This window comes from Pseudomonadaceae bacterium SI-3 (assembly GCA_004010935.1).
In the GTDB taxonomy this organism is placed as follows: Bacteria; Pseudomonadota; Gammaproteobacteria; order Pseudomonadales; family Pseudomonadaceae; genus Stutzerimonas.
This window is the reverse complement of sequence record CP026511.1, coordinates 2,587,332-2,645,002: the sequence shown is the minus strand read 5'-3', so window position 1 is coordinate 2,645,002 and position 57,671 is coordinate 2,587,332. Positions and strand designations below refer to the sequence as shown.

At 59.8% G+C, this 57,671-nt stretch carries 46 protein-coding genes and 2 pseudogenes (2 of these 48 cut by a window edge); 11 read left to right on the top strand and 37 right to left on the bottom strand.

The window, feature by feature from the left end; translation table 11 throughout:
- Both C1896_12385 and C1896_12380 read left to right on the top strand, forming a co-directional pair.
- Nucleotides 1–478, top strand: the final stretch of a protein-coding gene (locus tag C1896_12385; GenBank protein AZZ45617.1) for an acyl-CoA dehydrogenase. Its footprint begins 656 nt before the window's first position; the window shows 478 of its 1,134 coding nt (coding positions 657–1,134); the start codon falls outside the window, past its left edge; it ends in the stop codon at nucleotides 476–478.
- A gap of 281 nt (nucleotides 479–759) precedes the next feature.
- Complete coding sequence (locus tag C1896_12380; protein ID AZZ45616.1) at nucleotides 760–2,424, top strand: sodium:proton exchanger; 1,665 nt, start codon at nucleotides 760–762, stop codon at nucleotides 2,422–2,424.
- Between the two features lie 149 nt (nucleotides 2,425–2,573).
- On the opposite strand, the gene C1896_12375 is transcribed toward C1896_12380, so the two are convergent.
- The 4 genes from C1896_12375 to C1896_12360 all read right to left on the bottom strand — a co-directional run bounded on the left by C1896_12375 (nucleotide 2,574) and on the right by C1896_12360 (nucleotide 5,682).
- Nucleotides 2,574–3,014: a hypothetical protein gene (locus C1896_12375; GenBank protein AZZ45615.1), complete on the bottom strand. Its 441-nt coding sequence runs from the start codon at nucleotides 3,012–3,014 to the stop codon at nucleotides 2,574–2,576.
- Nucleotides 3,011–4,192, bottom strand: coding sequence for an alanine transaminase (locus C1896_12370; GenBank protein ID AZZ47654.1), 1,182 nt, complete (start codon nucleotides 4,190–4,192; stop codon nucleotides 3,011–3,013). The genes C1896_12375 and C1896_12370 overlap by 4 nt, the downstream gene beginning before the upstream one ends.
- A gap of 82 nt (nucleotides 4,193–4,274) precedes the next feature.
- Nucleotides 4,275–4,973 carry an MOSC domain-containing protein gene (locus C1896_12365; protein AZZ45614.1) on the bottom strand — a complete coding sequence of 233 codons (699 nt, stop codon included), beginning with the start codon at nucleotides 4,971–4,973 and terminating at the stop codon, nucleotides 4,275–4,277.
- Nucleotides 4,974–4,986: 13 nt separating this feature from the next.
- A complete protein-coding gene (locus C1896_12360; protein AZZ45613.1) occupies nucleotides 4,987–5,682 on the bottom strand; it encodes a glutamine amidotransferase in 696 nt (231 codons plus the stop codon).
- 28 nt (nucleotides 5,683–5,710) lie between these two features.
- Between C1896_12360 and C1896_12355 the strand changes: the two genes are divergently transcribed.
- A complete protein-coding gene (locus tag C1896_12355; protein ID AZZ45612.1) occupies nucleotides 5,711–7,009 on the top strand; it encodes a GntR family transcriptional regulator in 1,299 nt (432 codons plus the stop codon).
- Nucleotides 7,010–7,039: 30 nt separating this feature from the next.
- Here the strand turns inward: C1896_12355 and C1896_12350 are convergent, their stop codons facing one another.
- Complete coding sequence (locus C1896_12350; GenBank protein AZZ45611.1) at nucleotides 7,040–8,326, bottom strand: transcriptional regulator PtsJ; 1,287 nt, start codon at nucleotides 8,324–8,326, stop codon at nucleotides 7,040–7,042.
- Nucleotides 8,327–8,472: 146 nt separating this feature from the next.
- On the opposite strand from C1896_12350, the gene pdxK reads away from it, so the two are divergent.
- Genes pdxK through C1896_12335 form a run of 3 tightly spaced genes read left to right on the top strand, consistent with a single transcriptional unit; the run spans nucleotide 8,473 to nucleotide 10,835 of the window.
- Nucleotides 8,473–9,369 carry a bifunctional pyridoxal kinase/hydroxymethylpyrimidine kinase gene (pdxK, locus tag C1896_12345; GenBank protein ID AZZ45610.1) on the top strand — a complete coding sequence of 299 codons (897 nt, stop codon included), beginning with the start codon at nucleotides 8,473–8,475 and terminating at the stop codon, nucleotides 9,367–9,369.
- Nucleotides 9,351–9,611, top strand: coding sequence for a cytoplasmic protein (locus tag C1896_12340; protein AZZ45609.1), 261 nt, complete (start codon nucleotides 9,351–9,353; stop codon nucleotides 9,609–9,611). The genes pdxK and C1896_12340 overlap by 19 nt, the downstream gene beginning before the upstream one ends.
- 6 nt (nucleotides 9,612–9,617) lie before the next feature.
- The gene (locus C1896_12335) at nucleotides 9,618–10,835 is read left to right on the top strand and encodes an aspartate aminotransferase family protein (GenBank protein AZZ45608.1); all 1,218 of its coding nucleotides are present in this window, start codon (nucleotides 9,618–9,620) and stop codon (nucleotides 10,833–10,835) included.
- A gap of 76 nt (nucleotides 10,836–10,911) precedes the next feature.
- Here the strand turns inward: C1896_12335 and C1896_12330 are convergent, their stop codons facing one another.
- From C1896_12330 to mmsA, 6 genes are all read right to left on the bottom strand, one after another.
- Nucleotides 10,912–11,991 (bottom strand): carnitine dehydratase, encoded by a 1,080-nt coding sequence (locus C1896_12330; protein AZZ45607.1) that lies wholly within the window; start codon nucleotides 11,989–11,991, stop codon nucleotides 10,912–10,914.
- Between the two features lie 210 nt (nucleotides 11,992–12,201).
- On the bottom strand, nucleotides 12,202–13,839 hold the full coding sequence (locus C1896_12325; protein ID AZZ47653.1) for a long-chain fatty acid--CoA ligase: 1,638 nt from the start codon (nucleotides 13,837–13,839) through the stop codon (nucleotides 12,202–12,204).
- A gap of 268 nt (nucleotides 13,840–14,107) precedes the next feature.
- Nucleotides 14,108–15,259, bottom strand: a complete 1,152-nt coding sequence (locus tag C1896_12320; protein ID AZZ45606.1) for an acyl-CoA dehydrogenase — start codon at nucleotides 15,257–15,259, stop codon at nucleotides 14,108–14,110.
- An 11-nt stretch (nucleotides 15,260–15,270) separates the two neighbouring features.
- The gene (locus C1896_12315; GenBank protein AZZ45605.1) at nucleotides 15,271–16,323 is read right to left on the bottom strand and encodes a crotonase; all 1,053 of its coding nucleotides are present in this window, start codon (nucleotides 16,321–16,323) and stop codon (nucleotides 15,271–15,273) included.
- Nucleotides 16,324–16,325: 2 nt separating this feature from the next.
- Nucleotides 16,326–17,216, bottom strand: coding sequence for a 3-hydroxyisobutyrate dehydrogenase (gene mmsB / locus C1896_12310; protein AZZ45604.1), 891 nt, complete (start codon nucleotides 17,214–17,216; stop codon nucleotides 16,326–16,328).
- Nucleotides 17,217–17,278: 62 nt separating this feature from the next.
- Nucleotides 17,279–18,790 (bottom strand): methylmalonate-semialdehyde dehydrogenase (CoA acylating), encoded by a 1,512-nt coding sequence (mmsA, locus tag C1896_12305; protein ID AZZ45603.1) that lies wholly within the window; start codon nucleotides 18,788–18,790, stop codon nucleotides 17,279–17,281.
- Between the two features lie 224 nt (nucleotides 18,791–19,014).
- Between mmsA and C1896_12300 the strand changes: the two genes are divergently transcribed.
- Nucleotides 19,015–20,805, top strand: coding sequence for a hypothetical protein (locus tag C1896_12300; GenBank protein AZZ45602.1), 1,791 nt, complete (start codon nucleotides 19,015–19,017; stop codon nucleotides 20,803–20,805).
- Nucleotides 20,802–21,164 carry a response regulator gene (locus tag C1896_12295; protein ID AZZ45601.1) on the top strand — a complete coding sequence of 121 codons (363 nt, stop codon included), beginning with the start codon at nucleotides 20,802–20,804 and terminating at the stop codon, nucleotides 21,162–21,164. The genes C1896_12300 and C1896_12295 overlap by 4 nt, the downstream gene beginning before the upstream one ends.
- A gap of 81 nt (nucleotides 21,165–21,245) precedes the next feature.
- Here C1896_12295 and C1896_12290 read toward each other — a convergent pair whose 3' ends face one another.
- From C1896_12290 to glnT, 4 genes are all read right to left on the bottom strand, one after another.
- Nucleotides 21,246–22,343 carry a hypothetical protein gene (locus C1896_12290; GenBank protein ID AZZ45600.1) on the bottom strand — a complete coding sequence of 366 codons (1,098 nt, stop codon included), beginning with the start codon at nucleotides 22,341–22,343 and terminating at the stop codon, nucleotides 21,246–21,248.
- Between the two features lie 210 nt (nucleotides 22,344–22,553).
- Nucleotides 22,554–23,171 carry a TetR family transcriptional regulator gene (locus C1896_12285; protein ID AZZ45599.1) on the bottom strand — a complete coding sequence of 206 codons (618 nt, stop codon included), beginning with the start codon at nucleotides 23,169–23,171 and terminating at the stop codon, nucleotides 22,554–22,556.
- Between the two features lie 91 nt (nucleotides 23,172–23,262).
- Nucleotides 23,263–24,336, bottom strand: a complete 1,074-nt coding sequence (locus C1896_12280; GenBank protein ID AZZ45598.1) for a lipid kinase — start codon at nucleotides 24,334–24,336, stop codon at nucleotides 23,263–23,265.
- A gap of 22 nt (nucleotides 24,337–24,358) precedes the next feature.
- Entirely contained in the window at nucleotides 24,359–25,723 is a 1,365-nt protein-coding gene (glnT, locus tag C1896_12275; GenBank protein ID AZZ45597.1) for a type III glutamate--ammonia ligase, read from the bottom strand.
- A gap of 141 nt (nucleotides 25,724–25,864) precedes the next feature.
- Here glnT and C1896_12270 point away from each other — a divergent pair, with 141 nt between their 5' ends.
- Together C1896_12270 and C1896_12265 are read left to right on the top strand one after the other, a co-directional pair.
- Complete coding sequence (locus tag C1896_12270; protein ID AZZ45596.1) at nucleotides 25,865–26,887, top strand: homoserine acetyltransferase; 1,023 nt, start codon at nucleotides 25,865–25,867, stop codon at nucleotides 26,885–26,887.
- A gap of 106 nt (nucleotides 26,888–26,993) precedes the next feature.
- A complete protein-coding gene (locus tag C1896_12265) occupies nucleotides 26,994–30,377 on the top strand; it encodes a PAS domain S-box protein (protein ID AZZ45595.1) in 3,384 nt (1,127 codons plus the stop codon).
- Between the two features lie 138 nt (nucleotides 30,378–30,515).
- On the opposite strand, the pseudogene C1896_12260 reads toward C1896_12265, so the two are convergent.
- A pseudogene (locus tag C1896_12260) lies at nucleotides 30,516–30,725 on the bottom strand (sulfonate ABC transporter ATP-binding protein).
- A 180-nt stretch (nucleotides 30,726–30,905) separates the two neighbouring features.
- Here C1896_12260 and C1896_12255 point away from each other — a divergent pair.
- A complete protein-coding gene (locus tag C1896_12255) occupies nucleotides 30,906–33,290 on the top strand; it encodes a hypothetical protein (GenBank protein AZZ45594.1) in 2,385 nt (794 codons plus the stop codon).
- A gap of 836 nt (nucleotides 33,291–34,126) precedes the next feature.
- Here the strand turns inward: C1896_12255 and C1896_12250 are convergent.
- The 21 genes and pseudogenes from C1896_12250 to C1896_12150 all read right to left on the bottom strand — a co-directional run.
- A complete protein-coding gene (locus C1896_12250) occupies nucleotides 34,127–35,245 on the bottom strand; it encodes a hypothetical protein (GenBank protein ID AZZ45593.1) in 1,119 nt (372 codons plus the stop codon).
- A gap of 78 nt (nucleotides 35,246–35,323) precedes the next feature.
- Nucleotides 35,324–36,226: a hypothetical protein gene (locus tag C1896_12245; GenBank protein AZZ45592.1), complete on the bottom strand. Its 903-nt coding sequence runs from the start codon at nucleotides 36,224–36,226 to the stop codon at nucleotides 35,324–35,326.
- A 1,110-nt stretch (nucleotides 36,227–37,336) separates the two neighbouring features.
- Nucleotides 37,337–37,757: pseudogene (locus C1896_12240) on the bottom strand (hypothetical protein).
- A 28-nt stretch (nucleotides 37,758–37,785) separates the two neighbouring features.
- Nucleotides 37,786–38,160, bottom strand: a complete 375-nt coding sequence (locus C1896_12235; GenBank protein AZZ45591.1) for a hypothetical protein — start codon at nucleotides 38,158–38,160, stop codon at nucleotides 37,786–37,788.
- Entirely contained in the window at nucleotides 38,144–39,205 is a 1,062-nt protein-coding gene (locus C1896_12230; protein AZZ45590.1) for a histidine kinase, read from the bottom strand. The genes C1896_12235 and C1896_12230 overlap by 17 nt, the downstream gene beginning before the upstream one ends.
- Nucleotides 39,206–39,594: 389 nt before the next feature.
- The gene (locus C1896_12225; GenBank protein ID AZZ45589.1) at nucleotides 39,595–40,434 is read right to left on the bottom strand and encodes a sulfonate ABC transporter ATP-binding protein; all 840 of its coding nucleotides are present in this window, start codon (nucleotides 40,432–40,434) and stop codon (nucleotides 39,595–39,597) included.
- Nucleotides 40,431–41,324 carry an ABC transporter permease gene (locus C1896_12220; protein AZZ45588.1) on the bottom strand — a complete coding sequence of 298 codons (894 nt, stop codon included), beginning with the start codon at nucleotides 41,322–41,324 and terminating at the stop codon, nucleotides 40,431–40,433. Before C1896_12220 ends, C1896_12225 begins: the two co-directional genes overlap by 4 nt.
- The gene (locus C1896_12215; GenBank protein ID AZZ45587.1) at nucleotides 41,321–42,124 is read right to left on the bottom strand and encodes a hypothetical protein; all 804 of its coding nucleotides are present in this window, start codon (nucleotides 42,122–42,124) and stop codon (nucleotides 41,321–41,323) included. Before C1896_12215 ends, C1896_12220 begins: the two co-directional genes overlap by 4 nt.
- Nucleotides 42,121–42,915: an MBL fold metallo-hydrolase gene (locus C1896_12210; protein AZZ45586.1), complete on the bottom strand. Its 795-nt coding sequence runs from the start codon at nucleotides 42,913–42,915 to the stop codon at nucleotides 42,121–42,123. The genes C1896_12215 and C1896_12210 overlap by 4 nt, the downstream gene beginning before the upstream one ends.
- Entirely contained in the window at nucleotides 42,912–43,514 is a 603-nt protein-coding gene (locus C1896_12205) for a cysteine hydrolase (protein AZZ47652.1), read from the bottom strand. Before C1896_12205 ends, C1896_12210 begins: the two co-directional genes overlap by 4 nt.
- Before the next feature lie 38 nt (nucleotides 43,515–43,552).
- Nucleotides 43,553–44,329, bottom strand: a complete 777-nt coding sequence (locus tag C1896_12200; GenBank protein AZZ45585.1) for a creatininase — start codon at nucleotides 44,327–44,329, stop codon at nucleotides 43,553–43,555.
- The gene (locus C1896_12195) at nucleotides 44,326–45,210 is read right to left on the bottom strand and encodes a multidrug DMT transporter permease (GenBank protein AZZ45584.1); all 885 of its coding nucleotides are present in this window, start codon (nucleotides 45,208–45,210) and stop codon (nucleotides 44,326–44,328) included. Before C1896_12195 ends, C1896_12200 begins: the two co-directional genes overlap by 4 nt.
- Nucleotides 45,207–45,965 (bottom strand): short-chain dehydrogenase, encoded by a 759-nt coding sequence (locus tag C1896_12190; protein ID AZZ45583.1) that lies wholly within the window; start codon nucleotides 45,963–45,965, stop codon nucleotides 45,207–45,209. The genes C1896_12195 and C1896_12190 overlap by 4 nt, the downstream gene beginning before the upstream one ends.
- Complete coding sequence (locus C1896_12185; GenBank protein AZZ45582.1) at nucleotides 45,965–46,753, bottom strand: NAD(P)-dependent oxidoreductase; 789 nt, start codon at nucleotides 46,751–46,753, stop codon at nucleotides 45,965–45,967. The genes C1896_12190 and C1896_12185 overlap by 1 nt, the downstream gene beginning before the upstream one ends.
- Before the next feature lies 1 nt (nucleotide 46,754).
- A complete protein-coding gene (locus tag C1896_12180; protein AZZ45581.1) occupies nucleotides 46,755–47,777 on the bottom strand; it encodes a fatty acid desaturase in 1,023 nt (340 codons plus the stop codon).
- Between the two features lie 43 nt (nucleotides 47,778–47,820).
- Nucleotides 47,821–48,828 (bottom strand): nitrate ABC transporter substrate-binding protein, encoded by a 1,008-nt coding sequence (locus tag C1896_12175; GenBank protein AZZ45580.1) that lies wholly within the window; start codon nucleotides 48,826–48,828, stop codon nucleotides 47,821–47,823.
- A 592-nt stretch (nucleotides 48,829–49,420) separates the two neighbouring features.
- Complete coding sequence (locus C1896_12170; protein ID AZZ45579.1) at nucleotides 49,421–50,398, bottom strand: D-threo-aldose 1-dehydrogenase; 978 nt, start codon at nucleotides 50,396–50,398, stop codon at nucleotides 49,421–49,423.
- A 130-nt stretch (nucleotides 50,399–50,528) separates the two neighbouring features.
- A complete protein-coding gene (gene atzF, locus C1896_12165; protein AZZ45578.1) occupies nucleotides 50,529–52,331 on the bottom strand; it encodes an allophanate hydrolase in 1,803 nt (600 codons plus the stop codon).
- Nucleotides 52,332–52,467: 136 nt separating this feature from the next.
- Nucleotides 52,468–56,109: an urea carboxylase gene (gene uca / locus C1896_12160; GenBank protein AZZ45577.1), complete on the bottom strand. Its 3,642-nt coding sequence runs from the start codon at nucleotides 56,107–56,109 to the stop codon at nucleotides 52,468–52,470.
- 294 nt (nucleotides 56,110–56,403) lie between these two features.
- Nucleotides 56,404–57,039 carry an urea carboxylase gene (locus C1896_12155; protein AZZ45576.1) on the bottom strand — a complete coding sequence of 212 codons (636 nt, stop codon included), beginning with the start codon at nucleotides 57,037–57,039 and terminating at the stop codon, nucleotides 56,404–56,406.
- A gap of 14 nt (nucleotides 57,040–57,053) precedes the next feature.
- Nucleotides 57,054–57,671, bottom strand: partial view of an urea carboxylase gene (locus C1896_12150; GenBank protein AZZ45575.1) — the 3' portion only. It continues 111 nt past the right edge of the window; only the last 618 of its 729 coding nucleotides appear in the window; the start codon falls outside the window, past its right edge — the gene reads right to left on this strand; the stop codon is at nucleotides 57,054–57,056.

The window sequence follows — 57,671 nt, the reverse complement described above, 5'->3', positions numbered from 1 at the left end:
ATCTCAGCGCCTGGGCGAGGAGGGCGAGGGCTATCGCATCGCGCTGGCGAATCTGGAAGGTGGCCGCATCGGCATCGCCGCTCAGGCGGTCGGTATGGCCCGCGCAGCCTTCGAGGCTGCACGCGATTACGCTCGCGAGCGTGAAGCGTTCGGCAAAGCCATTAGCGAACACCAGGCCGTCGCCTTTCGCCTCGCCGACATGGCCACTCAGATCGCCGTTGCCCGTCAGATGGTGCTTCACGCCGCCGCATTGCGCGAAGCTGGCCAACCCGCACTGGTCGAAGCCTCCATGGCCAAGCTGTTCGCCTCGGAAATGGCGGAGAAGGTCTGCTCGGCTGCGATCCAGACACTGGGCGGCTACGGTTACCTTAAGGATTTCCCGGTGGAGCGCATCTACCGTGATGTGCGGGTCTGCCAGATCTACGAAGGCACCAGTGATATCCAACGCTTGGTGATCGCGCGCAATCTAGGCGAGTGAACCGGATGCTCTCAAAACTAGCTCATCTTTAAAGCTAGTCGCTGTGCTTTCCAGCAGCGTGAGCGAGTTCGCCGGGCCTCCGCGATCTTCTGTTGCTGCCCGTGCGCCGATCATGGGCCGTTGATCTCGCCGCCAGCAATTTCAGCCAACGATCCGATCCGGCCCAGCCGCTCATGCACCCATAACCGACTGGTGATTGTGCTCGGTCAGCTCGTGGCGTCCCAATCTTATCTAGACTCTGAGCAACCGCGTGTACCAAGCGCTAGCGAAGAGGTATCAGGATGGAGTCATTGCTGGCCCATGGGCCTTATGTCGAATTGGCGGTGCTGTTGATGTTCTCGGCGGCCGCCGGTGCGGTGGCCGTGCGGCTTCGGCAGCCGGTGTTGATCGCCTACATCGTCGTCGGCATTCTGGTCGGGCCGGCGGTATTCGGCCTAGTCAGGGCGCATGACCAGATCGATCTTCTAGCGGAAATTGGGGTGACGGTGTTGCTGTTCGTGGTCGGACTGAAGCTCGATCTCCAACACGTACGGCATATCGGCCCAGTGGCGCTGGCCACCGGGCTTGGCCAACTGACGTTCACCATCTGCTTCGGGTTCATTCTGACGCTCGCCATGGGCAAGACCCCGATTGAGGCAATCTACATTGCCGTCGCGCTAACTTTTTCCAGCACCATCATCATCGTCAAGCTGCTCTCAGACAAACGCGAGCTGGACTCGCTTCACGGGCGCATCGCGGTCGGTTTCCTGATTGTTCAGGATCTGGCTGTGGTGCTGGCAATGATGGCCATGAGCGCGCTGCGGGGCGCTGGCGACGCGGACATGCTGGACGTGGCGGGTTCTTTGATCCTGCGCTTGGTGCTCGCCGCTTTACTGATGTTCTTATTGATGCGCTACGTGCTTCCGAAAGTGATGGCCGCCATGGCTCGCTCTCAGGAGTTGTTGCTGATCTTTGCCATTGCTTGGGGCTGTGGGCTCGCAGCACTTGGCGAGTGGGCTGGCTTCAGCAAGGAAGCCGGCGCGTTCATTGCCGGATTCTCACTGGCCTCTACCGGCTATCGCGAGGCGATGAATGCGCGGTTGACCGGCATTCGCGATTTTATGCTGCTGTTCTTCTTCATCGATCTAGGCGCCAAGCTGGATTTTTCCACCTTAGGTGGCGAACTGCTCCCCGCAGCGGTGCTATCGCTTTTCGTGCTGATCGGAAATCCGCTTATCGTCATGGCGATCATGGGTTATATGGGCTACCGCAAGCGCACTGGCTTTCTGGCCGGGCTGACGGTGGCGCAGATCAGCGAGTTCTCCATCGTGTTCGTTGCCATGGGCATCACCCTGGGGCACGTCGATACCCAAGCGTTGGGGCTTACTACCTTGGTCGGGCTGGTAACTATCATGCTGTCGACCTACATGATCCTTTTCTCGCAACCACTTTATGAGCGCTTGATGCCCTGGCTCGGTGTGTTCGAGCGCAAGCGCCCTTTTCGCGAACTGGAGGTGGAGCAGCCGTTGCGGCCGGAAGGCCAGCCGCGAGTCCTGGTGTTCGGCATGGGGCGCTACGGCGCGCGTTTGCTGCGGCAGCTTGATGATGCGGGTATCACGGTGATGGGCGTGGATTTCGATCCAGAGGCCGTGCGGATACTGGCCCAAAGCGGCTTGAATGTGCGCTTCGGTGACGGGGAGGACCCGGGCTTGTTGATGAGTCTGCCGTTGCAACATGCCGACTGGGTCGTGACCACCTTTCCACAATGGGAATCGAACCGGGCATTTCTGCATGCGTTACATGTCGCTGGCTTCAACGGTCGTGTGGCCGGGGTGGTGAGGGATGATCAGCACGGCCAGGCACTCGACAATGCTGGTGTCGCACTGGTGCTCAATCCCTTTACAGACGCCGCAGACTTCGCGGCGAGGTGGCTGGTGAACGAGCTGCAGGAGGGCGCGGAGCGCTAGACCTGTCGCGCTTTCGCTTAGTCAGCACGCGGCATGCAGGCGGCTTTAGCCCAAGTGGCAGCGAGCTGAATTCTGCATATCGCTGAGCCTAGTAATCGGCCTCACGCCAATCCTGGCCTCGCTAAGGACTGGATACCTAGGCTGGTGTCTCAGCCCCAGTCTATCGTGTCTTGTACCGACTCCCTGACCGCACCTGGTGTCCGCGAGAAACGTGGCGCGGGTGCGGCGTGCAGAACGCCGTCGATGTCGCAATAAACGCGACGTTGTTGCATGTGCGGGTGCTGCGCGGCTTCTTCCTGGGTGAGCACCGGGGCGAAACAGGCGTCGGTCCCTTCAAGCAGTGCGCGCCATTTGGCATGGGATCGGCTGGCGAACAGCGTGGCAATCTGTTCGCTTAGCTCCCGCCATTTCGCCGGGTCGTTGCAGCCTTCTCGAGTTCCAATTGCAGACAGTGCGCCAATAATGGCGACGTAATTGATGTCGTGGCCTGCGCTGTTGGCCAATGGGCCGTTCTGGCCCCATCCGGTCATGCAACCGTAGACCAGTTGCGGATCAGTAGTCATTAGTCGTCTCTGGGCAGACCTACTCATTCAGAGCCCTCGGCCCTAAGCATTGCTCGAATCCCACGCAGCGCTTGGCGGATGCGGCTCTGGTTTTCTATCAACGCAAAACGCACATGATCATCGCCATACTCGCCGAAACCGATCCCAGGAGAAACCGCCACCTTAGCCTCTACCATCAGCTTTTTGGCGAACTCCAGCGAACCCAGATGCTGGTACTGTTCAGGAATTTTCGCCCAGACATACATGGTCGCTTTGGGTTGCTCGACCATCCAGCCGATGGCTCGTAATCCTGAAACCAGCACATCTCGGCGGGCTTGGTAGGTTTCGGCTATCGCCTTCACGCAGCTTTGGTCGCCCTCCAGTGCCGCTATTGCGGCGACCTGAAGCGGGGTAAACATGCCGTAGTCGTGGTAGCTCTTGATACGAGCCAGGGCATTAACGAGTTCGGCGTTACCCACCATGAAACCAACGCGCCATCCGGCCATGTTGTAGCTTTTCGAAAGCGTAAAGAATTCGACCGCAACATCCTTGGCGCCAGGCACCTGCATGATCGAGGGGGCTTGCCAGCCATCAAATACGATGTCCGCATAAGCAAGGTCATGCACGACCAAAATGTCGTATTGCTTGGCAAGCGCGATTACCCGTTCAAAGAAATCGAGTTCGACACATTGCGCGGTTGGGTTCGAAGGAAAGCCGAAGATCATCATCTTTGGCGTCGGAATGGATTCACGAATGGCCCGTTCCAGCTCGATGAAAAAATCCACGCCTGAAACAAGTGGAACGGAGCGGACTTGAGCGCCCGCGATCACCGCACCATAGATATGGATCGGATAACTTGGGTTCGGCACGAGTACCGTGTCGCCTGCATCCAGGGTCGCGAGCATCAAGTGCGCCAGGCCTTCCTTGGAGCCGATTGTAACGATTGCCTCGGTTTCTGGATCGATCTCGACGTTGTATCTGTTCTGGTACCACTGGGCGATCGTGCGGCGCAGCCGGTGAATGCCTTTTGAACTCGAATACCCGTGGGTGTCGTCCCGCTGAGCGACCTCGCAGAGCTTTGCCACGATGTGTGGCGGCGTTGCGCCGTCCGGGTTGCCCATGCTGAGATCGACGATGTCCTCCCCTCGGCGTCTCGCTTCGAGCTTCAGCTCTGCGGTGACATTAAAAACATACGCAGGTAGACGATCGATTCGACTGAATGCCATTTTGGATGGCAAGGCGGTTGATTGACTGTTAGTGGGCATCTGGGTCTCGATAAGAAAGCGAATATCTGAACGGGAGCTCGTTTTACGAGCGGCTGGATTCCGGCCCGCTCAGTCGTTTGGCCCAGGATTCAACCGAGCTGGTCTTGATCCGATTCGCCACAATCTTCTGCCAGGAGGGCGGCAAACGAAGCGACTGCAAACGCACCAGTGCGTCCAGGTCCATCGTGTTGAGGTAGAGGAGTTGCAGCACCCTGCTTAGTGGCCACTCGGGGTGTGGACGGTCGAGCAGGTTCAGCGGCGCGCCGGCTTCGATGACGCCCGGCTCAAGCACTCGGTAGTACCAGCCGACTTTGCCGCTACGCTGCATTTCGAGTGCTGCGCCTTTGGTGTCAAGCCGATCATCGAGCTTCCAGCAGGGCTGGCGAGTCTGCGAAACCTCCAGCACTGTGGTACCGCACGAGAGGATGTCGCCCATGCAGATGTTTTCTTCGGTCAGCCCTACGGTCGATAGGTTTTCACCGAAGGCGCCAGGAGCACTTAGTAGCTCTCGATCCCCGAACGTTTGCCTCCAGTGGCGATAATGCTCGTAGGGGTAGTGGTGGATGGCCTTGTCCGGCCCGCCATGCACACGCCTATCACCTTGCTCGTCACCTTCGAGCCCCTCAAACCCGACACTGACCGACCCTGTGCGCGGTCTTTTATCGATCCCACTAAAGGTCTCGGGCCGGGTGAATGGCACAGCTGCTCCGGTCATGATGGTTTGAATCTTCCCGATTAGCATCGATGCGGCTCCGTCAGTTCCTATCCAGCCAGGACGCAAAAACCGTCTGCGCGGCCGCGAGCAGTTCGTCTGTGCATGCCTGGGCCTGATCTCTGATGACGCGCGGATCGAGCTTGATGCTGTCGAGCTCACCTGCATGGCCGACCAGCCAGTGCTCGATACGCCGCGGATTGGCCTCAAGGTGGAATTGCAGGGCGAGAACCGAGTTACCTACGGAAAACGCCTGGTTCGGGCAGGTGTCGGTTGCCGCCAGACGCGTCGCTCCGGCTGGAACTTCGAACTGATCGCCATGCCAGTGCAGTACCGGCACGCCGCTACTCAAGGACTCCAGGCAGGACTGCAGGCCCTCGTCCGTGAGCGATATTGGCGCAAAACCGATCTCTTTCTTTTCCATTGGACCAACGTTGCTGCCCAGCGCCCGTGCTATCAGCTGAGCGCCAAGGCAAACTCCCAGTATTTTCTTACCGCACTGGAGGCGTTGTTCGACGAATGAGAGGACGGGCTTCAGGAATGGGTACTTCGCTTCGTCGAAAGCCCCTATTGGGCCGCCGAGAACAATGACCAGGTCAGGGATCGTCGGATCGAGGCCGGCAAACGAGTCGAGGTTCGCGTCCAGTGTCTCGATCTGGTATCCCCGATCATCAAGAATCTGCTGCAGCGAGCCGAGATCTTCAAAAGCGAGAAAGCGAATAACAAGGGCGGCTTTCATTTATGTACCAATACAATATACTGAATGTATGAATACAATAGCTAGCGGATCGACCGCTGTCGAGATCGCTGAGTCGATCGAGCAACAAATTCGTTCGGGTTTTTACCGGGATGGCGCCTTACTGCCTGCCGTCAGATCACTCGCGCAGCAGCTTCAAGTCAGCCCAAACACAGTGGCGGCGGCCTATAAGCTGCTGCGTGATGCGGCCTTGATAGTTACCGACGGACGGCGTGGAACACGTGTGGCGGGTGAGATGCCCATGGCCGAAAACCGGACCACTATTCCGGAGGGTTTGAGAGACATGGCCTCTGGAAATATCGATGGAGCCACGCTCCCAGCGATTGATGCTGGCTGGCTTACAGAGAGTCAGTCCGGCTACGACGTGCAAAGTAATGACCCGCAGCTGCTCGATGTCGCAGGCCGGTGGCTGGCTGACCAGCGAATCCCTTGCCAGCAGCTGGGTATTTATTCGGGAGCCCTCGATGCCGTGGAGCGTGCGCTCCGCCTACGTTGCCGGCCCGGCAACAAAGTGATCGTGGAAGATCCGTGCTGGCCGCCGGCGCTCGCGTTATTGGCAAGCCTGCGACTCAAGGCCGTTCCCGTTCCGGTGGACGAGGAAGGCGCGTTGGTTCCATCTGCCGAAGTCCTTCGCTCGGCCGCCGCCGTCATTCTGACCCCGCGTGCCCACAACCCCACCGGGTTTTGCATAAGCGAGCGCCGGTGGAAAGAATGGCTCGACAAGCTTGCAGACGCACCCGATACGCTGCTGATTCTTGATGATCACTGGGGGCCGCTCAGTGCTGCCAAACCCTTGAGTTTCACTCGCGAACCTCTCAGTTGGCTCTACGTGGTGTCGGTCAGCAAGTTCCTGGGGCCTGACCTGCGCGTTTCGGTGGTAACTGGCAGTCCCAGCGTGCTCAAGAGCATGCATCAGCAGCAGACGCTTGGCCCCCGCTGGGTCAGCCTGTTGCTGCAAAGGCTTGCAGGGCACCTGTGGCAAAAGATGATCGATAGTAGTCGCCTATCGGCGGTGGGGGCAGAGTACTTGGGGAGGCGTTCGGCGCTGATTCAGGGGCTCAGAGATTTAGGCGTCGCTGTGCCTACTCAGGGGGAGGGCTTGCACGTGTGGCTGCCTGTCTCGGACGAAACCTCCGTCGTGCAGACGCTGGCATCGCTGGGGTGGGCCATCCAGGCGGGATCGCCGTTCAGGCTAGAAAGCCCGGCGGCCGTAAGGATCAGTATCGGTAACCTGAACCCTATCAGCGTGCCGGCATTGGCACGCGATGTTGCGCACGCGTTGCAGCAGCGTCGTCGCACGGTGAACTGAGCAGGGGCAGTAACCGCTCGGGGAGCCGAGTCAGTGGATACAGAGACTTAGATCTTCGGCGAAGCGGGCGGCCTGGTCCGCGTCCATCATCGAGATGGTTATACGGATGCCACGCACCGGCTCTTGAACCGTGAAGCCCGTGCCGCTGCGCACGACCCAGCCCCGCTGGGCCAGATGCAGAATGACTGGCTCGACGTCTTGGTCGATCGGCACCCAAACATTGAGCCCGTCACATGGCTGCAGGGCCTGGATTTTATGGCTACTCAGCGCACCGATCAGAAGATCTCTGCGTCGCGTGTAATCCGCTCGAGCCCGCTCGATCTGCTCTCCGACCTGAGACGAAGTCAGGCACGTATGCGCAATATCCTGCAGAAGATGGCTTACCCAGGTGGTGCCTGAAGCCAGTCGTAACCGAAGCCGCAACGATGTTTCCCGGTCGCTGCCGACGACAGCGAGCCGGAGATCAGGCCCTAGCGCTTTGGATACAGAGCGGATCAGCGCCCAACGCCGGCTGGAGGGAGGGATGACTTGATGGAACTTCGCGTCGGATAGCAATGCGAAGTGATCATCGACGAGCACTAGAACCTGCGGGTATCGGTCAAGCACGGCGCGGATCTGTGCAGCCCGCTCGGCGCTCACGCTCGCGCCGGTGGGGTTGTGAGCGCGAGGGGTGATCAGCACCGCCTGCACGCCCTTCGCTAAAGCAGCCTCCAGCGGGGCAGCTTGCATCCCGTGCTCGTCGACAGGGACGCCAACCGCCTGCAAGCCGGCGATGCGCAGCGTGTTGATGCTACTGATGAAGCAAGGGCTCTCGACGGCAACCTTGTCACCTGCAACAAGATAGGCCGCCAGCAGACGTTCGACAGCGTCCACGGCCCCGTGGGCCAGGTCAATCTCCGGAGGCGAGGGGCAATCGTCGGTCAGCCATCGACAGGCCACGTCGTGAAAGCCCGGGTCAACCGGCTCGTCACCATAGAGCCGCAGGCGCGGTTGTTGCTGTGTCAGTGCGAGGGCCGGGTCGGGCAACCACATCGGATTCGGGTTGCCGCTCGACAATTCGAACAGTCGCGAATGACCAATGCCACCCTCTTGCTCGCCGGGCGCAGCGGTTTGGCAGATCACAGTCCCGTGGCGTCCTCTGGTCTCAGCAATGCCTGCAGCAACCAAGCGCTTGTAAGCAGCCGCGACAGTATTGCGATTAACCCCCAGCTCCTGCGCCAGTTGGCGCACTGGTGGGAGCATTTGACCTGGGCTCAACTGTTGCGTCCGCACCCTTGATCTGATCGTTTCGAAAATGTCAGCCGATGTCTTGTTCATAACGTCTTTTTTGTCCTATGCCAATGTTTACTTAGACACAGGACAACTTTACACTGATGCCTGATGTAGCCAACTTGTTTGAAGTCGATTGTTACCCCGCTGGGTGCTTTTTTGCCAAAAGCAGCGTCAGCGGAGAGGAAGTGCTAATGACCGTCGGAAATGATTGCGCCGTTTCGATTAAACAACCGCTTCCAATAGACGTGATTTCGATTCAATCGCAGGTAGTCTACGGGTGCGTTGGTAACAGCATCGCCGTGCCTGTGCTGCATGCCAGTGGCTTTTCTGTCGGCGCCATACCCACCGTCTTGCTCAGCAATACTCCTCACTACGCCACCTGTCATGGAGGTGCGCTTCCGATCAGCTGGTTCGCCGGTTACCTGAAAGATCTGGAGGCCCGAGAGGTTTTGCGTTCGGTAAAAACTGTGCTTGTGGGTTACCTCGGCAACACAACGCAGGCGGCGGTACTTGCCCGTTGGCTGGGCACGGTGCTGGAGAAGTACCCGGACATACGCGTTCAGCTGGACCCTGTGCTGGGTGATGATGACTGTGGCATGTATGTAGAGCCTGCAATGGTGGGTGCCTTCCAGACTCATTTGCTCCGGTTCGCCCATGGCATCACGCCAAACGCGTTCGAGCTGGCTCGTCTTTCCGGCCGCTGTGTTGACACTGTTGAGCAGGTTATCGACGCCGCACGCTGCCTGCTCACCGGGCGCACCCAATGGGTCGTTGTTACCAGTGCAGCTCAACACGAGTGGCCAGGCGAGCGAATGTACGTGGTGGTGGTGACGAAAAAACACGCGCAGGTGATTGAGCACGAGCGCGTCAACGTGTCGCCCAAAGGCACAGGTGATTTTTTCAGTGCGGCTCTGGCCGCCTCACTGTTGAAGGGAGTGGAGCTTACCAAAGCCGTTGAGTTTGCCAGCCGCCAGGTAATTGCTTCTCTTGCTCTCACGCTTCAAAGCAACTCGGCCGAGCTGCGCTTACCAGAGGCCGAATTCTCTCTCAGCGCCAAGGGATTACCGTCATGCCCATCTATCGTCTGAACATTCATCGTGACCAAAAGCACCTTGGTCATTTTGAATCCGATACGCCATGGGCCTTAGCGGCCGTACATGACATCGCTCAACGTCTGCCTGCAGCTGAAGGCTATAGCATCGAGATGCAGGTGTCCGAAGGCGAGCGGCGCTACCTGGAGGTTGGGCCCGGCGGGATTCGAGTACTGGGAACGGAGCATAGCTTCCGGTCAGTAACGCCGCGTCCTTCGCTTCTAGCTCCGGTGAAGTGAGGATTCATGGACGATCAAAATTCACACCTGATGCATGCCTATGCCAGACAGCCGGTTTACTTCACCCGAGGGCAGGGGGCACGGCTCTGGGACGCTCAAGGGCGCGAATATCTCGATGCGATTGCGGGAGTAGCCGTAACCAATCTCGGCCACTCTCACCCTGAAATAACCGCAGCCATTGCCGATCAGGCGGGCCGCTTGATGCATACCTCGAATCTTTTCGGCATCGAGTGGCAGGACTCACTCGGTACGCGGCTTTGTGCGATATCCGGGATGCGTCGAGCGTTTTTCTGCAATTCGGGAGCTGAGGCAAACGAGACGGCGCTGAAGCTGGCACGCCTGCACGCAACCCGCCGTGGCATAACCCATCCGGTCGTGGCGGTAATGGAAAACAGTTTTCATGGCCGCACGCTCGCAACGCTCGCCGCAACCGGCAACCCAAGCGTGCATCGGGGCTTCGAGCCGCTTATGCCGGGCTTCATGCGGGTGCCATACGCTGATATTGACGCTGTGACGGCGCTTGCATCGCAGTTCTCCAATATCGTCGCGGTGCTGGTCGAGCCAGTGCAAGGCGAGAGCGGCGTACGCATTGCGCCGATTGAATATATGCAGTCGCTGCGCAATCTGTGCACAGCGAACGACTGGTTGTTCATGGTCGACGAGGTGCAGACCGGCTTAGGGCGTACGGGTGCATGGTTTGGGTATCAGCATGCGGGAGTGTTGCCGGACGTGATCACCTTGGCCAAGGGCCTCGGCAACGGCTATCCCGTCGGTGCGTGCTTAGCCAGAGGCGCCGCAGCGGACCTTTTTTCGCCCGGTCACCACGGCTCAACCTTCGGCGGTAATCCAATGGCCTGTCGAATCGGCTGCACCGTCATCGATGTGATGGAGCGAGATGGCGTACCTCAACGTGCGAGCGTTATGGGGCAGCGCTTGGAAGGCGCCCTTCGACGAGGGCTCGCAGGTTGTGAAGGCGTCGCAGCGATTCGCGCACTCGGTTTGATGATAGGCGTCGAACTGGATCGCCCCTGTACCGAGCTTTTGTCCTGCGCATTGAAGGATGAAGCCTTGTTGATCAGCGTCTCGCGGGAAAGAACGATCCGCCTGTTGCCGGCGTTGATCTGCTCCGAAGCGGAGATTGCCGAAATTGCCGACCGCGTGTCTCGCGTCGTTTGGCAATGGTCGCGCCGGTGTGAGGCGTCACGATTATCTGATACAGCCTAGAGTTTCTGACAGTCCTCTCCAGGAGGTATGTCTGCTTTTTGGCAACGGCTCGGGCAAGCCACTCGTTTGGATTCGCTCAATCCCAACCTTCTACCACCTTGACGGAATCTCTGATCGACCCCGGCGTCCGTGAAAAGCGTGGCGCTGGGGCGGCGTGCAGGGCGCCGTCGATGTCGCGATAGACGCCACGTTGTTGCATGTGCGGGTGCTGCGCGGCTTCTTCCAGAGTGAGCACTGGGGCAAAGCAGGCGTCGGTCCCTTCGAGTACGGCGCACCAGTCTGCCCGGCTGCGGCTGGCGAACAGCGCGGCGAGCTGTTCGCTTAACTCCGGCCATTGCGCCGGATCATTGCAGCCTTCGCGCAAGGATTCGGGCGCCTCGATGTGTTGCATCAGTTCGGTCAGGAACTGAGGTTCCAGCGGCCCGATGGCGATGTCGCGGCCGTCGGCGCAGGTGTAACAGCGGTAATGCGGTGCGGCGCCCGACAGCAGATTGCGGTCGCGTTCAAGGGAGATGGCGCCGCTGGGCAGGAGCCCCGCGAAGAAGCTCATCATCGAGGACACGCCATCAACGATCGCGGCGTCGACCACCTGACCCTGGCCTGACCTTTCGCGCTCCCACAATGCGGCCATGATCCCGAACGCCAGATACAGCGAGCCGCCGCCGAAGTCGCCAACCAGGTTGAGTGGCGGAATCGCTGGGCCTTCGCGATTGCCGATCGCAGCCAGTGCGCCGGTGATCGCCAGATAGTTGATATCGTGGCCGGCACGCTTGGCTAGCGGTCCGGTCTGGCCCCAACCGGTCATGCGGCCATAAACCAAACGCGGGTTGCGCCCGTGAACCTGCTCAGGTCCGAGCCCCAAGCGTTCCATCACGCCGGGCCGAAAGCCTTCGATCAGCACATCCGCGCCTTCGGCCAGCGCCAGGCAGCGTTCGCGTCCGGTGTCGGTGCGGATGTCCAGCGTGAGGCGCTTGCGGCCGCGATCAACCACCGGATTGGGCCAGCCATTGCCGCCCTCGCGCTCGATGCACATCACCTCGGCGCCAAGGTCAGCCAGTAGCATCGCGCAGTGTGGACCGGGCCCGATACTGGCGAACTCCAGCACGCGCAGGCCGAGCAGCGGGCCTTGGCGGGGTGTGGCGGTGGCGGTCGACATAAGGCGCGTTCCTGTTGGTGATGGGATCCATGGCGCCCGTACGTGCAGGTGGACTGAAACCCGCCCTAAGGGTCGCCAGGTGGCTCGCCGGAGATGACTGGGTGAATCCGCAAAACGGCGCGGCCCGCTACGTTCGCTCGGCTGGGTGAAATCGGTGGGCTGAAGCCCACCCTACGGTAGCGACGGCCCCGTCCCCCAGGTTCTGCCGCGCTAAAGGCTCGCCGCGTCAGCTGCGTTTTCCTCCAGCTCTATCAAGTGGTCGCGGTAGCGGTCGCGCAGGGTTTTCTTGTCGATCTTGCCGGTCGCGGTCAGCGGGACGGTATCGATGATGACGGCGTCGGGCATCCACCATTTGACGATTTGCGGCTCCAAGTAGGCGAGTACCGTGTCGATGCAGATGTCGGCCTCGTCGTGGGGTTCGATGATGAGGATCGGGCGTTCTTCCCATTTCTCGTGGGCCACACCGACCACCGCTGCGATGCGTACACCCGGGCAGGCCACGGCGATGTTCTCGATATCGATGGAGCTGATCCACTCACCGCCGGACTTGATCACGTCCTTGCTACGGTCGGTGATGCGCATGTAGCCATTGGGGTCGAGGGTGGCGATGTCGCCGGTGTCGAACCAGCCATCGGCATCCAGTGCGCTGGTTTCGCTGCGGAAATAGCGCTCGACCGTCCAAGGGCCACGAACAAGCAGCGCACCGGACGTGACGCCGTCATGCGGCAATTCGTTGCCCGCCTCATCGACGATCTTCAGTTCGATGCCGAATTGCAGGCGCCCCTGGCGGGTCCAGATCGCTTCGTTGGTGGCTGCTTCGCCCATGGCCGCGAGCTTGGGCGTCGGGGTGGCGACCACGCCGAGGGGGCTGGTTTCAGTCATGCCCCAGAGCTGGCGAACGCTGACGCCATAACGCGTCTCGAACTTCTCGGCCAGCGCACGGGGGACGGCCGAACCGGCGATCACCAGGCATTTGAGCTGGCCGGTGTCTTCGCCCGTGCGCTCTAGATGATTGAGGTACATGGTCCAGATGGTCGGCACGCCGCCGGAGAATGTCACGCCCTCGTTCTGAATCAGCTCCTGCAGGCTGGCTCCGTCCATCTTGTCGCACGGCAGCACGAACTTGCAGCCGTTGATGGCGGCCGTGAAGGGCACGCCCCAGGCGGTGGCGTGGTAGAGAGACGAGCAAGGCATGATGCAGTCGAATGCGGAGAAGCCGAAGGCGCCGGTGAGGCCAGCCGCCATGGCGTGCAGGACGACGGAGCGGTGGCTGTAGACCACGCCTTTCGGGTTGCCGGTGGTGCCGGAGGTGTAGCAGAGCATCGCGCCGGCGTTTTCGTCGAACTGCGGCCAGTCGGTGACCGGCTGTTCCTGCGCGATCAGCGTTTCGTAACTCAGCGCGCCGACCTCGCCTGCTTCGGTGCGCTGGGCATCGGACAACATGATGAAGGTGTGGGCTTTTTCCAGGTGCGGGCGCACACGCTCGACCAAGGCCAGGAAGCTGCGGTCGAACAGAAGCACGCCACTGCCGGCGTGGTTCAGGGTGTAGATGATCTGCTCGTCCGACAGCCGTGGATTGGCCGTGTGCAGCACCGCGCCAATGCCGGGCACGGCGAAGAACAGCTCGAAGTGGCGATGGGTATTCCAGGCAAGCGACGACACCAGGTCGCCGGGCTTCACCCCCAGCTTGCGTAACATGCTGGCGGCTTGGCCGGCGCGTTTGGCGAGCCCGGCGTAGTCGTACCGCCAGATGGGCTCATCCACCAGCCGAGAGACGATCTCGCGGTCGCCGTGGGCGAGGGCTGCATGGGTCAGGATGCCGCTGATCATCAGCGGGGTCTGCTGCATCGTACCTTTGAGCATCGTCGTATCCTTTTTATTGTTGTCTGGATAGCGGTCGCGCTTGCCGCCATCTCGCTCGGGATTACTGCCTCGGGGTGTTTCGTTCTTCAGCTTCTCTGATAGTCGGGTCTTTGATCGCCAGCAAGCTGGCTCCTACAAGAGCAGGTGATAGCGAAGACAATCAGGCGGCTCATGAATTGCCGTCCGCGGAAACTTCAGGGATCAGCTGATCCCTGACAAAACCTGATGCTGCCTTCACGCTTATAGGGGTTGATCACAACCCGTAGTTATTCAACTCCCTCGCAATCAACAGCCGCTGAATTTCGCTCGATCCTTCATATATCTGGGTGATGCGCGCATCCCGGTAATAACGCTCGACGGGGTAGTCCTCCAGGTAGCCGTAGCCGCCGTGGATCTGCATGGCCTTTGAACACACGTATTCGGCAACTTCCGAGGCGAACAGCTTGGCCTGGGACGCCTCGGACAGGCAGGGCAGGTTGGCGCTGCGCAGGCGCGCGGCATGCAGGATCAACAGGCGCGCGGCATTCAACCGGGTGTGCATGTCCGCCAGCATGTTCGCCACGCTCTGGTGCTCGATGATCGGCTTGTCGAACTGGATGCGCTCACGGGCATAACCCAGCGCTGCTTCGAACGCCGCGCGGGCGATGCCCAGCGCCTGGGCACCAATGCCGATGCGGCCGCCTTCGAGGTTGGAAAGGGCGATAGCCAGTCCCTTGCCGCGCGGCCCGAGTAAGTTGGCTTCTGGAATGCGGCAGTCGCGCAAGGTGACGCCGCAGGTGTCCGAGGCGCGGATGCCCATCTTCTTTTCCATGCGATCGACAACAAAGCCGGGGTTGTCGGTGGGGACCAGAAACGCGGACAGGCCTTTTTTACCGAGCTCGGGATCGGTAACGGCGAAGACGATGGCGATCCTGGCGCGCTTGCCGTTGCTGACGAATTGTTTGGCGCCATTGATCACCCACTCGCCATTTTCCAGCACGGCGCGGGTGCGCAGGTTGTGTGCCTCGGAGCCGGCCTGAGGTTCGGTGAGGGCAAAGCAACCGATGGCGCGACCTGCCGCCAGATCCGGTAGCCATTCGTCCTGTTGTTCCGGCGTGCCGTACTTGAGGATCGGGCCGCAGCCGACCGAGCTGTGAATGCTCATCAACGCCCCAATGGCGCCGTCACCTGCCGAAATTTCCTCGACCGCCAGGGCGTACGCAACGTAGTCGATATAGGTGCCGCCCCATTGCTCGGGCACGATCATGCCCAGCAGCCCCAGCTCGCCCAGCTGGGTCACGGCTTCGTCGCCGATCCAACCGACCTGTTCCCACGCTTGGGCCTTCGGCGCGATCTCGGCGCGGGCGAAGTCGCGCGCCATGTCGCGGATCATCCGTTGCTCTTCGCTCAGTTCGATGTCGTGCATAAAATCAGTTCCTAGTCGGCGAAGAAGGCCGCCACGCGTGCTGGCGTCACTTCCTCCAGCGTAGGCGGGTTCCAGCGCGGGTTCTTATCCTTGTCGACGATCAGAGCCCGGACGCCTTCGATGATGTCGCCCTGATCGAACCACTGTCGGTCCAGATGCAGCTCCATGGCGAAGCAGTCGGCCAGCGACAGGGTGCGTCCGCGGCGGAGCATCTCTAGCGTGACGCTGACCGAAAGCGGCGAACGGCTGTCGATCACCCTCAAGGTCTCGGCCGCCCAGTCGCGGTACTCGGGGCGCTCTTCGGCGGCCAGCGACTGGCGAATCGCAGCGACGCTGTCATGGGCGAAATGCTTTTCGATGGCCGGGAATAAGGCTTTGAATGGTGCATCCGGCAGTTCGGTGCAGCCCATCGAAACCAGAAAGTTGGTCTGCGCCTGCAGTGGCGGCATCGACCAGTCCTGCTGGTCGAGGCATCGTTCGAGTTCGGCGAATTGCTCGTGCGGCACGCTGTAATCGGCAAGCCCGGCATACAGCGCATCAGCAGCATTCACATGGTTGCCGGTCAGGCCCATGTAAATGCCAAGGTTATTTGGCAGGCGCGACAAGAAGTAGCTGCCGCCGACATCAGGGAAATAGCCGATACCGACTTCCGGCATGCCCATGCGCGTGCGCTCGGAGATAACCCGCAGCGAGGCGCCCTGAACCAGCCCCATGCCGCCGCCCAGGACGAAGCCATTCATCAGCGCCATCAGGGGTTTGGTATACGCATGAATGTACTGATCGAGCGCGTATTCCTCCTCGAAAAACTCGCGGTGCAGGCTGTCGCCGCTTTTGTAGCTGTCGTAGAGCGAGCGGATGTCACCACCGGCGCAGAAGGCTTTCTCGCCTGCGCCGCGCAGTACCACGGCCACCACGTCTTGGTCGTCAGCCCACTGCTGCAACTGGCGGTGCAGCATCCTCACCATCTCCAGGGTGACGGCATTCAGCCCGGCGGGGCGGTTGAGCGTGAGATAGCCGACGCGATTGCGTACCTCGATCAGTACCGGCGCTTCTGCCTGGGTCATGTCTAGTCCTCTTGGCGGTAAAGTTTGATGATCGCGGAGAAGTCCAGCCCACCGTGGCCTTGCATGCTAAATGCCTGGTACAGCTGCTGCGCGAGACCACCGAGGATAACCGGCTGGCGCACTTGTTTGGCTGCTTCGCTGGCCAGCCCAAGGTCCTTGAGCATCAGGTCGGTGCCAAACCCGCCGCTGTAGCCACGCGAGGCCGGGCCGTTTTCCAGCACGCCAGGGAAGGGGTTGTTGATCTCCGATGCCCAGCAACGTCCGCTCGACGAGTTGATTATTCCGGCCAGCACCTTTGCGTCCATCCCCAGGGCCACGCCCAGCGACATGGCTTCGGCCACGCCGATCATCGAGATGCCCAGCAGCATGTTGTTTGCAACCTTGGCGACCTGACCATTACCCGTGTCGCCGCAGTGGACGATGTTCTTGCCCATTGCGGCGAGGATCGGCTGCGCTTTTTGGAAATCCGCCTCGCTGCCGCCGACCATAAACGTCAGGGTGCCGGCTGCGGCGCCGACCGTGCCGCCGGATACCGGGGCATCGAGCATGGGGTTGCCATGCTGCGCGGCGGCCGCTGCGACCTCCCGCGCGGACATCGGGTCGATGGTGGAGGAGTCGATCAGCAGTACGCCGGCCGGTACATGCGCGAGCAGCCCGTCCTCACCGAGGTAGACCTGCTTCACATGGGCAGCCGCAGGCAGCATGGTGATGATGGTTTCGACACCTGCCTGGGCGATTGCAGCCGGCGATGTGGCCTCTTTGGCACCCGCTTCGACCAGCCCGGAGACCGCCGTGGCGGAAAGATCGAAGACAGTGACCTCATGCCCGGCCTTGAGCAGGTTGCGGGCCATGGGCCCGCCCATGTTGCCGAGTCCGAGAAATCCGATATGCATGGCCGTTTCCTTCTTGTTATTGGCGGCTGATTCGACGCCCTGCGTGCAGGGCGTCGTAGCGGTTACTTGAGGTTGATGGTGGTGTTCACCGGGCCGCCGACTTCGTTCTCGTCGAACCAGCGCTGGGTGACGGTCTTGGTTTGAGTGTAGAACTGCACCACCTGCTTGCCATACGGGCCGAGGTCGCCGAGTTTCGAGGCGCGCGAACCCGTGAAGGAGAACATCGGCACCGGCACCGGGATCGGCACGTTGATGCCCACCTGGCCGACATCGATTTCTTCCTGGAAATGCCGGGCTGCCGCGCCGGAACGGGTGAAGAGGGCGGTGCCGTTGCCGTTGGGGTTGGCGTTGATCAGTTCGATGGCTTCATCGAGCGTGTCGGCCTGCATCACGCAGAGCACCGGCCCGAAGATCTCTTCGCGGTAGATGCTCATTTCGGGCTTCACGCCGGAGAAAATGGTTGGCCCGACGAAGTTGCCGTTGTCGTAGCCGGAAACCTGAGGGTTGCGGCCGTCCAGCACCAGTTCCGCGCCTTCCGATACACCGCGTTCGATCAGCGAGCTGATGCGATCCAGCGCTGCGCAGGAAACCACCGGACCGACATCGGTGCCGCTTTCAGCGCCTGCGTTGATCTTCAAAGTCTTGGCTTTGGCGATCAGATCCGGCAGCCAGCTCTGCGCCTCGCCCACAAGGATCAGCACTGAAAGCGCCATGCAGCGCTGACCGGCCGCGCCGAATGCAGCGCCCGTGAGGTTGTTAAGGGTCTGCTCCTTGTGGGCGTCCGGCAGGATGATGCCGTGGTTCTTCGCGCCCATCATGCACTGCACGCGCTTGCCGGCCTGGCTGGCGCGGTTGTAGACGTGTGTGCCGACTTTTGTCGAGCCGACGAAGGAGACGGCCTTGATATCCGGGTGGTCGCAGATCAGGTTCACCGCATCGGCGCCGCCATGGATGACGTTAAGCACGCCCGGCGGTACACCCGCTTCAAGCGCCAGTTCGGCGAGACGCATGGTCACCATCGGGTCCTGCTCGGACGGCTTGAGGACGAAGGTATTACCTGTGGCGATTGCCATCGGAAACATCCACAGCGGGATCATCGCCGGGAAGTTGAACGGTGTAATCCCGGCGCAGACGCCCAACGGCTGCAGCAAGGTGTAGGTGTCCACACCCGTTGCGACGTTGTTGGCCAGCTCGCCCAGCTGCAGGTTGCCAATCCCGGCGGCGTGCTCGACGACTTCCAGCCCGCGGAACACGTCGCCCTCGGCATCGGGCAGCGTCTTGCCCTGTTCCGCCGTGAGGATCGCTGCCAGCTCCTTCATGTTTTCACGGATCAGCTGCTGGTACTTGAGGAAGATTCGCGAGCGTGCGCCGATGGGGGTCTTGCGCCAGGTCTTGAAGGCTTCCTTGGCACTGGCAACGGCGGCATTCATTTCCGCTTCGGTAGCGAAAGGCACGCGGGCCAGGACCTCCTGAGTCGCCGGGTTGATGATGTCGCGCCACTCGCTGGTGGACGACTCCATCAGCTCACCGCCGATCAGGAGTTTGACTGTGGGGATGGCACTTGACTGGGTCATGGCGTGTCCTAGCGATTGTTGTTATTCGGATAGGCAAGTCGATGGAGCTGTCCTGATCCTAGAGTGCATATTTGTCAACATCAATGCGGCTCGATGCATAGCTTGTCTGCATAAATACACAGGCTATGCTTGCAGCGAATGTGGCGGGCTGCTGAAACCCGCCGCCTCGCTTGGTTCAGTAAACTCTGCTAGCGGGAACCCATCGACCGGCGTGAAAGGTGCTAATGCAGATTGCAAATATCCCCGGCGCGAACCCGGCAACCGATTCTCTTGCGGATTCGCTGCCGTTCGATGATCCCGTACTCGACGTCATGCCCATGGGCGTGTGCGTGCTCGACGCCAACGGCGCTGTGCAGCGCTACAACCGGATGGCCGATCAGCTGTGCGGCGGGGTGCTAGCCAGTCACGGACGCCTGCGGGTGGTGCGAAACGATGGCGAGCTGATGCCGCTTGCCGATACACCGCTGGCTTACACGATTCGCACCGGTCGCTCCGCTCAGGACGTCGTGCTGCTGATCGAGCGGCCCGATGGCATTTCAGCCGCTGTGTTGGCCAATATCGAAGCGCTGCGCAACGACACCGGACAGATCACCGGCGCAGTTGTGTGCTTTCAGGCCATTACGCCTGCGCGGCAGTCAAGCGCCGATCGGCGACGTAATGTCGACTGGTTGAGCGCGATGGTGAACCACACGCCCGAATGCGTGAAGGTGGTTGATCGCGACGGGACGCTGGTACAAATGAACCCGGCAGGCCTGCAAATGCTGGCAGCGAACGCGCCGGAGGACGTGGAGGGTGCCTGCGTATTTGAGCTGATCGCGCCTGAACATCGAGCCTCATGGCAGGAGCAGCACCTTCGGGTTTGCGATGGTGAAAAACTCAGTTGGGAGTTCGACATCATCAATCTCGCTGGACAACGGCGGCACATGGAAACCCACGCGGTGCCCATGACGATGCCAGATGGCAGCAACGGATCCAGCGGCGGTTACGTACAACTGGCAATCGCTCGCGACATTACCGAACGCAAGCAACTGGAGGCAGCCAATCGGGAGGCGGAACAGCGCTTGCGCGACCTTCTGGAGGCCTTGCCTTCGGCCGTTTACACCACCGATGCGAATGGCAAAGTCAGCTACTTCAACCAGGCTTGTGTCGATCTGACCGGGCGTGTGCCGATCATTGGTAGCGATGAGTGGTGCGTAACCTGGCGGTTGTACTGGCCAGACGGCACACCGATGCGTCACGAGGAGTGCCCAATGGCCGTGGCGGTGATCGAAAACAGCGCTATCCAGGGTGCCGAGGCGTTGGCTGAGCGCCCGGACGGAACCCGCGTGCCGTTTCTCGCGTATCCCGCTCCGCTGCGTAACAGCGCCGGCGAGCTGATTGGCGCGGTCAACATGCTGGTCGACATTACCGAGCGAAAGGTCGCCGACGATCATCGCCAATTGCTGCTCAATGAGCTTAACCATCGGGTCAAGAACACACTCGCGACGGTCCAGTCGATTGCTGCGCAGAGCTTTCGCCGCGATGCCAGCAACCAAAGCTATCAGTGGTTTGAAGGGCGCTTGATCGCGCTATCCAAGGCGCACGACGTGCTGTCGCGGGAGAACTGGCAAGCCGCAGACCTGCGTGATGTTATCGAGCAGGCCGTCGCGCCGTTCCGGGTCGATGGCCAGCAACGTTTCGTCAGCGAGGGGCCGGCGCAGCGGTTGCGGCCCAAGCAAGCGTTGGCGCTGGCTATGGCACTGCATGAACTGTGCACCAATGCGGCCAAATACGGAGCGTTGTCCAGCGACTCAGGCCAGGTGCGCATCGCCTGGGAGGTGTCACTGTCGGAGCAGACACCCACTCTCCGGTTGCACTGGGAGGAGGTCGGTGGCCCGGTCGTTACCCCACCCGTACGCAAAGGGTTCGGGTCGAGGTTGCTTGAACGCGGGTTGGGTGGTGAGTTGGACGCCGAGGTACGTTTGGCCTATCTCGCCGGCGGCGTTGTTTGCGATATAGAGGTGCCGTTGCAATGAGTGGTCTGTGTTCGAAGGTACTGGTCATCGAGGATGAAGCGCTGATCGGCATGCTGCTGGAAGACATGCTGCAGGACATCGGCTGCGAACATGTGGAACTGGTGCCACGCTTTGCGGAAGGCATGCAGGCAGCCGAGAGCGGTGATTTCGACCTGGCAGTGCTGGACGTCAACCTGGACGGGGTCAATAGCTTTCCGATTGCGGATCGCCTGATCGACCGCCACATCCCGTTGGTGTTCGCGACCGGCTATGGCTCGGTCGGCATGGACCCGCGCTACGCGCACATTCCGACGCTGCAAAAGCCATTTTTCTTCAGTGACCTCGAGCGAGTCGTGCGCCAGGCCTTGGCGATTGACTGAGAGGGCAGGCCACGTTCTGAATGGCCTGCCACTGCACGTATGCTGCTGCGAGTGGGCGAAGCTGCAGCTGGGCGTAGGGTGTTACGGTCCCTGCGTAACGAACGCCGAATTGCCTGTACCGTTCTGCATGATGGCCGCGTCGTACTGCTGCACGTTGTCCCATGCACCCGTTTGCACCAGCGACGCGTAATTCTCCGTGCCAACCTGCTCAATGGTGCCGCTGCTGTAGTAGCCCATCTGAACCACGTCTATCTCGTTGGCCGTTCCGTTCTGGTCAATGACAAGGCTGCTGCCGTCGAAATCCTGCTCGATATCGACCCGGTTGGAATTACCCGTAGAGCGCCCAACGACTGACGTCGAGCGTCCGCCTTGCTCTGCAGTCAGCACGTTGCCGATGCCGTCCTGGGTAAAGGAGAACGAAGAGAAGCCACCAGATTCCACCACATCTGCGACGTTGTCCGTGCCGATCTGAACCAACGCCACATCTCCTGAGGAATAACGGCCGCCTGAGCGCTGGTCGAGCGTCGCCTTGTTCCCGGTGCCGTTCTGGCTAATGGACGCATAGGCGCCATAAGGGAAGCCGTCCTGAGTGAGTCTGATGACGTTGGCTGTGCCGGTCTGCTCGGTATCGGCAGAGGCACTGCCAGACTGTTCGATGTAGGCGGTATTGCCGTCACCATTCTGGACGCCCGTGTAGCGTTTGCTCAGGCGCCCAACCTGGAAAACCTCGGTGGCATTGCGCTGTCCGTTCTGACTGATCGTTGCGGCGTTCCCTGCGCCGTCCTGCTGTTCGATGTATGCAAGGTTGCTGATCCCTGCCTGCGAAATGGCGGCCGACTGGCCTACGCCCACCGAAGATTGAAGGATGGTCGCCAGGTTGTATTGACCGTCTTGACTGATCGCCACGCTGCCGTTGGAACCACTCTGATCGGTAACAGAGATATTGCCGCTGCCGACCTGATCGCTCTCGGTCGTCAGTCCGACACCGCGTTGCTCGGTGAAGACAACGTTGGCCGTGCCGTTCTGACGCTGGTTGACGCTGCTGGAATCGCCTTGCTGAACGACATCGGCGACGTTATCAGTACCCGTCTGGTCCTGAACCGACTCGCTTGCGGCATAGGCGTGGTTGGCGATCAGCAGTGAAATGGCGGCCGCCAGGATTGTTCTTTTTGTTTGCATGTCAGTATCCCTCCGCTGCAGGAGCCTGACTTCTATGCGTCAGGTTTGCAGTTGTGTATCCACCGGAAAGACGATCTGGCATGGGCGGAGAATTAATACCTCCAGCACAACGCGGCATTAAACGAAGGCCTTGATATCCGGGCCCGATTTGCCAGCATTCTGCTTTGTATTGTTTGGAAATAACGAGATGACGAGCGGGTGCGAACGGGACTATGCCGGTTCTGGCGGGCGGCAGTCGGCGAGCAGCTGCTTGGTGAATAACGTCTGTTGCGACTTGAGGTTGAACAGTTCAGGCGAGAACAGCCAGCTGTGGGTAATGCCCATAAGGCTTGCATAGACAAATAGCGCGCGGCTGTGTGGCTTGGCTGTGCCAGGGTCGATGCTTGGGCTTGCGGCTTCGATGAGCGTTTCCAGCAGCGTAACGATGTCGCGTGTCAGTTTGCGCTCACGCGCGAGGGTATCGGCCATCTGCTCGGTGAATTCGGTCTTGTTCAACAAGATCTCGAATGACTGCCGGTGCCAGCGATCCTCCAGCAACAGGCGAAACCATTCGCTGACGAAATGCTCGAGCGCCTCCAGCGGCCGCTCGGCCATGCTCTGGCTCTGGGTAATCAGTTTTTCCAACGGCTGCTGGGAAAATCCCAGAACCGCCTGGTACAACTCATCCTTGTTCTTGAAGTGCCAGTAGATCGGTCCGCGGCTGAAGCCTGCCTCATCGGCGATCATCGCCAGGGTCGTGTTGGAATAGCCGTTTTTGCTGAACAGCTCCAGCGCGGCGGCGATAATCTTCAGGCGGGTTTGTTCGGCGTCTTCTTTGGTACGGCGCATGAGCTTGATCGTTGAGAGTGGGGGCGAGCGAACGCGAGCTGCCAGCTTCAGGTAGAACCAGCTTCAGGTAGAAGCTGGCAGCCGGCACCTTTTACAACTTTCCGTCCGCCGCCATCTGCATGTAGGTGGTATCGAAGCGCAGTTTGACGTTGGCATCGGAGCCGAGCAACTTGTCGCCCGGCATGGCGATGCCGACGAAATCTACCGAGTCGGCGCCGTCGCCTAGCAAGCCGTGATCGAAGGAGAACTGGCGAACGCTGTCCATGGCTTGGTAGGCCTCGTCGCTTTCGATGAAGGCCAGCGAATCGGCCGGCTTCCAGAACATCTTCATGCCCTTGAGCTGGCTTTCGTAACCGGCTTGATCGGTGCCCGATGCTTGTCCCAGGGCTGCTCGTGCCTTGGCGCCTTCCTCGGTATCGCTTTCGAGGATGCCCATCACCTCATACCAGGCGCCTACCAGCGCTTTGCCGAAGTCCGGGTTGTCCGCCAGGGTTTCGCTGTTGACGATGGTCAGGTCCTTGATATGGCCCGGGATCTGGCTGGAGTCGAAGGCCTTGTGCGCGCCGGGCATGGCAGCGACTTCATCGAGCAGCGGGTTCCAGGTGACGACGTTGCGCACGTCGTCGGTGCTGAACGCCGCGACCAGGTCGGCATCCGAGGTGTTCACCACCTGCACGTCGCGCTCGCTCATGCCCACACTGTCCAGTGCCTGGGCCAGCAGGTAATGCGAGACCGACAGCTCGACCAGATGAATCTGCTGGCCTTCGAGGGATTTCAGATCGGCAGTGCCCTTCATCACCAAGCCGTCGTTGCCGTTGGAGTAGTCCCCGACGATCAGGGCCGTGGTGTCTACGCCGCCGGCAGCCGGGATCGAGAGCGCATCCATGCTGGTGGCGACTACGCCGTCGAACTGGCCGGCGGTGTACTGGTTGATCGATTCGACGTAGTCGTTGATCTGGGTGATGTTCACCTCGATTCCGTACTTGTCTGCCCATTTCTTCATGATTCCCGACTCGTCGGCGTACTTCCACGGCATCCAGCCGGCGTAGATCGTCCAGGCGATGTCGAAGGTTTTCTTTTCCTCGGCCTGCGCAGCAAAAGGCGAAAGGGCTGCAATGATCACGGCGCCGGCACAGAGTGCCCGCTTGAACGTATTGGCTTGCATGGTGAATCTCCTTTTCATCGAGTCAGAAGAATTTCAGGTAGCGCTGGATTTCCCAGTCGGAAACATGGGTGTGGTAGGCATTCCATTCGTCGCGCTTGTAGTCGACGAAGGCCTGGTACATGGCGTCGCCGAAGACCTGGCGGGACAGCGGGTCGGCTTCGAAGGCGTCGATGGCTTCGGACAGCGTGCGCGGCAGGGTCTCGATGCCCATGTCCGCGACGTCCTTTTCGCTGTAGTCGTACATGTTCTCGCGGTGCGGCTGGCCTGGCTCAAGCTTTTCACGGACCCCTTCGAGACCTGCGGCAAGGATCATCGCGGCGCCGAGATAAGGGTTGCAGCCGATATCGGCGGCGCGACATTCCACGCGCGCGCCTTGGGACGGAATACGCAGCATGTTGGTGCGGTTGTTGTTGCCGTAGCAGACGAACACCGGTGCCCAGGTCGAGCCGGACATGGCGCCTTTGCGAATCAGCCGCTTGTAGCTGTTCACGGTGGGCGCGATCACTGCGCAAATGGCCTTGGCGTGTTTCAGGATGCCAGCGATGAAGTGGTAGGCGAGCGGGGAGACACCACAGCCGTGCGGGTCATCACCGTCCACCTCAAAGAGATTCTTGCCAGACGCCAGATCCGCCAGCGACATGTTGTAGTGCGCGCCGCTACCGGTGCGCTGCGCCGAGGGCTTGGGCATGAAGGTCGCGAAGGCACCATGCTTGCGGGCGATCTCATTGGCCATCATGCGGAAGAACACGAAGCGGTCGGCCATGGTCAACGCGTCCGAGTACTTGAAGTCGGTTTCGAACTGGCCGTTGGCGTCCTCGTGGTCGAAGGAGTAGACGCCCCAGCCCATCTCGTTCATGGCCTCCACCAGTTCGTCGATTACCGGCAGGTTGTCCATCAGCAGGCGCGGGTCGTAGCAGGGTTTGGCTGCGGTATCGCGATCGCTGAGCGGGGCGAAGCCGCCGTCCGGGGTGTCCTTATAGAGGAAGAATTCGGTCTCAATGCCCAGATTGAAGCTGTAGCCCATCTCGGCTGCAGCCTCGGTTTGGCGCTTGAGAATGCCGCGCGAGCAGGCGTCGAACGGCTTGCCGTCCAGGTACAGATCACTGGCGAACCAGGCCAGGCTGCGGTTCCAGCTGCACTGGGTGGCGCTGGCCGGGTCCGGCATGGCGGCGACTTCGTTGTCGCTGATCTGCTGCGGGACGCCGTCCAGCGCCGCCCCGGTATACAGCTCCGAGCCACGCAGCATCTGGCCGAGATGCGCCAGTGGCACGAATTTGCCTTTGATCACGCCGTGCATGTCCACGTAGCTGGCCATGGCGTACTTGACGCCTTTGTCCTGCAGGCTCTGTTTGAGTTCGTCGATCTGGGAAAGCGGAAAGGTCGTCATGGTGGGAATCCCTTGCTGAATTCGGGCCAGCGTTACGCGCTGTGGCACGAATCCTTCATCCAATATACATGCCAGCGTGTATAGAAAAGCTGCTGCAAGACCTGCCGGGACACCCGCCAATGCTGCTCAGAGGAACTGCAAGTGCTTGAGATAGAAAGGGAAAAAAGACTCATCGAACTGGGCGATCTAGCGCTTGAAAGCGGCCAGACGTTGCAGAAAGCGCGGCTCTGCTATCAGGTCGTCGGCTCGCCGAATGCACAGCGAGACAACATCGTGCTGATTCCCAGCTACTACGGTGGATCGCATTGGGGCAGTCTGCCCCTGCTTGGTGCAGGCAGCCCCCTGGCCAATGGTGACTACTGCGTGGTGTTGACCAATCTGTTCGGTGCCGGCTGGTCCAGCTCGCCGAGCAATGCCACCGCAGGGCAGGGCGGCGCGGAATTTCCGCACATAACGCTGGCGGACAACGTGCGTGCGCAACGCATGTTGCTCGACCAGCTGTTTGGCCCAACATGGCAATTGCACTTGGTGACGGGTTGGTCCATGGGCGGGATGCAGGCGCTTTACTGGGCATTGTTGTTCCCTGAAAAGGTGCAACGCATCCTGCCGTTTTGCTGCACGGCGCGCTGCTGGCCGCACAATTTCGTCTTCCTTGAAGGTGTTAAGGCAGCTCTGCAGGCCGATTCGGCGTGGCAGGGTGGGCGTTATATCGAGGCGCCCGAGCGCGGCTTGCGAGCCTTCGGCCGCGCGTACGCTGGCTGGGCTTACTCGCAGGCGTTCTTTCGCGCCGAGCTATGGCGTGAGCTGGGTTTCACCAGTCTCGACGCCTTGCTCGATTATTGGGAACAGGACCACCTGGAGCAGGACGCCAACGATCTGCTTTGCGTGCTCGATACCTGGCAGTCAGCCGATCCGTCCGCGCTGCCCGGGTTTGGCAGCCTGGACGAGGCGCTGTCCCAGCTTTCTGCTCGGGCGATCATCATGCCCAGCAGCAGTGATCTCTATTTCACCGTTGAAGACGCGCGACACGAAGCCTCGTTGATGCCAAACGCCGAGCTGCGTGTACTTGAGTCTGACTGGGGCCACTGCGCTGGCGGGCCGGGGCGCAGTCCGCAGGCTATGGCGCAGGTCTTCGCCGCCATGCATGACCTGCTGGCGTCCTGATGTGAGCGCTAGGACGGCTGGCACGGTTCTGGCTAATAGCTAAAAGCCAGCGCCGCCAGGTGCTGTGCTTTCCACCGCCTCTGCGGACACCTGCCATGGGATGCGTATGCCGAAAGACTCGATCGATATTCTCTGGGTCGTGCTGTGCGCCGGTCTGGTCTTCAACATGCAGATTGGGTTTTTGTGCCTGGAAGCCGGCCTGACGCGAAGCAAGAACGCCATCAACGTCGCGACCAAGAACATGGCTGACCTGTGCATCGCCTTGCTGCTCTATTGGTCATTCGGTTTCGCGCTTATGTTCGGCACCAGTCAGGACGGGGTGATGGGCACGGGTCTGTTCATGCTTGAACTTGCGGTCGACGACAGTTGGCCGCTGGCTTTTTTCCTGTTCCAGGCAATGTTCTGTACGACCGCCGCCACCATCGTTTCGGGCGCGGCCGCCGAACGTATGCGCTTCAACGCCTACCTGATCGTCGCCGCGCTGTCGGCTGGTCTGATCTACCCCTTGTTCGGCCATTGGGCATGGGGCGGCGCCTTGCGTGAAGGTCAGGGTTGGCTCGCGCAGCAAGGATTTGTCGACTTTGCGGGCTCGACCGTGGTGCACGGCGTAGGCGGGTGGATCGCGCTGGCAACGGTGATGGTCATCGGCCCGCGCGCGGGCCGCTTCGATAGCAAATGGCTGCGACAGAACATGCCGGGCTCTAACCTGCCACTGGCGATGCTCGGCGGCTTGCTGTTGCTGTTCGGCTGGTTCGGCTTCAACGGTGGCAGCACCTTGAGTTTCGATGGGCGCGTGCCGGGAATCGTCGTCAATACCGTTGTGGCAGGCATGGCTGGCATGGCGTTGGCGATGCTGTTATCGCAATGGCGGCACGGCTACGTGGAGCCCGTTGCGTTGCTCAACGGCATGCTGGCGGGGTTAGTGGCAATCACCGCGAGTGCTCATGCGGTCAGCATTGCCGACTCCCTGCTGATCGGGGCAGGCGGCGGCCTGGCGATGTGGCTGGCAGACCGGCTGTTGGTGCGCTGCGCCATCGATGATGCGGTCGGCGCGGTTCCGGTTCACCTGGCGGCTGGCTTGTGGGGCACTGTGGCGGTAGCGCTGTGTGGTGACCCGCTGCTGCTCGGCACCGGCCTGAGTCGCTTCGATCAACTGATGGTTCAGTTGCAGGGCGTGCTGGTTTGCGCGGTCTGGGCGTTCGGCGTCACCTATCTGCTGTTGCGGCTGATCAATCGGTACTACCCGATGCGGGTGAACCCCGATGATGAGCGCGTGGGATTGAACGTCAGCGAACATGGCGCACGCACCGAACTGATCGAACTGCTCGACGCCATGGCTGAACACCAACGTCTGGGGCAGTTCCAGCGCGAAGTGGATGTTGAGCCGTTCACCGAGGTCGGGCAGATCGCCGAGCAATACAACAAGGTGATCCGTGCCCTGCAACACGCAGTGGCGAAGACGCAGAGCATCGTGCGGGACATCCGCGACGGCATCGTCACCTATGGCCATGACGGCATTCTGACCAGCTGCAACCCCGGCGCGGAGCGGCTGTTCGGTTTACCGGCCGAGCAGATTGTCGGGCAACCCTTTCAACGTTTTGTCGTGGGCAACAGTGCGTCGCTGTTGCCGGAAGCCGGCGGCGAGCTGAAAACCGAATTGATGCTCCACGGTAAAGACGGCGAGTTGTTTGCCGCGGAGCTGACCGCCAGCCAGGGAAACCGCCCGCAGGACGCCTTCGTTTGCATGGTGCGAGACATCACCGAACGCCGACAGATCGAGGAGCAGTTGTTCGCGGAGAAAATGCTCGCCCAGGTCACGCTCGCTTCCATCGGCGATGGCGTGATCACCACCGACAGGGCCGGGCGCGTGCGCTATCTCAACCCCAGCGCCGAGCGGCTGATTGGCTGGAGCCAGGCCGCCGCGCAGGGGCTGGTGCTTGACGAGGTCTACCAGCTATTCGACGAGGCCACCGGTGCGCGGCTGCTCAATGCCGCCAGCCTCGGCCTTCGGCGCAGAAGTGACCGTCAGGATCGCACCGAGCGTGCGCCGGGCATCCTTCATCGACCTGATGGCACGCAATTGGCTGTACAGGATGCGGTTGCGCCCATCCGCGACGCCGAGGGTGCCGTCATCGGTACTGTGCTGACCTTTCGTGATGTCACGGTCACCCGCCAGCTGGCTCACAAGCTGACGTTCCAGGCCAATCACGACAACCTGACCGGGCTGGTCAATCGCTCCGCGTTCGAGCGCCAGATCGAGTCGCTGCTGCGCGAATACACCGGTGGCGAGCATGTTCTCTGCTACATGGACCTGGACCAGTTCAAGGTGGTGAACGACACCTGCGGCCATGCCGCCGGTGACGAGCTGCTGCGCCAACTGGGTCAGCTACTGAGAGGCCGTGTGCGGGGCAGTGATCTGCTGGCGCGCCTGGGCGGCGATGAGTTCGGCATCCTCTTCAATGAGTGTTCGTTGATTCAGGCGGTGCGGATTGCCGAAGACATACGCCACGCGGTTGACGAGTTTCGCTTCAGTTGGGAGGGCAAGAGTTTCGCGGTTGGCGCCAGCATCGGTCTGGTGGCCATCGACGAGCACGCGAAAACGCTCGGCCCCTTGCTTGGTGCTGCCGACAGTGCCTGTTATGCGGCCAAGGACGGCGGTCGCAACCGCGTGCATGTGTATCAGGCGGACGACCAACAGCTGATGGAACGCCGCGGCGAGATGCAATGGACGCACCGGCTACGGCAAGCACTGGATGGCGACCTGCTGCGTTTGTTCGTGCAGCCGATCGTGCGTGCCGCAGGCGACGACGGTTCGCAGCGCTATGAAGTGCTGGTACGCATGCAGGGCGAGGATGGCAGCATCATTCCCCCCGGCGCCTTCATGCCCGCGGCTGAACGTTACGATCTGGCACCGGCGGTGGATCGCTGGGTGGTCGGCAATTTCCTGGCATGGGTCGGCGATCTACGTCGTCGTCCCGGTGCGTCGCTGGGGCATTATTCGATCAACCTGTCGGCAACCTCGCTGGGTGAGGAAAGCTTTCTCGAATTCGTCCTGTCGGCCATCGAGCGTCACCAGATCCCCGCCAATTGCCTGTGTTTTGAAATCACCGAAACCGCGGCGATCGCCAACCTCAGCCGTGCCATGACCTTCATGAACAGCCTCAAGGCTGTGGGTTGCAGCTTCGCACTGGACGACTTTGGCTCTGGCCTGTCGTCGTTCGGGTACCTCAAAACCCTGCCGGTGGATTATCTGAAGATCGACGGCAGTTTCGTTCGGGACATTGATCGCGATCCCATCGCGCGGGCAATGGTGGCGTCGATCAACAACATCGGCCATGAAATGGGGCTGAGTACCGTGGCGGAGTTCGTTGAGTCAGCGGCTATCCTCGAGTGCCTGCAGGATATCGGCGTTGACTACGTGCAGGGTTACCACCTGGGCCGGCCGGGACCGCTCGCCGAGCTCTCCGGCGTGCGGATGATGCCGCGCTGAACGACGATGCGATCTGGACCGGTAGGGTGGGCCTGGCGGCGTCCCGCTTTAGCCCACCGCAGGCTGCTCAGCGGGTACTGAAGGGGACAGCTGCACAACCCGGTCGATAGTAGGGTGGGCTTCAGCCCACCGTGGATGCTAACCCGCGATCGCTGTCAGTTTCTGGAGCTGGTCGAGATCGGTCTGCATGCCTGACGTCTCCCTGATGCGCGTCAGGATCTCGCGTTTCAACGCGGTAAATTCGGGCGACAGCTTCATGTCTTGGTTGCGCTGCGCTGGCAGCGGCACCTCATAGATAGAATCGATGCGCCCAGGCCGTGGCGCCATCAGCACCACACGATAGCTGCCCTTAGAGAACGTCTAACGGGCCCCTCAACTTGCGTCAGGCGACCTTGAAGCGGCCTGCCATTGCTGCGCAAAACAATGCCATTAGTCGTAAGCGGGGTAAATCATCTTCACGTTTTGCTGACCGCGTCGATACAGCGTTACTTTCAACAGTTTCGTTGCGCTCACGCCTAGGGTCGGATCATGAAGTTACGCGCTTTCCGCTCAATGGCTGGCTGGGTTGATGGACACCGAATCGCCGTTGTTCTGGCTGCATTGCTGGTTGGGCTTGCTATCACATTCGCTTCTTATCAAAGCGTCCGATCCAAAGAGGCCGAAGCAGCCCGCCTGAGATTCGATCGCATAGTGTCCGACACCGCCCGCGACATTGGCGAAGCAATGAAGCAGTACGAGCGCTTGCTACAGGCTGCGAGCAGCCATCTCTATAGTCGCGGCGGAATCGAGCGAGGCGACTGGAAAAAGTTCGCGGAGCACTTACAGCTTCAGGATCGATATCCAGGGTTGTTAGGACTTGGCTATACGCCAGCGATTCCGGGAAATTACTTGGAGCAGCATATACAGGCCATTCGAGCGGAGGGCTTTCCCTCTTACACGGTGATTCCGTCTGGGGTAAGGGATCTCCATACGCCTGTGGCGTATCTGGAACCCTTCTCGGGAAGGAATCTGAAGGCTTTCGGCTTCGATATGTATTCTGAAGAGGTTAGACGTGCCGCAATGGAAACCGCGCGTGACGGCGGCGCCGCGGCGTTATCCGGAAAAGTTTGGCTTGTTCAGGAAGGCGAGAACCCACAGCCCGGAACTATCATGTTTCAACCAATCTACCGAGACGATAGTGCTCCGCTGACGGTAGAAGTCCGCCGTGCGGCGCTTCAGGGCTTCGTCTATTCTGCGTTTCGAATGCCAGACCTGATGCACGCGGCTTTAGGAAATCGGGTCGGTAACATGGCTCTACAGCTGTTCGACGGTGACTCGGCTGCTCAGGGTGCACTTTTATACGAGCGACGTATCGACGTGCTTTCGGATATCCCGTCCTACAAGCCCGCATTCGATGAGGACATTCTGATTGTAGTAGGCCAGCGCACTTGGAAGCTCCGCTTAGTTACCCTGCCTGCGTTTGATGTCGCTATGCCCGCAAGCCGCTCCCCTACGATACTAGGCGCCGGAATCGTGCTCAGCATTCTACTCAGCGCCTTGTTGTCGTCAGCTTTGACGATGCGTGCTCGTGCCCAAGCGTTGGCTGATCATATGACTATAGCGCTCAAAGATTCCGAAGCAGCAACACGCTCAATAGTCGAAAGCGCAGCGGAGGGTATTGTCGTTACGGACTGTAATCCTGAGATGGCGATTCAGACCTGCAACGAAGCAGCTGAACGCATGTTTGGTTGGCTCGGATTGTCCAGATTAAATCAACCCTTTATGCATCTGCTTAGTTTCGATGAGATGCAGAAAAAATTGCTAGCAGATCTTCGGAGCGGCCAGCGAGCCAGTGCACGCTTTGACATCTATCGTCCAGATAGCGGTGGCGAGGTAGTTGAACTGAGCCTTTCCGCAACAGTATCTGTAAGGTCAGGCATACGAAGCGTCATCATCATAGTTGCCGACTTAACTGATCTACATGCCGCTCAGCGACAAGCGTTGCAAGCTAGCCTCCAAAGTCAGTCAATCATCTTACATTCCCCTTTCGCGATCATGTCTACAGACCTCGCGGGCATTGTGACAGCCGTTAACCCTGCCGGTGTACAACTTGTCGGCTACGCCGAGAGCGATCTAGTGCGCACGAGCATCTTGCAACTTCATGATCCCATAGAGCTATCCGAGCGATGCGCGAAACTGAGCGAGGAACTGGGTCAGCTTAAAAGTCCGGCGGATCTCATTTTGAATGAACCGTTGCGGGATGAAGGCAAAGAGGCGGAATGGACATATGTGCACCAGAGCGGAAAGCGAATTCCAATCTGCGTAAAGGTCAGTGTCATCCGTAACGCTGACAGTCAGGCCACTGGCCTTGTTTACATGGCCTATGACATCACTGAACGCAAACGCACTGAAGATCAGATTCGGCACCTAGCACTTCATGACCCTCTGACCGGGTTACCAAACCGGAACTTAATGCACGACCGAATGAACATGGCGATAAACAGAGCCATGCGTAACAATCAGCGCGTGGGAGTCATGCTGCTCGACTTGGACCATTTCAAGCAGATCAATGATCAACATGGTCACCAGATTGGAGATGAGGTGCTGAAGGCGGCAGCCCAACGCATATCAGGGGCGGTGAGGCAGATCGACACAGTGATTCGCACTGGAGGCGATGAATTCGTAGTTGTTCTTGGCGAACTCAGTCGCGACGAGGATGTTCAGCGAATTGCGGAGTCTATTATCGAAGCAATGCGTGCCGAATTAGTGCTGCCTGGGCTGCACCTCAACCTGTCGACTAGCATTGGGATCGCAATATATCCCTACCATGGGCTTGACTTGGATTCCCTGTTGCACGTGGCTGATCAGTCTATGTACGAGGCAAAAAGAAACGGACGCAACACCTTCAAGCTACCTGCGATAGCCCAACCTTAAGTGAGACGCGCTGATTCTGCGATCTACAAAGTCCCCCGTCCGGAGCGACCGCCCCGGTCGGTATGAACGGCTGGCTTCGGTAGGTGGCTGGTAAGCGCTGTTGCTTCCGGCTTACAAAGTCCTGAAAGTCTGCTTTCGGCCAAAAGCGGACATTCACGGGGTGACGGAGGAACAAGGGGCGGCTCACTTTTGTTCGGATAACGATTAAGCTAAAGGGCCGGCTTTAGCCGGTCTCAGTGAGCGCATTGTTAGCCATGTGTGGGTGTTATTTTTTTACTGCTTCGCGCAGCATGAATATATGGTGTAATAACTATATTTGCCAATATTACAGAATAAAGTGCTTTTATGTTGTAAGTCTCGGTTATGGCGACAGCCCAAACCCCAGCAAGAGATCCAATCATGATTATTGTGTAAAGAAAGCTTGAATTAACTATCGATGGATAGCTTTTCGCGGCATCTGCAAATTCTTGATTTTCAATTTTTGTTATTAATGAACAGCAGCGCTTGACTGCAAAATTCATATAAACGCCTGTAACTAAAAAGAAAAATGCCGAAATCGAAACAAAGCGTTCCCTCGAGTCTATATTTATATCAATAATTGGTATTTTTGCTTGCCCAACTCCCTCGGGGTTAAAAGCTACAAAAATTGCCAAAAAAGAAATCAGCATCCCAAGGTTAAACATCCTTTGAGAAAGCTTCAGTGAGTCAATGAAGTTATTGACTCTTAGTTCGTCAGTGGTCACATTATTCTCGTAATGGCTAACGTTTGGTTAAGGGGCGGGCTTTAGCCCGTCCCAGCGAGCGGCGCGAGCGATTTGAACCAGTTGCTATGTGGCTTACTCGTAATCATCGTAATATGGTTCAATGGTTCCGAAATGAATTGTTTTTATAGGACTTACAACCTCGACCTCATCTATGGCAAGCTCTTTAATCGGGCCATCTAGGTTGCCCGATATCGTAATCAATATTTCAGACTCAAATTCTTCGGTGACTGTTACTGTTACACCGCCCATATGCACGTGATCTCTATCAATGGAGTCATACATAGACAGTGAAAATTCGCCTTCGGCTTCGACTGTTATATTGGAAAGGGCTTCCAATACTACCCAATCATCGTCTTTATCAATTATCCGAAATTCGTGGCCTAGCAACTCAAAATCTTTAAACCATCCATGGCTACCTTCAGGCTCCCAATAAAGATGAGAGTCAGCTTCTTGATCTGGAGTGAACCCATCAAGGACAGACTGAAGGCAAGAGCCTATAGACGAAAGAAATTGATCAGCTGTTCCGGAATTTAATGCAGATTCAATATTCGCTAATAACGCATAAGGAGCATTTTCTCTGTTGAAGTGTTCTAGCCCTCGGGAAAAATCTTCTTGGTAGTCAATTCTAGCGGAGCTTTCACAGTAATTTTGCCAGTCACCATCCTTTGCGACTGCAAGCACTGCAATATCATTCTGCTCCGCCCAAGCTTCGACGGCCATTAGGACTATCGCATCAGGGAATTCATTTTTCTTTTTCCCGGTCTCAGCAAATGGTGGCTTGTTAGAGAAATAACTAATAAGCAGATCTGAGACTGACACGAAATTTCCTGTTTCAAGAACGAGTGCGCCTGTAGATTCTATGAATTGTTCAACGCGGCTCTCGGCAAGCCCCTCAATTTCTTTACTGTCGATGAGGATTTTTTTTGCGTCGTTTAATTCGCTGCCTTCAAAAAACAGATGGTCTCCGGCATCGTTCAGCGCTTTTTCTAGTGCGGATCGAGAAATCTTTATTTTATTTTCTAGATGACTTTTAACTTCGTTCTTTATTACGTCGGGGAAGATATATTCAATTGGGCTTTTTTTGAATTGCGCGAGCTTACCCAATAAACCTTTCTCAAGCTTCAGTGCGTGGTTATCAAAGATTGATGTATCGACCAAAATAGCGCCATATTTTTTGTCTACCTCATCCACTGAACTCTCCTTGACACATAACGCCGGCGTAATAGGCGCGAGCTTGCGAGCGTCCTAATTGACGCCTTTGTTAAGTGCTTACACATAGTAGTCATGATTTAGTGCTTGAACTGCACCCTCGAAATCTGGGAATAGGCTTTCCGTCTGAATGTTCATGTGTTCTAAAACTACGCGTAGGCCTTTGTGAAATTTTTCCGGTATTATGAATTTCACAACCCCTATATATTTCACAAGCTCATCACTACTAAACTCGTCAATATAGCCACGCTTATAGGGGGCCTCAAAGTCACAAAAGCCATCTTTAACTTCGGTATCACAATCACCAAGAAACACTTCAGACAGGTTATCCATAAAGGATCTATTTATGTTTAGAGGAGCCAAAAACTCGCCTTGCTGGGCAAATAGCCTTTGGTTCTGTCTAAAGGGATAAAGAATTGAGACTCCTTTAAAATCAGGTCTTTTGGTAATCGCGTATTTCGCAATAATTCGATCTTTTTCATGAACCGAGATTCCTGAAGGAATTTCTAGAGCGGAATATATTTTTCTCATTTTAAAACGCTCTAACTTTCCTAAATGAATACCCCAAACAGCAGCATCACAATTAGATTTAGCATCGTACCTTGTAGCGAAATAGCATGCGACGAAGATAGATCGAGAAAAATCAACTAATCTAGTTCTAGCGCCATGATGTTGTAACAACGCGAGCCACTCAAGATAATCATCGCTTGCAGGAATATTATTCCGGATTAATGTATGGGCTCGACGCTGGATTTCTAGTATTTTATTTTCTTCGTAATCACCTATGATATGCCTTTCGTTCAAATAAGGCCTCATCTTACGCTCTATTCCAGATGCGATTGGCCAATCACAGTCCATTTGCCCTCGAAATGTTAAGCTATTCCGAAAGTAGTTAGATTTTTTCAGGTACTGATAGAAGTCATCAACGTCCCTAATAATAATTTCTGCATATACGTTTTGCACTGCGACTCCAATGACACTTAACGTTTGGTTAAGGGGCGGGCTTTAGCCCTTCCCAGCGAGCGGAGCGAGCGATTTGAACCGATTGTTATGCTCTTGGCGCCAAAGTAAGTTCACTTGTTATTTGAATTTTAGCGGTTCGTTGATTGGTTTTGTGCGAGATAAATTTTTTAAATACTACCAGACTCCAATGCTAATACAGTTTCTATATGATTCATCACTGTTGTTTTCAGCCCATTCAAGCTTGGATTTGTCGATGCTTAATTTTGCGCTATGAAGCGATAGGGTTGAATCATGGAAGAAGCTTAGCTTGTTCTGGGTAATAGTTTTTTGATTTGGATAGTCGACTTCGTTATATGGTTTGTTATTGTAATAAATGGCTAGGTATTCAATGTCTGTGCCTTCAATCCTTTTCTTTTCAATTTCTACCAAATCGTAAGCTACTAATGATTCGCTTTTCGATCGGGGTCCGTATCCGACTCCGAAAGTCTTTGGATATTTTAAGTTGTACTCGAAGGCTACCTTTGTTTCCTTGCCTAGAAAATTTGCAGTGCACTCAATTCTGAAAGCATTTGTTTCAGCTGAGCAAATAGGACTGCTTAAAATTAAAATGGAGCAGAGTAGTTTTTTCATGTGGGAGATGGTTGTCATTGTTGTTAAGCTATTTGATGGTTTGGTTTAAGTGTGTTTGCGCATAACAGTGATTAGACCGAACGCTCGACTAATACGCAGCCTAACATTCCGCTAACAATATTGAGTTTTCACTTGCAGATCAGTGTCTTATGCATCTTTCACTCCCTTCTGCTGCGACGTTATATCGAACGCGCTATAAGTCCGTTATAGCCAAATGCGGCATAAGCCCGCGCTTCACAGCAGGTCGCCATAGGTGGGAGGAATGAATGCTTGTATGAAATAAGCAAGGCATCCATGCCGCCGAAGATGGGACTGCGCGTGAGCAGTTGTTTCCATAATGCTTTTCCTGCTGTTAATTGCCAAGAGTTTGATGGCAATTAGTGGCCGCTTTTGGCCGATGGCGGCCATTCTCGGATGCCGCGTTAAGCATCGGGTCAAACGGGCCGCGCAGGTGGAGAGATCGCACGGCAAGGCAATGGATTAGCCGGCAATGGCCGTGAGTTTGGCCAGTTGATCGAGATCGGTCTGCATGCCTGACGTCTCCCTGATGCGCGTCCAGGATCTCGCGTTTCAACGCGGTGAATTCGGGCGAAAGTTTCATGTCCTGGTCGCGCTGTGCTGGCAGCGGCACCTCATAGATGGAATCGATTCGCCCTGGACCTGGCGCCATCAGCACCACACGGCTGCCGAGGCAGATGGCTTCTTCAACATCGTGGGTGACGAACAGAATCGTGGTTTTCTCGAGCTTGTGCACGTGACGGATAAGGTCGTGCATCACCTCACGCGTCTGGGCGTTCAGTGGAAAAGGGGACGTATTGGTTTATCGGACACCGGCCGCTTTATTTGCGCTGCCAAAGATCACGCTCCTGCGCTTCATTGAGTAGATCGCAGGCACCGCCTCATCGTTGGCGCGGACCAAGGGCTGCTGTTTAGCAGTTTAAGAGGCGCTGGAATTGGTCTGATACGTCTTGGTAGCGGAACGGCTTTCTTAGGACAGTCTGCTCGTTATATCGGGCCGGTACTCCCTCCGCGCCAAATCCGGTTGCAAACATGAAGGGTACGCAGCGCGCGATGAGCGCGTCGGCGATGGGAAAGCTTTTGATCCCGTGTAGGTTGACGTCCAATGTCGCGGCGTCGAAGTCTTTCTCGTCGATCAAAGCAAGTGCTTGCTCAACAGTTGCGGCTGACGTGATGGAGGTACACCCGAGTTCGGCCAGCATGTCCTCGACGAGCATCAAAATCATCAACTCGTCTTCGACGACCAAGATGCGCCGACCGGCAAGCGGCTTACTCGACATGGGCACGATCGGGTGCCGGAATATCGATCGTGCAAACCGCGCCTTCTTCCGGAAAGTCGAGATGCACGGTCCCTGCCAGCTCATGACACAACCCACGCTCGATCACCTGCGAACCGAACCCTTTGCGCGACGGCGGAGCCACAGTTGGGCCGTCCTTTTCCTGCCAACGAATAATCAGCCTGTTGCCCGCCGGCATGGGCGCGACCGCCCACTCGATCAGGACGCATCCTGCTTCGTTGGATAAGGCACCGTACTTCAGGGCGTTTGTCGCGAGTTCGTTGAGCGCGACACCAAGCGCCAGCGCCGTCTGCGGTGAAATGCGGACATTTCGACCCGCGATGACGAAGCGGGCCGCGCCATCGCCTGCGACCCCAAACGGCTCCAATACCTCGTTCACTAAATCGCGAAAACTCACGCCGTTCCAATGCTCACGGGTAAGGAGATCATGCGATCGAGAAAGAGCAAAGAGGCGCGAATCGATAGACTCTCGAACAATATGGGTATCGGATGATTTTTTGAACGACTGCCAGACTATCGCCTGCACCGTGGCTAAAGTGTTTTTTACGCGATGATTAAGCTCATCGATAAACATCTTTGACTTTTCTTGCGCCTCTTTATGCTTGGTTATATCGATAAACGAAACGAAATGCTGCATGACCTGGCCGCTCTCGTCCCGCACTGGGCTTATGAAAACCGAGACGAACAACGTACTGCCGTCCTTCCGGTTATAGTCGATATCCAGGTTATTGTCGTGATTCTCACTTTTCTCGAATTCGGACTTGATCTTCTCGATGACCTCAGGGTCGACGCGCTGTTCCAGTAAGGAATTGAAACTCTGGCCCAATGCCTCGTTCCGATCGTACCCAGTCAGCTTTAGAAAGCTGTCGTTTGCGTAAACGATCGGGTCGCCGGGTGCCTTCGCGTCGGTAAAAAGCATTGCCATGCGTGTCGTCTCCGCAGCAACAACAAAAGGTCCAAGGTCCTTTCGGAAATTGTCGACGGCGGCCTCAGCGTCTTCCTGCTTTTCGGATTTTGGCTGGACTTCAGACATATCAAAGCTCCACTCAAATTGTCTGCTAGACCCTATACCGCCTGGCAGCGAATCAAACCTCCTACATGAACTATCACAATAGACGATCATCCACGGTTTCTTGGTGCCAACATTCGTCATGTGTCCGCGCTTGGCGCAATTAGGCGAGCATCCAATGCGATGACCCAGCCACGCAAACAGGATATAGCCGGCGAAGATTACGGTCAGGATCACTCCGCCGATCACGGAGCCAATAGGTCCTGCTGCGGGTAACAGCCTTCGTGATGCTTGAGGTTACGCTCGGTCCCGAATGACCGCTCCTGGTCAGTGGCGTCCATTGTCGGATGACGCGTTAAGCATCAGGTCAAACGGGCCACGCAGGCGGGGAGTTCGCGCGGCCAGTCGATAGATTACCCGGCAATGGCCGTGAGTTTGGCCAATTGATCGAGATCGGTCTGCATGCCTGACGTCTCCCTGATGCGCGTCAGGATCTCGCGTTTCAGGGCGGTGAATTCGGGCGACAGCTTCATGTCTTGGTTGCGCTGCGCTGGCAGCGGCACCTCATAGATGGAATCGATTCGCCCTGGCCGTGGCGCCATCAGCACCACACGACTGCCGAGGTAGATGGCTTCTTCAACATCGTGGGTGACGAACAGAATTGTGGTTTTCTCGAGCTTGTGCACGTGACGGATCAGGTCGTGCATCACCTCACGCGTCTGGGCGTCCAGTGCGCCGAAGGGTTCGTCCATCAGCAATGTCGCTGGCTTGGGCATCAACGCGCGGGCGATGGCCACGCGCTGCTGCATACCGCCGGACAGCTGGCTTGGAAAGGCATCGGCAAAGTTCGTCAGGCCCATCAGGCTGAGCAGGGCGTCGGCTCGCCCACTAGCAGTTTCAACGTCGCCATCGCCACGCACGGTGTCAGAAATCACTTTGAGTTGGCGGCAGAACTTGATGTTTTTCATGACCGTAAGCCATGGGTAGAGGCTGTAGTGCTGAAAGACCATCGCGCGGTCGACGCCGGGGCCATCCACGGGGTTGCCATCGAGCAGGATTTCGCCGCAACTCAGGGTTTCCAGGCCGGCAATGATGCGCAGCAGGGTGGACTTGCCGCAGCCCGAGGCGCCGACGAAGGTGATGAATTCGTTTGGGCGCACATCCAGGCTGACCGATTGCAGCGCCTCGACCTCGCGCGTGTCGCTGATAAAGGTTTTGCCTACCTGCTGAATACAAATCTTGGCGTCGGTCATGCTTGTGTCCTCCACGGGAAGGCGCGGCGGGAAAGCCAGCGGAAGGCCTGGTCGGTGAGCAAGCCGATCAGCCCGATCAGCAGGATGCCGGCGAAGATCTTGTCGGTGTGCATGTAGCGCTGAGCCTTGAGAATGGCGTAGCCGAGGCCCGAATTGGCGGCGACCAGCTCGGCAACGACCAGGTAGGTCCAGGCCCAGCCGCAGGTGATGCGCAGGGTGTCGAGGATTGCCGGTCGCGCAGACGGGAGGATCACCAGCTTGACGACTTCGCTGCGATTGGCGCCCATGGTCTGGGCGGCCTCGATCTGGGTCATCGGCACGCGGCGGACGTCTTCGGCGACCATCAACACCATCTGGAAGAAGGTGCCGATAAAAATGATCAGCACCTTCGAGCCTTCGTCGATGCCCACCCACAACATCACCAGCGGTATGAAGGCCACCGCCGGCATGTAGCGGATGAAGTCGGTCAGAGGTTCGAGAAAAGCCTGCACCGGGCGATAGGTGCCGATATACAGCCCCAGCGGCAACGCCAGTAAAGCCGAGGCGCCGAACCCGGCCATGACCCGCCAGACGCTGATGCCAATGTCGGTGAGCAGCCCCTCGCTCGACCACCAGCGGCCTAATCGCTCCAGCACGGCGCCCGGGCTGGGCATGAACATCGGGTCGGCCAGCCCTAGCGCGGTATAGGCCCACCAGAGAATGAACGGTGAAATCAGGCCCGCTGCGGCCAGTGTCCAAACCGTGGTTTTCGGCAGATCGCCACGAATGCGCCACCAGCGGGCGCGGCGCGTTTTGGCAACGGGCGCGGGTTCTGCGCTGACCGGCTGCGCTGCGACCGCCACGCGCGGCTCCAGGTTCGTGTTCGCGCTAAGGGACAAATGCGCCGTCATGCGACTACCTCCTGAACGAGAGCTGAAATCGGATTCGCCACGCTGACCCAGCCGAGCGTAGGTGGGAATTGGCCAATGCGGGCCAGGTCCCCTTCGGGAATACCGGCGGGTTGGCTGAAATTCCAGTAGCTCGGCAGCAGGTTGTCGCCGACACGCCCCGGCAAGGTCGAGTGGCTGATCATCCAGGGCGTCGCGCCGTTGCGTTGGCGGCCGAAGGATATTTCACAGGCGAGCAGTTCGAGGCGTTTTGCCGGAGTGGCGCGGGCGAGTTGGTCGCGTAGTTGCCCACCTTCGGGGTCCAACGGCGCAGGCCTGTCGGCAACGAACATGAAGTAATCCCCGGCAACCAGCAGGCAGGCCTGGCGCTCAGGTTCATCGGCTGACCGCAGCCACAGTCCCCAGTTGGTGCCGCTTGATTCGGGCACACGCTGCCAGACTTCGTGATAGCGGCCGTCCAGGCCATCTTCGAGCAACCGATCGGGTCCCTCGAAGCGCATGCGGCCGATGTCGGGTGAGCCGCTGGGCGGCTGGTAGTCGATCAGCCGATGCCATTGGCAAGTGTCGCCATCCACCATGGTCAAGCCGGCAAAGCCAGCCTGTTCGCACAGGGCCAGCTGTTGTGAATGCGTGCACGTGGTAAGCGAGGCAGCGGTGGTTGGGGGATGGGGGATGCGCACGTCGGCGTGCAAATGGGCCGTCTGCAGCCAGTAAACATCGCTGGTTTCGTCGCGGCATCCGTCGGTGGTGGTCAACAGGCGACGGCGCCATACGCCCAGGTAGGTTTCGGGAACGCTGTTCATGCGTGGTACTCCGGGAATCGTTTGAGGGTTCGCCAGAAGGCCATGTCGTGGTTCGGCCACAACTCAGCCCCGCTATCGGCGGCCAATCCCTTGAGCTTGCGGATGCTGTCCAGCGCCATGTCTTCGCGGTCCTGCCAGCAGAGACCGGGCGCTATTTCATCGGTGAGGTTTTCTTCCAGGTCCGCCGCGTCTCCGGTCAGGATGACGGGCTTGCCGTGCGGCAGTTCGATCAGCAGAGACATGTGCCCAGCGGTGTGGCCGGGCGTGTTGATTGCCTGCACGCCGGGCACCAGTTGGTATTCCTCGCGCTGGAGACTCCAGCGGTTCTGGTCAACGAAGGGGCCGGTGAAATCGTCGGCGAAGTAGGCATCGTCGGCCTCGGCGAGAGCGGCCGCCAGCTCGGCCTCGTGCACATGCACGTCGCAGCCGCACAGCTCGCAAAGCCCGCCGGCGTGGTCGAAATGCAAGTGACTGAGAAACACCAGGTCGATGTCGGCCGGCGTCAGGCCGTGCCGGGCCAGGTGAGCCGGCAGACGCTGGTCGTCATGCATGTCCGGTGGCCCCATCGGGAACTCCAGCGGATCGAACCAGCGCGCTTTGAGTGCCGGGTTGTTGATCTTGGCGTAGTCGCAGCCGACATCGAAGAGGATGCGTCCCTGCCGGGTCTCGATCAGGAACGCCAGGATTGGCGCCTCGATCAGGGTGCCGTGGCCACGGTTGCGGGTGGAAATCGATTTGTCGTAGCGATGGGTGGCAGTCAGCAGCGGCCAGAGCTTGAGCACGTCGGTCATGCGGGCATCTCCAGCAAGGCGATTAGCGCATCGCTGGTGATGACTTCGCCGAACAGTCCGCCTTCGACGCCGATCATCGACAGTGCTGCGGCATGCAGCGCCGGGTAAGCAGAGCCGCAAGCGTCAGCGACCGTGAGGCAGGAGTAGCCGAGATCCACTGCCTGGCGCAGCGTTGAGGAAACGCAGACCTCGGTGGTTACACCAGTCAGGATCAATTGACCGATCCCGCGGTTTTGCAGCAGCAGTTGCAGGTCGGTATGAGCGAAGGCGCTATAGCCGGGCTTGTCGATCACCGGCTCGCCCGGTTCGGGCATGAGCTCCTCGATCAGCGCGTTGCCAGGTTCGCCTCGCACCAGAAGACGGCCCAACGGACCGGGGCTGCCGATTGGCGCGCCGCTGGCCTCGGCACGCCGGCGCTTGGTATTGGGGAGGTCGCTGAGGTCGGCGCGATGGCCTTCGCGGGTGTGCACGACCAACAACCCGCATCGTCGCGCCGCCACCAGCAGCTGGCGGATAGGTTCGATGGGCGCGCGCAGGCGCTCGATGTCCAGCCCAGCCTGATCGGCATAGCCGCCCGGCGCGCAGAAGTCGCGCTGCATGTCGATCACCAGCAGCGCGGTATGCGCCAGTGCGAGGTTCACTGCAGGTTCCCCAGGTCGAACTCATGGCAGACCGCCGCAGCGATACCGCTGACAATGTCGTCGGCCATGCGCTGTCCCTTGTCCGCTGTCGACCCCTTGGCCGAAGACAGCACGCCTGAAGGTGGCACCCATTCAGTGCGGGGCGGATACATGTCGTACAGTGGAAAGTCTGCGGGGGCTTCCTCCGGGATGCGCTCCAGCGCTACCAGGCTGGGGTAGTAATGCAGCATCAGTGAGGTTTCGATGACGGCCGCGTGTTCAAGGGCAAAGCCTGGAAAGCCGTCTGGGAACACGTCAGCCAGGGTCTGCTCACGGCAGAAGTCCCAATGCTCCAGGCGCATGACCTCGATATCTGCATCCGGGCCCAGTTCACGCAGCGCCAGTTGAATGCCTTCGCCGACGAACCACTGGTTCTCGTAATGCCCGACCACCAACACCAGACGCTTGACGCCGTGCCGGTGAAATTCACGCACCGCGTCGCGGACCAGCGCGCTCAGCGTGGCGCCATCCAGGCTGGTGGTCCCGCAAAAGTGCTGACCGCCGCCACATTTGGGCTGTGATTTGTAGCCGTAAGACAGGGCGGGTGCGACCAGCCCGTCGACGCGTTGCGCCACATCGGCACAGATGGCGCTGGCGAGCAGCGCGTCGGTGCCCAGCGGCAGATGCGGCCCGTGCTGTTCGGTGGCACCGCAGGGCAGGAAGAGCACAGCGCCATCACGCACGCGGCGTTCGTATTCGACCCAACTGAGTTGATCCATGTGCACGCTGTTCATAGCGAAGGGCTCCGAATTACGGTCAGGGCCGGGCGTTCCGGCCAGCTGGCGATCAGTGCGGCAAAGGTCACAAGCGCCGCGCCTAGCCATTCATGTGTGGTGATGGCCTGGCTACCGAACCAGGCGGAGGAGAGCACCGCGGCCACCAACTCGAAGACGACCAGCACTGCCGCACGGCCGGCTTCGATATGGCTGACGCCGTACTGCACCGCGGCCATGCTCAACAGCCAGCCGAGGGCCATCAAACCGATCTGCCAGCTCAGCGTAAGGCTCAGCGGCGGCGGGTAATCGCCCAGCAATGGGCAGAGCACGGCGGCAATCAGAGCGCTACCGACGAAAGGCGCCAAGGTCTTGCTGGCCAGCGGCACCCGGTCGGCGGCGCGGGTAGCGAGATTGTTCAGACTGAAACCGAGGCCGGCCGCCAATGCGAGCCAGTCGTTGCCACTCAGCGGACGGATCAGCTCGCGGCTGACGCCAAGGGTCAGGGCGATGCCGAGCATGGCTACCAACAGCGCGCCGATTCGTAGCGCTGTCAGGCGTTCGCCCAACAACAGCCAGCCACCCAGCACGCCCCAGACCGGCGCCAGGTAGAACAACAGCATCACCCGCACCACGTCGCCGGTGGCCAGGGCCGTGACCAGCGCGGCGGTCGCACCGCCACCGCAGATGGCGATAGCCAGCAGACCATTGCGCTGCGCTGCCCAGGCATGACGCTCGCGCCAGACCACCGGCAGGGCGATCAGGCTGAGCAGTCCGTAGACCAGCAACACCAACGGCATGCCGACCAGGCCAACGCTGGCGAAATGGTGCAGGGGCAACCAGCCGAGGCCCCAGGCGACGGCGCCTGTGACCAGCAGGACCTGTGGCAACAGGGTCATCATGCGCCCATCCAGGAACCGCCGTTGGGCCCAAGTATTTGTCCGGTGAAATAGCTGGCCTGTGGCGAGAGCAGGAAAATGATGGCTGCCGCCACTTCATCAGGCGTGCCGAGTCGGGCCATGGGAATGTCCAGTTCCTTGGCCATCCATTCGGCACTCATGTTTTCTGCTGAGACCATCGCCGTGGCGATGGGGCCTGGCGCGACGGCATTTATCCGTATGCCGCTGGCGGCGAATTCACGCGCCAGCGAGCGGGTCAGGCCGATCACGCCGGCCTTGGCGGTGCAGTAGGCGGCGTAGTCGCTGCGGCCGAGAAAGCCGAGGTCTGAAGCTACATTGACGATGGCGCCGCAACCACGCGGCTGCATATGCCGCAGCGCCTGCTGTGTGCATCGATAGACCCCGTGAAGATCGACGTCCAGTACCCGTGCCCAGTCCTGCTCTGTGGTGTCGAGAAAGGGTTGTTCCAGAATGATGCCGGCGTTGTTCACCAGCAGGTCTAGCGGCCCTTCGGCGAGGATTTGCTCGAACATCCCGGCCACTGCCGCCGCTGACGCGACGTCCGCTTCTACGCAACGTGCTCGGCCGCCAAGCGCATCGACCGCCGCGCACAGTTGCTCTGCCAATTCCAGTTGGCCGAGGTGGTTGATCCAGACGCTCGCGCCCACTTGCGCCAGGCCCAGCACGGTGGCCCGACCAATCCCGGTTGCCGCGCCGGTGACCAGCGCCACTTTGCCTTTCAGTGGCTGGCGATTCATCAATGCATCACCTCGCCATGGCTGACCGACAGCGCCTGCCCGGTGAGCGCCGCCGCCAGCGGCGAGCCGAGAAACAAGAAGGTGCCGGACAGGTCCGCCGGGGTCAGCAGCTCCGGAATCGCCTGGGCCGCCAGTACCGCGACCAGCTCTTCGGCTTCGCTGCGGCCGTTTTCTGCCGCCATGATGCGCAGCGAACGCATCGCCGCATCGGTGCCGATCCAGCCTGGGCAGACGGCATTGACGCGGATGCGCCGCGGTCCCAATTCCCAGGCCAGTGAGCGGGTCAGGCCGATCACCGCATGCTTGCTGGCCGCATAGGCGGAAAAGCCCGGTACGCCTTTCAGCCCCCAGATCGAGGCCTGGTTGATCACACTGGCACCGGCACGAAGACGAGGCAGCAGCGCGCGGGTCAGTCGCTGCATGGACGACACATTGTTGTCGAGCAAATGCGTCCAGCAGGCGTCAGCCTTGGCGCCAGGGTCGGTAATGGGCGTCTGGTATTCGATACCGGCATTGTTGACCAGCACTTCGACCGAGCGGTTACGGCAGGCCAGATCGTCAGCGAAGTGCTGCACGGCGTGCCAGTCTCCGAGTTCCAGCGTGGTGGCGTGCAGCGGCCCCTCCGGTTGCAGGCTTTCGGCCAGTTCGGCCAGTGCATCGGGGTCGCGATCGACCAGCTCCAGCGTGGCGCCGGCCTCGGCGTAGGTCTTTGCCAGCTGCCGGCCTATACCGCCAGCAGCACCGGTGAGGACGACGCAACGTCCGCGATAATCGAGCGCTTTATGCATTTCACACCGCCGTGAGGAAAGACACGCCAACTGCACCGTAGAATCCGTCGGCCTTCTGCGGCCCTTCACCGACCGAGCCATAGTCGTCATCCAGCACACGACGCAGGCGATAGCGGTGGAAGCTGCCGAGCAGGTCGCGCATCGGAATGACCTGGTTGTAGGCGCTGCCGTACAGCTCGGCATGCAGCGCGGGCAGGCGATACCAGGGCGCGACCGGTTTCTCGTGATGGGCGTTGTGGTAGGGGAAGTTGAGCAGCAGCAGATTCAGCGATGGCCAGCGTGCGGACACCACATTGCTGAAGGTATTGAGTTGCTCGTAGGCGCGGTCGCGTTGCTTGTTTTCCGGCACCTGGCCGTCCTCGAGCACAGCGAAGGCGTCATAGGTGTGCTGGTAGGCGTCGGCGAAGCGCAGCACAGTGACCATCAGCGTCCAGGCCACGGCATACAGCACCAGAGCTTTCAGCGAGAACCAGCCAAGCAGCCCGAACAGCAGCGCGCGGATAAGCATGATCTGGGCGACCTTGCCGCGGCGCGCACGGTGCTTTTCGTTGCGGGTGACGAAGGGCAACACGATCACGTAGCCGTGCATGATCAATTCGACTGCCGGCACGTAGGCCCACTCCAGCGCTACAACCAGCTTCTGGAACCACTGGGGGCGGGCCTTGAGAAAGGCCTTGCTGTCGAAGGTGATCACGTCGGCACGGTCGACGTGGTGACGCATGTGTTTCTTACGCAGGTCCTGAAAGTCGGCATAGCAGCTGCCGGCCAGCCAGCTGCAGGCATTGCCCGCCCACTGATTGTGCTTGGGCACGCTGAAAATGGTGCCGTGAGCGAACTCATGAATCAGGTAGGCGGCAATGATCATTGCGTGACCAAGCAGTAGCGTACCCAACGCATTCAACCACCCATTGGCCGGGAACAGCATCACCAGCCCTGCGATGTAGCCGAGCAGGGCATAGGTCATGGCCAGGCTGTTTGGCACTCGACCATCGGCATAACGGAAAAGCGGCTTGCGGGTTTTCATACGGGTCTCCTGTCGGGGCGAGCGCGGCTCGCCCCGGCGCGCATTACTTGGCGAGTGCTTCGGTGAACTGCGCGTCGTAGGTGTCGCTGAAATCCGGGGCGGAGGGGATCTGGCCGTTATCCACCAGCAGCTTGGCAATGATCGCGCCGCTGCCATGGAAGGAATGGGTGTCGTCACTGGGCGCGAAGCTCTTGCTCATTTCCGCGAGCGGGATGTTGTAGGCACCGGACATCTGTTCAGTGGCTTCTTCGGCGCTGACGCCCAGCACCTCGCCAATGATGTCTGCCGACTCCTCGGGATGCGCCTGCATGTAGGCGAGCCCGTCGAGGTAACCCTGGATCATCGCCTTGATGGCGGCGGGTTTCTTGGCGATCACCGCTTCGTCGAACACCAGCACGTCGGTGATTAGGCCGGGCGCATCCTTGGAGGAATACACGACCTTGAATTTGTCGCCGCTGCTCATGGAGAGGATCTGCGACACGTTGGGCTCGTAGGTCACGCCGACCGGCAGGTTGCCTGAGGCCATGGCACCGGGAATGCCTTCGGGCGTCATGTTGACCGGCTGGATATCCTTCTCGGTCATACCGTTCTGTTGCAGCGCGTAGGCGAGCAGGAAGTCGGACGGCGAGAGCGGGTTGTAGCCAACTTTCTTGCCTTTGAAATCGGCCACAGAGTTGATCGACGCATCGGCGACGATGGCGTCACCACCGTTGGAGAAGTCGATGGGCATCACCACGCGGTGCTTGAGGCCTTTGGCGACAGAGGCAACGACTTGGTCATAGGTCAGCATGCCGCCATCGAGTGCGCGGCTGAGCATGGCGGTGGGAATCAGGGCCGGGTCGTTGAAGAACTGCAACTCCACGTCCAGGCCGTGAGGTTTGAACAGGTCTTTCTTGTCGGCCACGTAGAACGGCCCGTAACCGGCCCAGACCACGGTGCCGATCTTCAGTTTTTCCGCCGCCTGAACCACCAGCGGCGCGAATAGGGTCGCGACGGCCAAGGTGGCGCCGAGCAGGGTCTTGTGCAGCGAAGGAAACAGCGGACCTGTCATGGTGAAACTCCTACACAGTGGAAGAACCGGCACGGGATGACATCGCGTCCTCCCGGGCTTTTATCCCGCCGTGTAGTCCCAATCCTTGGGACCGGAGAACTCTCGGACCAGCGCTCATCTGCATGAGCCGGAACCCTAGTTCGCCTGTTGTGTAGCTCCTGTGTGCCGAGCGATGTGAGCGCTGCCGCGACTCATCCCGTTCTGTTCTGTGTAGAGCAGGTTGCGTGCCAGTTCGTCTTTCAAACAAATACGGCTTTTGTATCAATCAGATGAAGGCATTAATTAGAAATTTTCTAGGCCTGGGCCGGCTTGCAATCTGCGCTCAAATGGTGAGGCGTGCGCCGCGATGGTGCTGTCGGTTGGCATTGGACCAGGCCATCCGAGCGGGTCGGATAAGTTTCGATATACGGGTGCAGTGGTCTTTTCCGGGGCGGCATCTTCTCCCGACGGCTATGCGCCCTCGATCACGTCGGACGACTGAATTAGTCCCTATAGGGATGCGTCAAAATGCATCGGCGAGCGTGTTCGGCCGCGGAACCCACGCAGGGATCACATAGCCGACCAAGCCCGACCTTAACCGCGTGCCAAGAAGTCAATGTTCCTTTGGCACCGGCACGTCTTCAGGCAGCAGCTGCTTGTCCTTTAGCGCCCGCCAGAACTCGGCCGGTATGTCGGCCTCGAACTGTTGCACGTACTGTGCAGGACGCTTCGGGTTGCTGGTGCCCGGAATGGCTGACAGGACGGCGGGATGCGCGAGGCAGAACTGCAGCGCTGCAGCCCGGATATCTACTTCGAACTCCTGACACACCGCTTCGATCTGCCCGGTCTTCTGGCGGATATCATCAGGCGCGGCCGCATAGTCGTAGTGCTCGCCACCGGCCAGTACACCGGAGTTGAACGGCCCGCCGACAACGATCCCGACGCCACGCTCCACGCATGTGGGAAATAGCGTATCCAGCGCTTCGCGGTGGTCGAGTAGAGAATAGCGGCCGGCCAGCAGGAACACGTCCGGGTCGGATTGCTCAAGGGCCATGCGGCAGGGTTCGACGAGGTTCACGCCAAGCCCCCAACCGTGGATCAGGCCTTCCTCACGCATCTGCGTCAGCGCTTTCGCCGCGCCTTGCATGGCCTGTTGGAAATACTCGGTCCACTGTGGGCCCCACTGGTCTTCGGACACGTCATGGATGAAGGCGACATCGATACGATTCACGCCCATACGCTCCAGGCTGTCCTCGATGGAGCGTCGTGCGCCGTCAGCGGAGTAGTCGACGACGCGCTTGTTCGGCAGCTCATCGACAAAGGACGGGGCGTTTTCCGGCCTGCTGGTTGGCTGCAGCAAGCGGCCAACCTTGGTACTCAGGACGAATTCATCGCGGGGCTTTTTGCTGAGTAAGCGCCCGAAGCGTTGCTCGGCCAGGCCGGCGCCATAGTGCGGTGACGTGTCGTAATAACGGATGCCGGCATCCCAGGCAGCCTTGAGCGTAGCGTCGGCGGTGGTTTCGTCGAGCGGGGCGAACATGTTGCCCAACGGCGCGCCGCCAAAACCGAGACGTGGAAGGGTGATGCGCATGGAACCTCCTCTGATGCAAATAGAGCCGACTATTCGGCGTCGCTTTGCATCGGAGGACGTCTTAGAGGCGATGTTCCGGACGTTACGGCAGGACTTACCCGTACCGAAACACAGCGTTTGGCGACCCCGCTCAGCTACGGCTCTTCATATAGGCTCGCCAGCCACCGTACTTGCTGATATCGACGGCACCCTGCAAACCGTACGCTTCACAGATGAAGCCGGTTTCCCAGCTGCCGTCGGCCAGTTGTACCTTGCCCAGCCCGAGAGGTGCCGGGATGCCGGTGAGGAAGGAGCCCAGTTCACTGCTCGGGACTTCCCAGATTTCCACCTCAATGGCGACGCCTTCATCGGCAACACGCACCATGCCCGGGCGGAACGGTGGGCCGCCGGCCAACGCGTACAGTTTGTAGTGCGCTGCGCTGCGGGTTGCTTCGAGCAGTCGACCGCCGCGCTGTTTGAGCTGCCAGTTCAGGGGCAAGCCATCCAGATGCGCGCCACAGACCACGACACGGGCGCGGTCGCTGCGTGCCGCATTCTGTGGGGCAGGCGAGGTGATCGACTGCCCACCGATCAATGCGATGCGATGTTGCCGTTGCAGCATGTCGGCCAGGCTCAGTAGGTACTGATCGGTGAATACTCGCCCGAACAAGGTCACGCCCCAGGGCAGGCCGTTCTGCATCACGCCCGCTGGCACCGCCACGGCGGCGTAGTCCAGCATGTTCATGAAATTGGTGTAGTAGCCCAGGTCCGAATTGCGCTTGACCGGCTCGGCGTGCAGTTCGTCCAGCGTGACCGGGCGCGGGTAGGCCGGGGTCAGTACACAATCCACCGTAGCCATGATCCGGTCGCAGATGGCCTTGAGCTGTTGCAGCCGGTACTCGGCCTGGAACAGCTGCACGGCAGTGGTGCCGGGTGCCTTTTCCAGCACCGCCTTGATCACCGGCAGCACGGCGTCGGGCTGTTGCTCGATCAACGCGCCGGCAACGCTGTAGCGTTCGGCAACCCAGGGGCCTTCATAGAGCAGCCGCGCGGCTTCAAGGAAGGGCGCGAAATCGATCTCCACTGGCTCGCCGCCGATAGCTTTCAGGTGCTCAATGGTAGCGGCGAACAGCGCCGGGCTTTCCGGGCAGCCGAGAAATTCCGGTTGTTTGGGCACGCCGAAACGGAAGGATTTGACTTGGCCAAACGCCGAACCGTCGTTCCACAGCGGATTGGCGCGGCTGTATTCGTCGCGTGGGTCGAGTTCGGCGGTCAGGGCTAGCAGCTGGCTGGCTTCGGCCGCGGTAGCGGTGAAGAAGGTGACGCAATCCAGCGTACGGCACGCCGGGACTACGCCCGCAGTGGAGATCAAGCCCTTGCTCGCCTTGAGGCCGATCAGGTTGTTCAACGCGGCCGGCACCCGACCGGAACCGGCGGTGTCCGTGCCCAATGCGAAGCTCGCCAGGCCGAGTGCCACGGCCAGGGACGAACCGGCGCTGGAGCCGCCCGACGGATACTTCGGATGCACGCTGTTGCGGCACTCGCCGTAGGGCGAACGGGTGCCGTTGAGGCCGGTGGCGAACTGGTCGAGGTTGGTCTTGCCCAGCGGGATGGCACCGAAGGCGATCAGTTGTTCGACGATGGTCGCGCTGGTGTCCGGTGTATAGGCAAAGGCGGGGCAGGCTGCCGTGGTCGGGATGCCGGCCAGGTCGATATTGTCCTTGATGGCGAAGGGGATGCCGTAGAGGGGCAGCTCGGCTGGGGATTTGCTGTCCAGGGCTGCGAGGTAGGGCTCGAGTTCATCCTTCGTTAGCAGATGAATGAAGAGGTTGAATTCGGCCTGGAGGTTGGTAGCTTGGTCGTGCACTGCAGCGATGAGTGTGCGCGGTGACAGCTTGGCATTGGAGTAAGCCGCGCGCAGTGTGTCGAGGCGTAGGTCAAAGTCGGTTGTCATGTCGTATTCCTCGTAGGGTGGAAAACGGCAACGCCTTTTCCACGCGTAATGTCTGAGATGGCCCGGTGGCCGGTGGGCTGGTTGGTGGATCGGTGAGGCGTGATCCACCCTACGGTCATCTGTTGGGCAGGGAGCCTTACGCGCCCTCGATCACCACCACCCGCTGACCGGCACGCACGGGGGAGCCAGGCTGTACACGGATGTCCTTCACCACGCCGGAAACAGGTGCGGTGAGCGGGATTTCCATCTTCATGCTCTCGAGGATCACCAGCACGTCGCCGGCTTCTACCCGAGCGCCCTCGGTCACGGATACCTGCCAGAGATTCCCGGCAATGTGGCTTTCGATGCCATGCTCGCCGGCGCCCAGCGGGGCGTCTTCACCGAGCTCAGCGGCGACTTCCTCGCTCTCGAAGTGCGACTGGCCGGACGCGATCCAGCGTTGGCGTTCGGCGTCGAAAGCAGCGCGCTGCTGGCTGCGGAAGGCGTCGATACCCGCGGCTTCCTTAGCCAGAAATTCCTGATAGTCGGACAGGCGCAGCTCGGTCTCTTCGATCGTCAGCGGGTAGCGGCCCAACGGGAAATCGCGGCGGATCTTCAAAAGCTCCTCGGCGGAAACCGGGTAGAAGCGGATCTGGTCGAAGAAGCGCAGCAGCCAGGGCTGACCGCCGAACGCCTCCACCGCGCGGTAGCGGTTCCACATCTGCAGTGTGCGTCCAACGAACTGGTAGCCGCCCGGGCCCTCCATGCCGTAGACGCACATGTAGGCGCCACCGATGCCGACCGAGTTTTCCGCGGTCCAGGTGCGCGCTGGGTTGTATTTGGTGGTGACCAAGCGATGCCGCGGGTCCAGGGGGGTTGCCACTGGCGCGCCGAGATAGACGTCGCCCAGGCCCATCACCAGATAACTGGCTTCGAACACTGTGCGATGCACCTCGTCGAGGTTCGGCAGATCGTTGATGCGACGGATGAATTCCAAATTGCTCGGGCACCAGGGAGCGTCCTTGCGCACCGTGGTCATGTACTTGTCGATTGCCAGCTGACAGGCCGGGTCGTCCCAGGAAAGTGGCAGATGCACGATGCGCGACGGGACTCGGAGATCTTGCGCCGAGCACACCGCGTCCCAGAGGCCGGCGACGGTGTCGAGTAGGCTCTGAAGCGGCAGGGTCTCCGGCTGGTAATGGACCTGCAGGGAACGGATGCCGGGGGTGAGGTCGATCACGCCGTTGAGGTTCTTCGCCTCCAGCGCCTGCATCAATGCGTGGCCACGGAAGCGCAGGACAAGGTCCAGTTCGGGCGCGCCGATTTCCAACAGCAAATGGGTGTCGCCGGAGAGTCGGGCGACCAGGCGGGTGTCGTCGTTCCCCAGATCGAGGACGATGGGCGAGGTGAGGGCTTGTGCTGTTGTAGGAGCCAGCTTGCTGGCGATCCTTTCGCATGGCTGATCGCGAGCAAGCTCACTCCTACAAAGGTTGGCGCACTCAAGATTTTGGGTCTTAGCCAACTCACGCGCCATAGTCACATCCACCGACACGAAGCGCACCTTGTCGCCAGCCTTGAGCTGGCCGATCTGCCAGAGGTCTGCCTCGATGATAGTCACTGGACAGACAAAGCCGCCGAGGCTCGGGCCGTCCGGGCCGAGGATGACCGGCATGTCGCCGGTGAAGTCCACGGCACCGATGGCGTAAGGGTTGTCGTGGATGTTCGAGGGGTGAAGGCCGGCCTCGCCGCCGCTGTCACGCACCCACTCGGGCTTCGGGCCTATGAGACGAACGCCGGTGCGGCTGGAGTTGAAATGCACTTCCCAGTCGGTGGCGAAGAATCGCTCGATATAGCCTTCCGTGAAGTATTCCGGCGCACCGTGCGGGCCGTAAATCACTCGGATCTCGCGTACCGATGGCAGCGGCGAGCAGAGCTCGACAGGCAGGCTGGCGCCGGCGCTGCGGTCGGCGAGTTCAGGAATATGCAGTACATCACCGGCGCGTAACGCGCGTCCGGCATGGCCACCGAACTGGCCAAGGGTAAAGGTGCTCTTGCTGCCCAGGTAATCGGGCACCTGCAGCCCGCCGCGTACACACAGGTAGCTGCGCGCACCGGCGCCGGCGATGGTGCCGAGCGCAAGCGTGCTGCCAGCCTTGACCAGAATCGCTGTGCACATTGCTTGCTCGACGTCGTCGAGCTTCACCGGAATGTCGGCGCCAGTTACCGCGACCACCGCGTCGGTATTGAAGCGCAGGATCGGCCCGCTCATGGTGATTTCCAGGCCCGCTGCATCGGTCGGATTACCCAGCAGCGCATTGCCCAGGCGCAGCGCACGGCTGTCCATCGGCCCGGACGGAGGCACGCCGACAGCCCAGTAACCGAGCCGGCCGGGGTGATCCTGTACGGTGGTCTGGGTGCCAGCGGTGAGTACCTCGAAAGTGGTCGCCTGGTAAGTCAGGCCGTCCAGGCAGCGGGTCCAGGGATTGCCTTCGGCAAACGGGGCATACGCGAGGATCTGGCACAGGTAGTCGCGGTTGGTCTCGACGCCATACAGCAGGCTGTCGGCTAAGGCCTGATCGAGCGCAGCCTTGGCTGCCTCACGGGTCGACGCGTAGGTGATGAGCTTGGCGATCATCGGGTCGAAGTAGGGCGGAATTTCGCAACCTGCTTCGACCCAAGTATCGATGCGCAGTGCTTTGCCGTCGGCAGCTGGAAACTGGACCGCGGTCAGCAGGCCAGGGCTCGGCTGAAAATCGCGCCCCGGGTCCTCTGCATAGAGCCGCGCCTGGATGGCGTGGCCCTCGGGCTTCAAGCTCTTGGCCAGCTCGGTCAGCGGCGGCAGATCACCGGCCGCCAGTTCGATCATCCAGCGCACCAGATCGACGCCCCAAACCTGCTCGGTGACGCCATGCTCGACCTGCAGACGGGTATTCACTTCGAGGAAGTAGAACTGCTCGGCCTCGCTGTCATAGACGAACTCGACCGTGCCGGCGCTGCGATAGCTAACCGCCTTGGCCAGCTTGATCGCCGCCTCGCACAGCGCATCGGCCATGCCTGCGGGTAGGTTCGGCGCCGGGGTTTCCTCCAACACCTTCTGGTTGCGCCGCTGCACAGAGCAGTCGCGCACGCCGAGGGCGATCACATCGCCCTCACCATCACCGAATACCTGCACTTCCAGATGGCGGGCGCGCTGGATGTATTTCTCGATGAACACGCCGGCGTCGCTGAAATTGTTTTGCCCCAACCGTTTGACTGCGTCGAAGGCATCCGCCAGTTCAGCTGCGTCACGGCAAACCCGCATGCCGATGCCGCCGCCGCCAGCGGTGCTCTTGAGCATGACCGGATAGCCGACCTGGTCGGCTGCGCCTAACGCATCGGTGAGGCTGTCGAGCAGCTCGGTGCCTTCGAGCATCGGCACACCGTGCTGCTTGGCCAGCGCGCGCGCGGTGTGCTTGAGGCCAAATACCCGGAGCTGCTCTGGCGTCGGCCCGACGAAGGCGATACCGGCCGCCTCGCAGGCTTCGGCGAACGCGGCGTTTTCGGAGAGGAAGCCATAGCCGGGGTGGATCGCTTTCGCACCGGTTCGATGCGCAATGGCGAGGATCTTGTCGACCGCCAGATAGGTGTTCGAGGCAGCGCCTTCGCCGAGGCTATGGGCTTCACTGGCCTGTTGGATATGCAAGCTGGCGGCATCGGCCTCCGAGTAGACGGCAACGCCTTTCACGTCCAAGGCACGCAGCGTACGCAGGATGCGGCAGGCAATGGCGCCGCGGTTGGCGATCAGGAGTGTGTCGAACATCTTCAGTCCCTCTGGGGGAGGCGGGCCGTCCCGCTTATATTCATTCATCGCCCCCGGCCGTCCGGGGGTTCATCCATTGGTAGGGTGGGCTTCAGCCCACCATGTGGACGTACTGCTAACGGTGGGCTGAAGCCCACCCTACGACGCTCAAGCAGGGCGCCGCGCGGCCCATCCCTCTGTGCTACTGGGCCGCGCGATGATCATCCTTCCCCCGCGCATCCGGCTTGGGTTTGGTGGGCCGCTGCCCGGCACGTGCTTGCATCAACGGCAGCAGGTAGCGGCGCAACCAGCGCATCAGTCCCATACCAGCACCTCGGCCGGCGTGGGGTTCCAGCCGTTGCACGGGTTGTTGAGTTGCGGGCAATTGGAGATCAGCACGATCACATCCTGCTCGGCCCTCAGCTCGACATATTTGCCAGGGGCGGAGATGCCGTCCGCGAAGGTCAGGCCGCCCTCGGGCGTTACCGGCACGTTCATGAAGAAGTTGATGTTGGCGCCGATGTCGCGCTTCTCCAGGCGACCGTCGTGCAGGCTGGCGCGCAGGAAGTTATCGCGGCAGCTATGCATGTAGCGCTTGTCCAGGGCGTAACGCACCACATTGCTTTCCTGCGCACAGGCCCCGCCGAGCGTGTCGTGACGGCCACAGGTGTCGGCGACGATGGTCAGCAGCGGGTTGCCAAGGTTCGAGTAGAGCACCGTGCCGGTGGTGAGATAGACCTTGTTCTGCCGGCGCAGGGTGCGCTGCGGATCGAAACGCTCACGCGGATTCATGGCGCTGAAAAACAGGGTGTCGACCGCCTGGTTGCCTTCCAGATCGAGCAGGCGCAGGGTCTGGCCGGCCTTCACTTCGAACAGATAGGGCTCGCCAGCCGGAATCACGTGCCGGAAAGTGGCGGCTTCGGGGTGCAGGTTGCTTTCGTGGATGGTCATTTGGGCACCCCTCCTCAGATGTAGAGTCGTTCGGTGTTGTGAAAGCCGCGGCTATTTTCCGGGCGCGAGGTACGGCAGAGAACGCTGATGCCATCGCTGTCGACGCGGTGCCAGCTGAGCTGTACGGGTTTCGGTGCGTACTCGGGGTTCGGGTCCATTGGGTGTGGCAATGCGGTCAGCACAACCAGCGTGTCCATTGGCGCGTACAGCTCCACGGCGTCGCCGGCCTTGCTGTTGCCGGCCTCGAAGGCGAAGCCGCCGTCGGCATCCACGGTGACCTTGCTGAACAGATTGAGTGTCATCAGCAGGTCCTGCAGATTCAGGTTCCACTTGCCCATTTCCACCAGCAGATTGTCCGTGCCGTTGCGGAAGAAGCCGTTGCGCAGTTCCTGATAGCGACCCTGGCCGTATTTCTCGGCGACTTCGTCAGCGTTCAGTACGCCACCGAAACTGTCATGCCAGCCGCAGGTATCGGCTGTGATGCAGGCCAGCACCCGACCCATGTCCGAATAGAGGCAATGGCCAGTGGTGAGCTTGGCGGTGTGCTGGCACTTGAGCGTGTCCGGCAGGTTGAGACGCTCGCTTTTTTCATGCGCGTTGAACATCAGCAAACTGACGTTGGCGCCGCCTTC

What these genes read in the sequence shown, in the direction of transcription:
- C1896_12155 (AZZ45576.1), bottom strand. Translation starts at nt 57,039, where the DNA reads ATGACCATCCACGAAAGCAACCTGCACCCCGAAGCCGCCACTTTCCGG.
- C1896_12265 (AZZ45595.1), top strand. Translation starts at nt 26,994, where the DNA reads ATGCCGAAAGACTCGATCGATATTCTCTGGGTCGTGCTGTGCGCCGGT.
- C1896_12170 (AZZ45579.1), bottom strand. Translation starts at nt 50,398, where the DNA reads ATGCGCATCACCCTTCCACGTCTCGGTTTTGGCGGCGCGCCGTTGGGC.
- C1896_12185 (AZZ45582.1), bottom strand. Translation starts at nt 46,753, where the DNA reads ATGCATAAAGCGCTCGATTATCGCGGACGTTGCGTCGTCCTCACCGGT.
- glnT (AZZ45597.1), bottom strand. Translation starts at nt 25,723, where the DNA reads ATGACGACCTTTCCGCTTTCCCAGATCGACGAACTCAAACAGAGCCTG.
- mmsB (AZZ45604.1), bottom strand. Translation starts at nt 17,216, where the DNA reads ATGCATATCGGATTTCTCGGACTCGGCAACATGGGCGGGCCCATGGCC.
- C1896_12295 (AZZ45601.1), top strand. Translation starts at nt 20,802, where the DNA reads ATGAGTGGTCTGTGTTCGAAGGTACTGGTCATCGAGGATGAAGCGCTG.
- C1896_12315 (AZZ45605.1), bottom strand. Translation starts at nt 16,323, where the DNA reads ATGACCCAGGCAGAAGCGCCGGTACTGATCGAGGTACGCAATCGCGTC.
- uca (AZZ45577.1), bottom strand. Translation starts at nt 56,109, where the DNA reads ATGTTCGACACACTCCTGATCGCCAACCGCGGCGCCATTGCCTGCCGC.
- C1896_12200 (AZZ45585.1), bottom strand. Translation starts at nt 44,329, where the DNA reads ATGAACAGCGTGCACATGGATCAACTCAGTTGGGTCGAATACGAACGC.
- C1896_12340 (AZZ45609.1), top strand. Translation starts at nt 9,351, where the DNA reads ATGCCCATCTATCGTCTGAACATTCATCGTGACCAAAAGCACCTTGGT.
- C1896_12300 (AZZ45602.1), top strand. Translation starts at nt 19,015, where the DNA reads ATGCAGATTGCAAATATCCCCGGCGCGAACCCGGCAACCGATTCTCTT.
- C1896_12320 (AZZ45606.1), bottom strand. Translation starts at nt 15,259, where the DNA reads ATGCACGACATCGAACTGAGCGAAGAGCAACGGATGATCCGCGACATG.
- pdxK (AZZ45610.1), top strand. Translation starts at nt 8,473, where the DNA reads ATGACCGTCGGAAATGATTGCGCCGTTTCGATTAAACAACCGCTTCCA.
- C1896_12330 (AZZ45607.1), bottom strand. Translation starts at nt 11,991, where the DNA reads ATGTCGACCGCCACCGCCACACCCCGCCAAGGCCCGCTGCTCGGCCTG.
- C1896_12370 (AZZ47654.1), bottom strand. Translation starts at nt 4,192, where the DNA reads ATGGCATTCAGTCGAATCGATCGTCTACCTGCGTATGTTTTTAATGTC.
- C1896_12325 (AZZ47653.1), bottom strand. Translation starts at nt 13,839, where the DNA reads ATGCAGCAGACCCCGCTGATGATCAGCGGCATCCTGACCCATGCAGCC.
- C1896_12285 (AZZ45599.1), bottom strand. Translation starts at nt 23,171, where the DNA reads ATGCGCCGTACCAAAGAAGACGCCGAACAAACCCGCCTGAAGATTATC.
- C1896_12280 (AZZ45598.1), bottom strand. Translation starts at nt 24,336, where the DNA reads ATGCAAGCCAATACGTTCAAGCGGGCACTCTGTGCCGGCGCCGTGATC.
- C1896_12180 (AZZ45581.1), bottom strand. Translation starts at nt 47,777, where the DNA reads ATGAAAACCCGCAAGCCGCTTTTCCGTTATGCCGATGGTCGAGTGCCA.
- C1896_12350 (AZZ45611.1), bottom strand. Translation starts at nt 8,326, where the DNA reads ATGAACAAGACATCGGCTGACATTTTCGAAACGATCAGATCAAGGGTG.
- C1896_12360 (AZZ45613.1), bottom strand. Translation starts at nt 5,682, where the DNA reads ATGAAAGCCGCCCTTGTTATTCGCTTTCTCGCTTTTGAAGATCTCGGC.
- C1896_12205 (AZZ47652.1), bottom strand. Translation starts at nt 43,514, where the DNA reads ATGCAGCGCGACTTCTGCGCGCCGGGCGGCTATGCCGATCAGGCTGGG.
- atzF (AZZ45578.1), bottom strand. Translation starts at nt 52,331, where the DNA reads ATGACAACCGACTTTGACCTACGCCTCGACACACTGCGCGCGGCTTAC.
- mmsA (AZZ45603.1), bottom strand. Translation starts at nt 18,790, where the DNA reads ATGACCCAGTCAAGTGCCATCCCCACAGTCAAACTCCTGATCGGCGGT.
- C1896_12355 (AZZ45612.1), top strand. Translation starts at nt 5,711, where the DNA reads ATGAATACAATAGCTAGCGGATCGACCGCTGTCGAGATCGCTGAGTCG.
- C1896_12190 (AZZ45583.1), bottom strand. Translation starts at nt 45,965, where the DNA reads ATGAATCGCCAGCCACTGAAAGGCAAAGTGGCGCTGGTCACCGGCGCG.
- C1896_12365 (AZZ45614.1), bottom strand. Translation starts at nt 4,973, where the DNA reads ATGCTAATCGGGAAGATTCAAACCATCATGACCGGAGCAGCTGTGCCA.
- C1896_12375 (AZZ45615.1), bottom strand. Translation starts at nt 3,014, where the DNA reads ATGAGTAGGTCTGCCCAGAGACGACTAATGACTACTGATCCGCAACTG.
- C1896_12225 (AZZ45589.1), bottom strand. Translation starts at nt 40,434, where the DNA reads ATGACCGACGCCAAGATTTGTATTCAGCAGGTAGGCAAAACCTTTATC.
- C1896_12380 (AZZ45616.1), top strand. Translation starts at nt 760, where the DNA reads ATGGAGTCATTGCTGGCCCATGGGCCTTATGTCGAATTGGCGGTGCTG.
- C1896_12210 (AZZ45586.1), bottom strand. Translation starts at nt 42,915, where the DNA reads ATGACCGACGTGCTCAAGCTCTGGCCGCTGCTGACTGCCACCCATCGC.
- C1896_12175 (AZZ45580.1), bottom strand. Translation starts at nt 48,828, where the DNA reads ATGACAGGTCCGCTGTTTCCTTCGCTGCACAAGACCCTGCTCGGCGCC.
- C1896_12290 (AZZ45600.1), bottom strand. Translation starts at nt 22,343, where the DNA reads ATGCAAACAAAAAGAACAATCCTGGCGGCCGCCATTTCACTGCTGATC.
- C1896_12255 (AZZ45594.1), top strand. Translation starts at nt 30,906, where the DNA reads ATGAAGTTACGCGCTTTCCGCTCAATGGCTGGCTGGGTTGATGGACAC.
- C1896_12215 (AZZ45587.1), bottom strand. Translation starts at nt 42,124, where the DNA reads ATGAACAGCGTTCCCGAAACCTACCTGGGCGTATGGCGCCGTCGCCTG.
- C1896_12335 (AZZ45608.1), top strand. Translation starts at nt 9,618, where the DNA reads ATGGACGATCAAAATTCACACCTGATGCATGCCTATGCCAGACAGCCG.
- C1896_12220 (AZZ45588.1), bottom strand. Translation starts at nt 41,324, where the DNA reads ATGACGGCGCATTTGTCCCTTAGCGCGAACACGAACCTGGAGCCGCGC.
- C1896_12230 (AZZ45590.1), bottom strand. Translation starts at nt 39,205, where the DNA reads ATGTCTGAAGTCCAGCCAAAATCCGAAAAGCAGGAAGACGCTGAGGCC.
- C1896_12195 (AZZ45584.1), bottom strand. Translation starts at nt 45,210, where the DNA reads ATGATGACCCTGTTGCCACAGGTCCTGCTGGTCACAGGCGCCGTCGCC.